Here is a 51,736-nt window from a genome sequence, read left to right on the forward strand (position 1 = left end):
TATTCGCCGCCGGGCGGGTCGGTGTGGGTACGGCTGGAGCGTGAGGGCGCGCTTGGCTGCGTGATTATCGCCGATCAGGGCAAAGGGATTGCGGCGGAGGATCATGGCCGCATCTTTGAGAAATTCGGGCGGGTCGATCCGACCGAACCGGGCGGGAGCGGCTTGGGGCTCTACATCGCGCGGCGGCTTGCCCGTGCGATGGGCGGTGATATCACCGTGGACAGCGCGCCGGGACAGGGTGCGCGCTTCGTCCTGACCCTTCCTGCCCGCGACAGCTGATCGCTTCGACTACAGTTGTAGTTGATGGCAGCGCAGCGGCGTGATACGTCCGCCCCATGACCATGATCGATCGCCGCGCTGCCGTGCGTGGCCTTGCCGCCGGCCTTGCGCTTCCTGCCCTTCCGCTGGCTGTGCAGGCGAAGGAACCGCCACGCGACATTTCGATGGCGCAGGATTTCGACGAGATGTGGGAGACGCTGGCCGCCCGCTACTGCTTCTTCGGCGAGAAGGTGACCGACTGGGCGGCGGTGCGGCGCGTCTATCGCCCGCTGGCGCTGGCCGCGCCGGACTGGGATGCGTTCGCGCTGGTGCTGCGCGGGGCGCTGGGCGAGCTATATGATGCACACACCAATGTGCGCACCGCGCCGGACGGCACGCCGCGCATGCCGCCGTTCGACCTGATCGTGGCGCGCGCGGCGGATGGGCTGCGGGTGACGGCGGTGCAGGATGAGTCGGCTACGGCAAAGGCGGGCATCGCGATCGGGGATGTGGTGACTGCGGTGAACGGCCAGCCGGTTGAGGCGGCGATCCGGGCGGCCGCGCTGCGCTGCCAGCGGCGCGCCGACCCGGAGGCGGACGCGTTCGTGATCAACAGCGTGGTCGCTGGCGGACGCGGGATGCCGCGCACGATCCAGCTGCGTGCTGCGGCGGGCGCGCGCGATGTTGCGCTGCCGCTCAATCAGCGTGACCCTGTGCCGGATGTCAGCCACCGGCGGCTGGATGGCGGGATCGGCTTGATCGCGATCCGCAGCTTCTCCGACGATGCGGCGATCGCGGCGTTCGATGCGGGGCTGGCCGAGCTTCGTGACGCCCCGGCGCTGATCATCGATGTGCGCAACAATGGCGGCGGCGACACCGCAGTCGCCCGCCCGATCATGGGGCGCTTCATTAGCGAAACCCGCCCCTATGCGCGGATGCGCCGCCGGGCGGGGGCGGGGCTGGGACCGGCCTGGACCGAAGTCGTCGCGCCACGTGGCCCGTTCACCTATGACCGGCCCGTCGTCGTGCTGTGCCACCATTGGAGCGCGAGCATGGCCGAGGGGTTCCCGATGGGGATGCGCGGGATCGGGCGCGCGCGGATCGTCGGCACGCGCATGATGCGACTGGGTGCCGCCGTGTTCCCGCTCCGCCTCGACCGCAGCGGGCTCGAACTGCAATATTCGGCCGAGCCGGTCTATGACGTTCAGGACCGCCCGCGCTGGTTGCTCGAACCCGATATGACCGTGCCCGATGGCGGCGATATTCTGGCGGCCGGAATGGCCGAAGCGCGGCGAATGATCGCCGCCGGGCGAACGCTCAGCGCAGCAGCATCCACACTGCCATCGCCACCATCATCACATTCTCGGTCAGCGAGATGAAGCCCAGCGGCACGTTGCTGTCGCCGCCCATGCAGGCGCATTTGAGTTCGCGCTTCTCGATATAGACCGCCTTGAACACCGATACCGCGCCGACGCTGCCGATCAAGGCGGCGAGCGGGATCGAGAGCCAGTGCAGCGCCTGTGCCGTCATCAGGATGCCGGCCAGCCCCTCGGCGAACGGATAGATGTACGCATAGGGCACCCAGCGCCGCGCGAGCATGTCGTAACCGAGGAACATGGTCGAGAAGCTTTCGACATCGCGGAGCTTCTGAATCGCGAGTGCGACCATGCTAAAGGAGATGAACCACTCGCCCGCGCGGATCGTGAAGGGCGAGCCATAGGCGGCATGGCTGGCCGCCAGCGCCATCAACGCCATCATCCCGAACAGTGCGATCACCGGGGCGTAGCTGGTTTCGCCCTTTTCACGGACGTGGAGGCCGAAATGACGGCGCAGATCGTCATAGCCGCCGATCCGGCGCCCTTCGATAAAGGTCTGAGGCGTGGTCGCGACGCCGTGTTCGGCCTTGAATGCGTCGGTCTCTTCCCGTGTGCGTAGCCAATGGTCTTCGACCGCATAGCCATTGCGCTCGAGCAGCGCCTTGGCCTTGAGGCCATAGGGGCAGATATGGCCGGGCATGACCATGCGGTAGAGCGTGGCGGTCGGCTTGGGCATGAGGTACTCCTTCAATCTCGAACGTACCCAGGCCAGATAGGGTCCGTTTCGCGCAACGCAGTCAGGCGCCCACGCCGCGCGGCTTGACCGGGATGCGCAGGTAACGGACGCCGTTTGCTTCGGCCTCGGGCAACTGTCCCGCGCGGACATTGACCTGGATCGAGGGGAGCAGCAGCTTTGGCACCGCGAGCGTCGCGTCACGCGCTTCGCGCATGGCGACGAATTCGTCCTCGCTCACCCCGTCATGAACATGCACGCTCTCGCGCCGCTGTGCCCCGACCGTGGTTTCCCAGCGATAGTCTTCGCGGCCCGGTGCTTTGTAATCGTGGCACAGGAACAGGCGGGTTTCTTCGGGCAGCGACAGCAGCTTGCGGATCGAGCGGTATAGCAACCGTGCGTCGCCCCCTGGGAAATCCGCGCGGGCGGTGCCGTAATCCGGCATGAACAAGGTGTCGCCGACGAACGCCGCGTCGCCGATGCGATAGGCGATGTCGGCGGGGGTGTGGCCGGGGACGTGCATCACTGTGACCTCCAGTTCGCCCAGCGCGAAGCGGTCGCCATCGGCGAACAGCCGGTCGAAATCGGAGCCGTCGGTCTTGAGGTCGGTGAGGTCGAACACCGGGCGGAAGATCTTCTGCACGTGGCGGATATGTTCGCCGATGCCGATCCACGCGCCGGTGCGCGCCTTGATCAGCGGGGCACCCGACAGGTGGTCGGCATGGGCATGGGTTTCGAGCACCATGACGATCCGCCAGCCGTGTGCCTCCGCGCTTGCCAGCACGCGATCGACCGAGGCCGAGTCGACCTCGCCACTGGCTGGGTCGAAATCATGGACCGGGTCGATCACGGCAGCGTCGCCCGTGGCGGGGTCGGCGACGAGATAGGTCACGGTGTTGGTCGGTTCGTCGAAGAACGCTTCGATCACGGGTTGCATTGGCTTTCTCCATTCGATGCTTGACAATATATAAGTATCATCTAAATTAGCAATACCTAATGTAAGGAAGCGTAGATGCTCAAGGCTCCGATGGATCTGGCGACCTTTACCGCGAAGGCGGACGGGGTTGCCGCATTGCTCAAAGCGATGGGCAATGGTCGTCGCCTGATGGTGCTGTGCAAGCTGGTCGAACATGGCGAGATGACCGTGACCGACCTGGCGCGTGAGGTTGCGCTGTCGCAATCGGCGCTGTCCCAGCACCTCGCCAAGATGCGCGACGAAGGGCTCGTGGCCTATCGTCGCGAGGGGCAGACGCTGTGGTACCGGATCGCCGATCCGCGGACCGAGGCGCTGCTCGCCACCCTGTACCAACTTTATTGCAAGGACTGAGGACATGACGATCAAGGCGATTGCGCCCGCCGATGCGCGGCGTGCGGTTGAGGCCGGCGCACTGCTGGTCGACATCCGCGAGGCGGACGAACATGCGCGAGAGAATATCCCCGGCGCGGTCAATGTGCCGCTGTCGCGAATCGGCGACGTGGCGGCGCTGGGGAGGCCCCTGGTGTTCCATTGCCGGTCGGGGATGCGGACCGCGGCCAATGCGGAGGCGTTGAAGGCCGCGGCAGCCGGGTCACCTTGCCATCTGCTCGAAGGCGGGATCGATGGCTGGCGCACTGCCGGGCTGCCGACTGCGGTCGACCGCAAGCAGCCGCTGGAAATCATGCGGCAGGTTCAGATCAGCGCGGGGTCGCTGACGCTGATCGGCATTGCGCTCGGCTTTCTGGTCCATCCGGGTTTCTTCGGGCTGGCAGCGTTTGTCGGTGCCGGGCTGACCTTTGCCGGAACGACCGGCTGGTGTGGCATGGCGCTGTTGCTGCGGCGGATGCCGTGGAACCGCGCGTTGCAGGCCGGATAAGGCGATGATGCTCGCCGCAACCATCCTGTCGGGCGCGCTGATCGGCCTGGTCCTGGGGCTGGTCGGCGGCGGCGGGTCGATCCTCGCGGTGCCGTTGCTGGTCCATGGCGTCGGGGTCACCTCGGCGCATGCCGCGATCGGTACCGCAGCGGTTGCGGTTGCGGCCAATGCGCTGGCGGGACTGGTCGGCCATGCCCGTGCGGGGACGGTGAAGTGGCGCTGTGGCCTGTTGTTTGCCGCAGCCGGGATGGTCGGCGCGGCGGCGGGCGCGGAGCTGGGCAAGGCGATGGACGGACAGCGGCTGTTGCTGTTGTTCGGGCTGTTGATGATCACCATCGGCCTGTCGATGTTCCGCAAGCGGCGCGGGCTTGAGATGCCCGATGTCCGCCTGACGCGGAGCACCGCGCGGCACCTCGTCCCGCGGCTGGTTCCCGCCGGACTGGCGGTCGGCCTCGCATCGGGCTTTTTCGGGATTGGCGGTGGGTTCCTGATCGTGCCCGCACTGATCGCCGCGACGCGGATGCCGCTGAGCTATGCCGCCGGAACGTCACTGGTGGTGGTCAGCGCGCTTGGGGCGACCACGGCGGGCTCTTATGCGCTGTCGGGCTATGTCGACTGGCGGATCGCCGGGCTGATGCTGGTCGGCGGGATCGCGGGGGCAGCGGCGGGCATTGCGCTCGGCAGGCGGATGGCGGCGCGCAAGGGGCTGCTGGAGAAGCTGTTCGCGATCGTGGTGATCGCGGTGGGCGGCTACATCACTGCCACCAGTATGTGAAAACCCCTCCCCGGCCGGGCCGGAGAGGGGGAGAGGGGTCAGCGCTGGCCGACCGGCACGTAATCGCGCTGGGTCGGGCCGGTGTAGAGCTGGCGCGGGCGGCCGATCTTCTGGTCCGGATCGCTGATCATTTCGTTCCACTGCGCGACCCAGCCGACGGTGCGGGCGAGGGCGAACAGCACGGTGAACATCGTGGTCGGGAAGCCGATCGCCGAGAGGATCACGCCCGAGTAGAAATCGACGTTCGGGTAGAGCTTCTTGTCGATGAAATACTGGTCGCTGAGTGCGATCCGCTCCAGCTCGCGCGCCGTGTCGAGCACCGGATCGCTGATGCCGAGCTTGTCCAGAACCTCGGTCGCGGCCTTCGACAGCACCTTCGCGCGCGGGTCGAAATTCTTGTACACGCGGTGGCCAAAACCCATAAGGCGGAACGGATCGTCCTTGTTCTTGGCGCGGGCGATATATTCGGGGATGCGGTCGGGATGGCCGATCTCACGCAGCATGTTGAGCGCCGCTTCGTTCGCGCCGCCATGCGCCGGGCCCCACAGGCAGGCGATGCCCGCCGCGATGCACGCGAACGGATTGGCACCCGAGGACCCCGCGAGGCGGACGGTCGAGGTCGACGCATTCTGTTCGTGATCGGCGTGGAGGATGAAGATCTTGTCCATCGCCGATTCGATGATCGGATCGACGACATACTCTTCCGCCGGAACGCCGAACGTCATGCGCAGGAAGTTGCCGGTGTAGGACAGCGAATTGTCCGGATACAGGAACGGCTGACCCACGCTGTACTTGTACGCCATCGCCGCGATCGTCGGCATCTTGGCGATCAGCCGGTGGCTGGCGATCATCCGCTGGGTCGGATCGGTGATGTCGGTCGAGTCGTGGTAGAAGGCCGACAGCGCGCCGACCACGCCGCACATGATCGCCATCGGGTGCGCATCGCGACGGAAGCCGCGATAGAAGGTCGCGAGCTGTTCGTGCAGCATCGTGTGGCGGCTGATCGTGTGGGTGAACTTGCCCAGCTCGTCGCCGTTCGGCAGCTCGCCGTTCAGCAGCAGATAGGCGACCTCCATGAAGCTCGACTGTTTGGCGAGCTGATCGATCGGATAGCCGCGATGCAGCAGCACGCCAGCGTCACCGTCGATATAGGTGAGGCCACTCTCGCACGATGCAGTCGAGGTGAAGCCCGGATCATAGGTGAACATGCCCGATTGGGCATAGAATTTGCGGATATCGACGACCTCGGGGCCGACGCTGCCCTGTCGCACAGGATAGCCCTTGTCGCCCAGATTGAGGGTGGAGTCGGTCATCGTAACTTCCTTTCCTTCAGCCGTCCGTTTCACGCGCCCGGGGAGGCCGTCATCTGATCCGCAATCCGGCCGAGGCTTTCGTCGCGCCCCAGCAGGAAGAGCACGTCGTAAATCCCAGGCGAGGTGCGTTTTCCGGTGAGCGCCGCGCGAAGCGGCTGTGCCACCGCGCCCAGTTTGACGCCCGCCGACTCCGCAACTTCGCGTACCGCGGTTTCGAGTGCTTCCGTATTCCAGTCCGCGACCGCGTCAAGCGCGCTGTGCACTTGCGAAATAAGTTCGCGTGCCTGACCTTCAAGCAGCGGGGCCGCATCGGCGTCGATTTGGAGCGGCCGGGTGGCGAACAGGAAGGCGGCGCCGGCCGCAATTTCGATCAGGCTGGCGGCGCGCGGCTTGAGCGCGTGCATGCTGCGTTGCAGAAGATCGCGCTGTGCGGGCGTGGGGTCGAACGGCAGGAACGGCGCGGCTAGCTGCGCCAACCGGGCATCGTCCGCCGCGCGGATATAATGGCCGTTGATGTTGTCGAGCTTCTTGAGATCAAAGCGCGACGGGCTTTTGCCGACGCCCTCCAGCCCGAACCATTCGATCGCCTGCTCGCGGCTGATGAACTCGTCATCGCCATGGCCCCAGCCGAGGCGGAGCAGGTGGTTGAACAAAGCTTCGGGTAGCACGCCCAGATCGTCGCGGTAATCGTTGACGCCAAGCGCGCCGTGTCGCTTCGACAGCTTGGCCCCGTCCGCACCGTGGATCAGCGGGATATGGGCATAGATCGGCTCGGGCCAGTCCCCCTCAATTTTGGCCATCGCGCGCAGGATGGTCAGCTGGCGGAAGGCGTTGTTGAGGTGATCGTCGCCGCGAATGACGTGGGTCACGCCCATGTCGTGATCATCGACCACCACCGCGAGCATATAGGTCGGCGTGCCGTCCGAGCGCAGCAGGACCATGTCGTCCAGCTCGGCATTCTGCACGGTCACTTCGCCCTGCACCAGGTCGCGGATCGTCGTCGCGCCCTCGCGCTCGGCACGGATGCGGACGACGTGCGGCTGGTCGAGCGGGCCGTCGCTGCGGTCGCGCCACGGGCTGCGGATGCGATAGGGGGTCTTGGCCGCCTGTGCCGCCTCACGCTGCGCCGCGATCTCCTCCTGCGTCATCCAGCAGCGATAGGCGTGGCCGCTCTCTAGCATCGCGTGCGCGACTTCGGCATGGCGATCGGCGCGGGCGAACTGATAGACTTCCTCGCCATCCCAATCGAGGCCGAGCCAGCGCATCCCGTCGAGGATCGCGGCGATGGCCGGCTCGGTCGAGCGGGCGCGGTCGGTATCCTCGATGCGCAGCAGGAACTTGCCGCCGTGATGGCGGGCGAACAGCCAGTTGAACAGCGCGGTGCGCGCGCCGCCGATGTGTAGAAAGCCGGTCGGCGAGGGCGCAAAGCGCGTGACGATGTTCGTGCCCGAGGGCTCAACTACTGCGCTCAACCGCGCGATCTCCAGCTTGCAAAGGGTGGCCGGGATGGCCGGCTGCGCCCCTAGCACGCGGTTTCGCAGGCTTCAAACCGCAGTGATACGTAGGGTATTGGAGTGGGTTGCGTAGGGACTAGGGCTGGCCCAAGCTGTGGCCCCGATGGGGACCGACGCCGCGCGCGCATGGGGGCCGATGCGGGTCCCGCACCTGGCATGGCCGGGCGATGTTGGCGTGCGGGTCGAGCGCTGGCTGGAGGGCGAGCGCGGGCAGCTGTTCCTGTGGGTGCCGGTGATGATCGGCGGGGGCATTGCGGCGTGGTTTGCGCTGCCCGATGCGGCGCGATGGGGCGCGGTGATTCTGGTGGGACTGGCGGTCGCGGCGGCGGCGCTGGCAGTAGGGCGCAGCGGGCGTGCGGCGCGGGCGCTGGTATGGGCCGGCCTGCTCGTCGCGCTGGGCTGTGCGCTGGTGTGGTGGCGGGCCGAGCGGGTCGCGGCGCCAGTGCTGGCGCGGCCGGCGGTGGTGCAGGTGGTCGGTATTGTCGAGCGGATCGAGCCGATGCCGGCGCGGGAGCTGGTGCGACTGCGGATCGCGACCGATGCCGGGAGCGGTTTGCCGGGGCTGGTGCGGGTCAATCTGGCGGTGAAGGACATGCCCGACGGGCTGACGCCCGGCGCGCGGGTGCGGGTGCGGGCGCGGCTGATGCCGCCTGCGCCGCCGGCGGTGCCGGGGGCCTATGATTTCGAGCGAGTCGCGTGGTTCGACGGGCTGGGCGCGACAGGGCGCGGGTTCGCGCCGGTCGAAGTGCTGGCGCCGGGTCGGCCCGATAGCGGGCTGCGCGCGCGGCTGACCGGGCATGTGCAATCGCGGATCGAGGGGAGCGCGGGCGGGATTGCGGCGGCGCTGGTGACCGGTGATCGCGGGGCGATCAGCGAGGAGGATGCCGAGGCGCTCCGGCGATCTGGCCTTGCGCATCTGTTGTCGGTCAGCGGGCTGCATGTGACGGCGGTGGTGGGGGCGACGATGCTGCTGGTGCTGCGGCTGCTCGCGCTCAGCCCGACGTTGGCGCTGCGCTGGCCCTTGCCGGTGATCGCGGCGGGCGTCGCCGGGGTGACGGCGGTGGGGTACACGCTGCTAACCGGGGCCGAGGTGCCGACGGTGCGGTCGTGCATCGCGGCGCTGATGGTGCTGGCGGCGATGATGCTGGGGCGACAGGCGATCACGCTGCGGCTGGTCGCGTTCGGGGCGTTGGTGGTGTTGCTGCTGTGGCCCGAAGCGCTCGTTGGGCCGAGTTTTCAGATGAGCTTTGCCGCGGTGACGGCGATCGTCGCGCTGTACGAAAATCAGCGGGTGCGCGGCTGGTTCGAGCGGCGTGAGGAGGGGTGGGGGCGGCGGCTGGCGCGCGGGGTTGCTTCGCTGCTGCTGACCGGCCTTGTCGTCGAAATCGCGCTGACGCCGATCGCGCTCTACCATTTCCACAAGTCCGGGATTTACGGCTCGCTCGCCAATATCGTGGCGATTCCGCTGACTACTTTTGTCGTGATGCCATTCGAGGCGGCGGGGTTGTTCTTCGATCTGATAGGGCTCGGCGGGCCCTTCTGGTGGGTGGCGGAGCAGGGGCTGCATCTGTTGCTGTGGATCGCGCATTCCGCCGCGAATGCGCCGGGCGCGCTGGCGATGCTGCCTGCGATGCCGGGCGGCGCCTATGCGCTGATGGTGGTGGGCGGCGTGTGGATCGCTTTGTGGCGCACGCGGGTGCGGCTGGCGGGGGTGGTGCCGGTGGTGGCAGGCGCAATCTGGGCGCTGGCGACGCCGATGCCGGACCTGCTGGTGACTGGCGACGGGCGGCATCTGGCGCTGCGGATGCCGGGGGGCGAACTGGCGCTGCTGCGCGACCGGGCGGGGGACTATGTCCGCGATACGCTGGCCGAGAATGGCGGGGTGGATGCCGAACTACCCGCGCTGGCCGAGCAGCGCGATGCGCGGTGCAGTGCCGATCTGTGCATGGTGACGATCGAGCGCGGCGGGCGGAGCTGGCGGATCGCTGCGACGCGGAGTGGCTATCGCGTGCCGTGGCGCGAGATGGTCGCGTTCTGCGCATCGGCGGACATCATCCTCGCGGACCGCTGGCTGCCGCGTGGATGCGTGCCGAAATGGCTGAAGCTGGATCGCGCGAAGCTGGAGGAGACCGGCGGGGTAGCAATCACGTTCGGGGAGCGCCCGGCGGTGGTGACGGTGCGGCGCGCGGGGGCGCGGCATCCTTGGTTGGAGCCGGAGACGGTGACGCCGCCACGCGAGTGATGGCCGGACCTCGTCTAAATGCAGTCGATAACTGCGCTGCTCGCGAAACCGTTCAGACAGCAGGCAATTGCTGACCGTCGCGTAGGCCCCAAGCCCGGCCCTTCGCAGCGGTTCGGCGACCATCCATGGCTGAGTCCTAAACCGGCAATGCCGGCGCGCTGAGAGCGTCAGCACTCGACGCAACATTCCTCGTCGTTCAGGCCCGCGCCAAGGTCTATGGCTCTCCGCATCCCTGCGCTTGTTACGCGTCTGCCTCCCGATAGGCCGCCGCCCCACGACCCGCCCGCGCGATGCGACGAGCCGCATGGTTAACCTGCCGATCCGCAAAACCCCCGACTTGCGGACGTACCCATTTCACGCATATTCTTGGATATGACCGGAGGGGTGAGTCCGGCTTTCCACAGTTTATGGAGCCTCCAGGTCATGGCCTGCGCCGCGTTCTCACGCCTTGTCGATTCGGGATTCCGCCACTGATGTCGGGCACCCGTCCCCTGCTGTCGCTCCCCAGCTCGCAGGATGCCTGCGCGGCGATCGGCGATGTGTTTCTGGTCGGCGGCATCGTCGGTCCGGCGCACGAGCTGACGCTGGAAGAGGTCCGGGCCGAGCGTCCCCGCGCGACCTCGACCGCGTGGCGCATGCCCTATTCGATGTATCTGCGTGGCGCCGCCGGGGCATCGCTGCCGCAGGGGCTCTACTGGCTCTCGCACCCCAGCTTCGGGCGCATGTGCCTGTTCCTCGTCCCCCGCAGCCGCGAACCCATTACCGGCGCGGTGCGCTACGAAGCGGTATTCGACTGAGGGGGACTATTTCCGCAGCAATCTGCCCAACACGCTGCGATCCTTCAGGATTTCCCGCGCCGCGTTATGCCCCGGCGCACCGGTCACCCCACCACCCGGATGGGTGCCCGCGCCGCACAGATACAGGCCGCTGATCGGGCTGCGATAATCGCCATGCCCGAGCACCGGCCGCGCCGCCCACAGCTGGTCGAGCGACATGCGACCGTGAAAAATGTCGCCATCGACCAGCCCGAATTTGCGGTCGAGGTCGGTGGGGGAGTGGATCTGCCGGGCGATGATCGAGTCGCGGAAATTGGGGGCGTGCTGCGTCACCGTGTCGATAATGTCGTCCGCCGCCGCCTCCCGCTCATCGTCCCAGCTGCGGCCGTTGGGCAGGGTCGGGGCGAACTGCTGGCAGAACAGGCTGGCGACATGGCAGCCGGGCGGGGCGAGGCTGTCATCGACGGCGGAGGGAATGGTCATCTCCACCACCGGCGCATTCGACCAGCCATAGCGGACCGCGTCCTCATGGGCCTTGTCCATATAGTCCATGGTCGGCGCGATGATGATGCCGCTGCGGTGATGTTCGACATCCTTGCCGGGAAGGACGGTGAAATCGGGAAGTTCGGACAGCGCGACGTTCATCCGGAAGCTGCCCGATCCGGTCTTGAACCCGGCAATGCGGCGGCTGAAATCCTGCGGAAGTTCGGAATGATCGACGAGTTTGCGGAACAGCAGGGCAGGACCAACATTGGCGACCACGGTCTTCGCCGCAATCTCCTCGCCGCTCGACAACCGCACCCCGGCGGCGCGACCCTTGTCGGTCAGCACCCGGTCGACCGGTTCCTCCAGCCGGATCACCGCTCCGGCCTGGGTCGCCGCCTCGGCCATCATCCGGGTGATGCTGCCCATCCCCCCGACCGGATGGCCCCACGCGCCCTTCTTGCCGTTCACCTCGCCGAAGACGTGGTGCAGCAGGACATAGGCCGACCCCGCCGCCGACGGCCCGGCATAGTTGCCGACCACCGCATCGAACGCAAAGGCTGCTTTGACATGCTCATTCTCGAACCACTGATCGAGAAATTCGCGAGCAGACTGGACGAACAGGGCCAAGGCATCCCGCTGCCCCTCGATCGGCAAGGAGGTCACCGCCCGACCCTGTGCCGCAGCGGCGAGCAACGCGGCGATCCCCCCACCGGCATTGGGCGGCGTCTTCAGCGCCATGCTCCGCAACAGGTCCGCCACCCGCTCCAGCGCCGCCTCATAGCCATCCAGCGCCGCAGCGTCCCTGGCGGAGAACCGCGCAAACTCCGCCCGGGTCCGCTCCGCCCCGCCACCCAGCTTCAGATAATCGCCGTCCAGCGGAAAGAAGTTCGACACTGGCCGCTCGATCACCCGGTAACCGCGCTCGACCAGCTTCATGTCAGCGATGACCTTGGGCTGCAGCAAGCTGACGGTGTAGCTCGCGGCGGAGTTGCGGAAGCCGGGGTGAAACTCCTCGGTTACCGCCGCCCCGCCGACCACGTCCCGGCGCTCGACCACACAGACCTTGAGGCCGGCGCGGGCGAGGTAAAAGGCGCAGGTCAGCCCATTATGCCCCGCCCCGATGACGACCGCGTCGAAGCGCTGCGTCACCGCTTCAGCCGCTCGGCATGCCAGGCGACATGATCGGCCATGAAGCTGGAGATGAAGTAATAGCTATGGTCATACCCCGGCTGCATCCGCAGCGTGAGGTCGATCCCGGCCTCGCGGCATGCCGCCGCCAGCAGCGCGGGCTTGAGCTGCTCGGTCAGGAAAGCATCGGCCTCGCCCTGATCGACCAGCAGCTCGGGCAGCCGCGCCCCATCCTCGATCAGCGCCACCGCATCATGCTGCCGCCACGCCGCGCGGTCATCGCCGAGATAGCCGCCCAGCGCCTTCTCACCCCAGGGGCATTGCGATGGTGCAACGATCGGCGCGAACGCACTGACCGAGCGGAACCGATCCGGATTGCGCAACCCGATCGTCAGCGCGCCATGCCCACCCATCGAATGCCCGGTAATCCCCTGCCGCCCCAAGTCCGCCATCGGAAATTCGCGCAGGATCAGCCCGGGCAGCTCGTCCTCGATATAAGACCGCATCCGGAAATTCGCGGACCAAGGCTCCTGCGTCGCATCGACATAAAATCCCGCGCCCTTGCCGAAATCATAGGCATCGTCATCGGGCACATCGTCACCACGCGGCGAGGTGTCGGGGGCGATGAAGATCACGCCATGCTCGGCACAGGCCGCGCGATACTCGCCCTTCTCGGTAACGTTGGCATGGGTGCAGGTGAGGCCGGACAGGTACCACAGCACCGGCAGCTTCGCACCCTCCAGATGGTCGGGGACGAAGACCGAAAAGGTCATCGGCGTGCCAGTCGCGGTCGAGTCGTGCCGATACACGCCCTGCGTCCCGCCATGCGCGCGATTGGTCGAAACCGTCTCCATCCCCATGCGCCCTCAGCCTGCCTTGGGCACGCGGTACATCGCGCAGACCTTGTTCCCCGCCGGATCGCGCAGATAGGCGAGGTAGAGCGCGCCGAACGCATTTTCGCGGATGCCCGGCGGATCTTCGATCGCGGTGCCACCATGGGCGAGGCCCGCGGCGTGCCAGGCATCGACCATCTCCGGGCTGGTCGCGGCAAAGCCGACCGTGCCGCCATTGGCGTGGCAGGCGGGCTGACCGTCGAGCGGCTTGCTCAGCATGAAGATGCCGCCATTGTGCATGTAGAATGCGCGGCCCTTGGGATCGACGCTTCCGGCGCGCGCGCCCAGCGTGCCGAGCGTGGCGTCATAGAATGCCTTGGACGCGGCAACATCGTTGGCGCCGAGCATGATGTGGCTAAACATGGCTTCCTCTCCCCAGTTATGATTTCAGAACACCACGACGCTGCGGATGCTCTCGCCCGCATGCATCAGGTCGAACCCCTTGTTGATATCTTCCAGACCCATGGCATGGGTGATCATCGGGTCGATCTCAATCTTGCCGGTCATGTACATGTCGACGATCTTGGGCACATCGGTGCGGCCCTTCGCCCCGCCGAACGCGGTGCCGCGCCAGTTGCGGCCGGTGACCAGCTGGAACGGACGCGTGGCGATCTCCTTGCCCGCCTCGGCCACGCCGATGATGATGCTGGTGCCCCAGCCACGATGGCACGCCTCCAGGGCGATGCGCATCACATCGGTGTTGCCGGTGGCGTCGAAGGTATAGTCTGCGCCGCCATCGGTCATCGCCACGATCGTCGCGACGACGTCCTCACGGCTCATGCCCTTCGAATTGAGGAAGTCGGTCATGCCAAAGCGGCGGCCCCATTCCTCACGGTCGGGGTTGATGTCGACGCCGATGATCTGGTTCGCGCCGGCCAGCCGTGCGCCCTGAATCACGTTGAGCCCGATGCCGCCAAGCCCGAACACCACGACATTGTCGCCGACTTGCACCTTGGCGGTGTTGATCACCGCGCCGACTCCGGTGGTGACGCCACAGCCGATGTAGCAGCTGCTCTGGAACGGCGCGTCCTCACGGATTTTGGCGACCGCGATCTCGGGCAGCACGGTGAAGTTCGAGAAGGTCGAGCAGCCCATATAATGGTAGATCGGCTGACCTTTGTAGCTGAACCGCGTGGTGCCGTCGGGCATCAGCCCCTTGCCCTGGGTCGCGCGGATCGCGGTGCACAGGTTCGTCTTGCCCGACAGGCACGACTTACACTGGCGGCATTCGGGGGTGTAGAGCGGGATGACATGGTCGCCGGGCGTCACGCTGGTCACGCCTGCGCCGACCTCGCGCACGATCCCCGCGCCCTCATGCCCCAGCACGCTCGGGAAGATGCCCTCGCTGTCGAACCCGTCGAGCGTATAGGCGTCGGTATGGCAGATGCCGGTCGCCATGATCTCGACCAGCACTTCGCCGGCCTTCGGCCCTTCCAGGTCCAGTTCGACGATCTCGAGCGGCTTCTTCGCCTCAAACGCAACGGCGGCACGGGTCTTCATGGGTTGTCGTCTCCCTTGGGTTGCGCCCCTCATGGCGCAGCCGCGCGCGTGATTCCACCCCGTGACGCGCAAAGTCGGTTGCCCTTTGTGCAAAGCGCGGCACAAGCACCCGCATGAGCGCTTCCGCATCCCCCACCGCTGCTTCTGCCGGGCGGCAGGCCATCGCCTTTGCCGCCAGCCTGGTCCGTCAGGCCGGCCGCCGTGGCGCGGGTGCCGTTGCATGGGTGGCGGCTGGGGCGGTGCTGGAGGGGCTTGGCCTTGCGCTGCTGGTGCCGCTTATCGGCGTGATCGTGGCCCCCGGCGACTCGTTCGCCTGGCTGCTCGACTGGGTGGGCGGCGATGCGCGCTCCCGGCTTGCGGTGCTGGTCGCCGCCTTTGTCACGGTGATGATCGTGCGGGCACTGGTCCTGCGCCGGCGCGACCTGGCGCTGTTCGACGTCCAGACCAGCTATACGCTCGATCTGCGGAGCCAGGTGGTGAATACGCTTGCGGCCGCGCCGTGGGAGCGGCTGGCCGGGGTCGAGCATGCCCGGATCACCAGCCTGCTGACCAACGACATCGGGCGCATCGGCGTCGCAGCGCATTTCATGGCCCAGTCGCTGGTGGCCACGGCAATGGTCATGATCCAGCTTGTCGTCGCGCTCACCTTGGCTCCGCTGTTCGCGATTGCAGCACTCGGAGGCCTCGCGCTGCTCGCGCTGCTGGTCAATCGCCACAGCGGCAACAGCGCCGCGCTGGGCGCGCGGATGGTCGACAAGAACCGCGCGCTGATGGGCAGCTCGACCTCGTTTCTCAGCGGGCTCAAGGCGTCTGCGGCGCAGGATGCCAGCCTCGGCTTCGCCGCCGAGTTCGACGCTGCCCAGCGTGCGGCGTCGCTCGAACAGCGCGGATTCGTGGTCGCGCAGTCGACGGCGCGGACCTGGTTCGGCATCGGCACTGCCTTTGCCGCCGCTGGCGTGCTCACCGGCGGCGTCCTTGCGCAGGTGCCGCCGACCGTGCTGGTCGTGCTGGCGCTGATCTTCTCGCGCATGGCCCCGCTCGCGATGCAGCTCCAGCAATCGTCGCAGCAGTTGCTCCACCTCGGCGCCAGCTATGGGGCGGTGCAGGCGGCGCTGACCGAACTTGGCGGCGCGGGCCTCGCCCGCGCGGCGGCAGCCCCGCTTCCTGCGGGGCCGATCCTGCTGGACCGGGTCAGCTACCACCATGCGTCGGGCGCAGGACTGGTCGATGCGGCGCTTGAGATCGCGCCGGGCGAGCTGCTCGGGATTGCCGGCCCATCGGGCGGTGGCAAGACGACGCTGATCGACCTGGTGTCCGGCCTGCTGGTCCCGCAATCGGGGCAGGTCACGGTCGGGGGGGCGCCGCTGCCGCCGGGCGGATGGGGAACGGCGATCGGCTATGTGCCGCAGGACGCGTTCCTGTTCCATGACAGCGTGCGTCGCAATCTCGACTGGGGAGATGCGCGGATCGACGACGCGATGCTGATGGACGCCCTGACTGTGGCGGGCGCGGCCGATCGCGTGACAGCGATGCCCCATGGCCTCGACACGATCATCGGCGAGCGCGGCGCGCTGCTGTCGGGCGGCGAGCGCCAGCGGCTGGCGATCGCCCGCGCGATCCTGCGCCGCCCGCGCCTGCTCGTCCTCGATGAGGCCACCGCCGCGCTGGACCCCGAGAGTGAAGGGCGCATCCTCGACCGGCTTGCGGCGCTGGAGCCGCGTCCCGCGATCCTGATCGTCGCGCACCGCATCGAAACCTTGTCGCGCTGCCCGCGCGTGATCCGGGTCGAGGGCGGCCGGCTGAATTAGATCGCTGCCATATCGGCCTTGTAATGGTGCCAGGCGAGGATCGCGGCGGCCCCGCGATGCGGTCGCCACGCCTCGGCGATCGTGCGGGTCAGCTTCTCCGACGGGCGCTCGGCATGGCCCATGATCCGTCCGATCTCGATCTGCACTGCCAGATCGCCGGCAGGCCAGATGTCGCGGCGGCCCTCGGCGAACAGCAGGTAAATTTCCGCCGACCAGCGGCCGATCCCTTTGACCCGCACCAGCTGCGCAATCGCCTCCTCGTCATCGGCGGGAAGCGCGGTCAGGTCGAGCCGCCCGCTCGAGACTTCCTCGGCAAGACTGCGGGCGTAGCTCGCTTTCTGACGCGAGAGGCCGGCGGCACGCAATGCCTCGTCGCTCGCGGCGGCAACGATATCGGGCTGGGTTAGATCGCCTACCCCCGCCGCCAGCTTGGTCCAGATCGACGCTGCGGCGGCGACGCTGACCTGCTGCCCGACGATGGTGCGCAGCAGAGTTTCGTAGCCCGGTTCGCGGATGCGCGGCTCGGGATAGCCGACGCGCGCGACCGCCGCCGCCATCAACGGCTCGTCCGAAGCGATCGCATCGAGCGATTCGCGCAGCTGTTCGGCGGTCAGTCCCATATTTCGAATCCTTGAAAGCCGCGTCGATCCCCGGCATGGGCGCACAATACGGAGGAGAAGACCATGCCCAAGCTTATCGTCGTCACGCGCGCAGGAGAAGAACGCGAAGTCGAGGGCGAAGTGGGCCTGAGCGTCATGGAAGTGATCCGGGACAACGGGTTCGACGAACTTCTCGCCTTGTGCGGCGGCTGCTGCTCGTGCGCGACCTGCCACATCCATGTCGACCCGGAATTTGCGGCCAAACTGCCGCCGATGAGCGAGGACGAGAACGACCTGCTCGACAGCTCGTCGGACCGCACCGAAACCTCGCGCCTGTCGTGCCAGGTCCAGTTCACCTCCGCGCTTGACGGGCTGAAGGTGACGATCGCGGCTGAGGATTGAGGGAGGTTGTTCGGTTCGGCATTGCCGAACCGGTTGCGGCACCGGCCCGCTCCCCCACCCGGCCACCCATTGAAGATACCGTCTGGGTGGCCGGGTGGGGGAGTGGGCCGCTGCCGTAAGTAATTAAGGGAGCTTCGGCGCGAACTTCACCACTGCCATCGGGGCGTCCTTGCTCAGCGGGGTCGCCTTCCAGGTGACGGTGCGGCGATTGCCCTCGGTCTTGGCCCCGTCCTCATTGTTCTGGCTGACCAGTTCGCCGTCGGTGATGAGGGTGAAGGTGCCGTCGAGCTTGGCATTGGTGTTGTCCGACTTGCCCTTGCCCAGCGAATCATTGTCGCCGAAAGCGGGCGCTTTGACGCGGACGGCGTCGGCTCCGCGTAGCTCCAGCACGACGAACGGGAAGATCACTTCCGCGTCGAGATTATAGGGCCACAGGAAGCCATGGGTCAGCTTCCCGCTGATCTGATAGTCGACCACGAACACGCCATCCCCCTTGTAGGTGACCGAGCGATAGCCCGCCTCCTTGGTCAGCGCTTCGGCGATCGCCTTGAACTTGGCCTCCTTCTTGGCGGCCTCCTCGGCATCGTCCTCATCCCCGGCCGCGTCCTCGCCCTCCTGCCACGCGGCATCGCGCAACAGGCTGGTCGTGGTCTTCTTCTTCTCGTCGCCGTCCTCGTCGCCGAGCCCCTTGAACGCGTCGCCCATGCCCTTCGCCATCTCGCCCGCGATATCGACCGCGATCACCTCGCCCTGATAGCTGAAGGTAAAGCTGCGATCGGCGAGGATGGTGAGGGTCGAGGCGAACTTGCCCGGGCTGAACGCACAGCCGACCAGCAGCACGGGGGCCAGAATCGCCAGCGCAATTCCCTTGAACCGGTCGAACATTGCGTCACTTCCCCGTTGGCGCGCCCGGTCGGGTCAGCGCGAGATAGCTGCGTACAGCGCGATGGCCGCGGCATTGGATACGTTGAGGCTCTCGACCCGCGGCGAAATCGGCAGGCGCGCCAGTTCGTCGCAATGCGCCGCGGTGTTGTGGCGCATGCCTTCGCCCTCGGCGCCGAGCACCAAAGCCGGGCGGGTGTCGCCCATCACTTCGCTCAGCGTCCCCTTGGCCTCACCGGCAAGGCCGATGCGCCAGAAGCCCGCTTCGCCGATCTCGTCGAGCGCGCGGGCAAGATTGACCACCCGCGCCCACGGCACCAGCTCGAGCGCGCCCGACGCTGCGCGCGCCAGCGAACCCGATTCGGGCGGAGCGTGGCGATCCTGCGTCACGATGCCGAGCGCGTCGAACGCCGCGGCCGAACGCAGGATCGCGCCGACATTATGCGGATCGGTGACATGGTCGAGCACCAGCAGCGGGCGGCGATCATTCGCGCCCTGCTCCAGCAGATCGCCCAGCCAGATTTCCTCGAGCGGATCGACCTCGATCACGATGCCCTGATGCGGCGCATCGGCCGGCACCATGCGCGCCAGATCGGCGACATCGGCATAGGTGATCGGCAGCACCGGGGGCAGGTCGAGTGCGCCGAGCGCCTCCCGCGTCCCCCATATCTTGCGCACCCGCCGCTCGGGATTGGCCAGCGCCGCAGTCACGGCGTGGCGGCCCCAAAAACGGGGACGGTTGCTGTTCGATCCGGTCTGGGGACGATGCCCGCGTCTTGGCCTCTGGCTCATAGCTCTCTCTGTTCCGCTCACGCGGAACCGGCACCGCAGCGGTTCAGCATCGCGGAAACGACTTAGAAGGCGCGAATGCACTGCGCAAGGCGTTGACAGCGCCGCGCCGCTTCGGCATTGGCGCGCACTCGCTTCGGCGTGCCGCATGGAAGGGTGGCCGAGTGGTTAAAGGCAGCAGACTGTAAATCTGCCCGCGTGAGCGTACACTGGTTCGAATCCAGTCCCTTCCACCACCACCCCGGACCGGTCGCTCAGACCTGGTCGTGCTCGGGTTGGTGCGTCAGCCGACGGACGTTCGGCCGCATCATCGGCCAGTCCCACATACGTTGCGGCGCGCGCCGCGCTCGTGCGCCCCAGGCCACCACGACACTGGTCGCAACCATGGCCGCGCCGAGTGCCAGCGGCCAGCCATAGGACAACATGACGTCGCCGAAATGCGCCATGTCTGAGATTCCCTCGAATCGCAGTCGGCCACTCTGCCGGCAAAACGCTGGCGTAGATCTGCACTTTTACTGAATTGGGTAGCGGGTGGAGCGGGTAGAGCCGATCAGGCGCTAACACATGATTTTTTAGGAGCCGAATTGCGCGCGTTCGCCGCCGAAAAAATCTAGTCGCGGGAGCGGTTTGCGGGGAGGAGGGGGACGCCGAAGCGCCCTAGGTTCGCGATGTCGAACGGGGCTTGGTCGCCGTCGATCAGAATACGAGATAGGCGGTGCCGTGGTCGGTGAAGTGTCCGAGAACGCGCTGTTCAAGCGCGTCGGCCGCCGCGTCGCTGTCGTCGCAGGGGATGGCGTCTGGCTCGCGCGGGGGATGGTAGAGTAGCTCGATCGCGAGGCTGCCGCCGGCGTCGATCACATGTGCTTCGACGCGATCGGCCTGCTCGGTCAGGAAGTAGAGGCGCTGGCGCGGCATTCAATCAAGATCGTGCGCCGGCGGGCGCGGGTCAACCGGCGTGGCGGCGCAACTGGGGGTCTGCGCCAGCCAGCTCGAGCAGCTGGTCCATGCGGGTTTCGACGCGCAGATCGACGCCGCGGTCCGCCGGGGTGATGACGATGCGGGCGATCAGGCGGCGGAAGCCGGGGACCGCTTCGGGCTGCGCTTCCGGGGTGGCGAGCAGGCGTTCAAGGTTTTCGATTTCGCGGCGATACTGGTCGGCGAGGTTAGGCAGCAGGCCGATGACGTTCGGTTTCGCCAGCACCGACAGCCGCTGTTCTATGTCTTCGCGGTCGCGGCGGGCATCGGCCAGGGCGGTACGGATTTCGGCGAACGCGCCATCCTCGGCGATGGCCGTCACGAGGCGGTCGATCTTGCGGTTGAGGCGGGCTAGTTTGGCGTCCAGATCGTCGCGGTCGCGCGATGCGTCGGCCACGCGGCGGGCGTGCTGTTCGCGATAGGCGCGGAGATAGGCGGCGAGCAGATCGGGGTCGATCAGCTGGGCTTTGAGTTCGGCCAGGACGCGGCGCTCATATTTTCGGTGCGAGATGGTCGCACCGTTGGTGCAGGCCCCGGCGCGGTGGCGACCGCAGCCCCATGATGTCGGGCGCGACTTGATCCACCCGCCGCCGCAGACGCCGCACACCCCCAGATCGGACAGCAGATATTTGGCGCGGCGCTGCGCTTCGGGGAGGGCGTGCGCGGCTTCGGCCAGCAGCTGTTGTACGCGGGCAAACAGGTCAGGTTCGACGATGCGCAGATGCTCAGCCGGTTCCACCGTCCAGCTGTCGGCGGCATGGGCGCGGATCACATAGCGGCGCGATGCCGGGTTCTGCACTTTGCTTGTGCGGCCGACCACCAGCTCCCCATTATAAAGCCGGTTGCGCAGTATGCCGTTCGCGCGGGTCGGATCGCCCCAGATGCTGTTGCCGCGCCATTTACCGCGCGGACCGGGGACGTCGTCGGCGTTGAGGCCGATCGCGACGGCGCGGGCGCTCTTGCCCGCCGCGATCTCTTCGAAGATGCGGCGCACGATCGCCGCCTCGCGCTCATCGATGCGGCGCAGCCCCCGGATCACGTTGCCGCGATCGTCGAGCCGATTGTCCTGGCGATAGCCATAGGCGATGCCGGCGGGGGCGCGGCCCTCGCGCACCACTTCCCGCTGTCCCCGGCGGATGTTGTGCGCCAGATCCTTGCGCTGTTGCTGGTCGACAAAGCCGGTGATCAGGCCGCGGATGTCGTCGATCTCGCCGATCGACAGGGTGAACAGGCGCGCGCCGGCGAACTGGATGCGGCGACGGATGTTGATTGCGTCAACCTCATCGCGGGCGATGCGGCTCGTGGAATCGGCGAGCACCTGGTCGATTCCGCCCGCTTCGACCCGTGTGAGCATGGCGGCGATGCCGGGGCGCTGCTCCTCACTGATGCCCGCGCCGCCGCTGGTTTCGTAATCGGTGAAGACTGCCTCGACCGGCCAGCCTTCACGCTCGGCGCGCGCGCGACAGTCGGCGATCTGCGCGTCGATGGATCGCGCATTCTGTCGGTCCGAGCTGTAGCGGGCGTAGATTACCGTCATCATGGGATTTGGCCTCAGCCGCGCGGGCGCGACTCATCTGTTCGTCATAGTCACGATTCGCGGCGGCGCGCGCAAGTGCCTCGACAAAGGCCACCAGGTCAGGGCGCGCGGCGGGGGTCATGCGTCGCCGTTCAGCTCCGCGAACAGATTGGTTCGGGTGACGCCCAGGCCGGTGCTGCCATCGCGCGTGACATGCCACTTCATGCACGCCGGACACGGATAGACGAACAGGATTGGGAGGGCGCGGCTTTGCGTCGAAAGCGCCGCTTGCGCGCCCATGCGCGCGGCGATCTCGGTCGAGTAGACGCGCTTGCTCGCGCATGCGCGGCGGCTGGCATATTTCTTTGGGCGGGCCATCTATGCGACCTTTCCTTGTCGCTTCCCCCGCCGGAACGTGATCGCCATCATGCCGCGATCGTCGCGGGTGAGGGCGACGGTCAGCCCGTCCTTCGGATCGAAGTCGGCGAGGTTGATCGGGCCACTGTTCCCGGCGTCGCGGGCGGCGCGGAGCAGATCGTCGATCGCCATCTGTAGCGAGGGGAGCGTGTGGACCTGATGCGAGCGCAGGACCTGCGGCGGTACCTCAAGGGCGAGGGTGTCGGTCACAGATCGCTCCTTTCGCCGAGCATGCGCGCCTGCAGTTCGTAGGCGCGTTGGGGTGAGGTCGTGGGCCGAGCCGGGGCGGCGCGGTCGAGGTTGAGGAATGTGGCGGCGCGGCGGCGTGCCTCGCGCCAATCGGGCCAGCGGCGCTGGTGATGCGCTTCGTTGATCGCGATGCGCAGCTCGCCGGGGAGTCGACCGAAGCAGCGGCCGCACAGGCGCTGGTTGCGGCGGCGGGCGTGATCGCAGCCGGGGACGTCACAGATGCTCGGCATCAACGCCGCCCTCCCGCCGCGCCGAACAGCGCGACGATGATGAAGGGGATTGCGACGATCGCGGCGAGGCCGACGAATGCGATCTGGGCGAGGCGACGCCAGCGGCGGGGGGTGACGGGCGCGGCCATCATTTCATCCCCAGCGAGATGAGGTAGGTTTCGAGCATCACCTCGGCTTCCTCGCGGTGATGCGATTCCATCCGGCGCAACTTGATGATGGTCTTCATGGTGCGCGGGTCGAAGCCGATCGCCTTCGCCTCGGCGAACACATCCTTTTCGTCGTCGGCGATGCCCCGCTTTTCCTCGGCGAGCCGTTCCGCTCGCTCGATCAGGAGGCGCAACTGCTCGGCCGCGCTTTCGCCGTTGGTCTTGATCGGATCAGGCACCACGGGCTTTTTGCGACCGCGCGCCGGTGCGGCGGGTGCCATCGGGGCGGGAACATGGCGCATGGTGCCGTCCGCGCCGCGCTGCATGCGCATCGTCATCGCGTTCATGGGAGCATCGCTCCAGCGAGGTAGAAGGTCGCGACCAGCGCGACGGCGAGCCAGCGGCGGGCGGTGCGCGCCCGCTCCTCGCGCTTGGCGCAGTCGCTGCACGAGCAGCCCTGCAGAACGGGCGCGATCAAAGGACGTCTCCGCTACTGCAGAGATCGGAGCTCGCGCAGGCACAGGCACCGCTCGCGCCTTCGCACCGATCCCATTGGCTGCAGCCGCATCCGCGACAGACCGCCGGGTGGCGATCGGCGGGTTCGTGCGCGAGCTGGTAGTAAACGTTGGGATCAAGCGGGAAGGCGACGGCGAGCAGGTCGATCGTCGTGACGTGGCGAGCGAGGACGCCGGGGGTTTCGAGCTGTCGGATCAACTCGCGCGCTTCGGCGAGCCGCTCCGAGCGCGGCAGGAAGCGCGGGGGCGTGACGTTCTCGACGATCAGTGCGGCAGCATCATCGATCGACAGCCGCGCGGCGCGGCGGCGCAGGGCCAGATATGCCTGCGGCGTCAGCGGATCCAGCGTGCTCGGTTGGGCGGCGGGCACAGGGCGCGGAACGGCGCGCCCGAAACTCGGGGTATGCAGCATCAGCTGTTTCCTTTCTTCACGGTGTCGGAGTCGGGGTTGCGAAAGACCCAGCAGTCGACGGTCTTGCCGGCGGCGCGGGAATTGACGGCCTTCACCTCGATGAAGCGGCGGGCCTTGGAGGTCTTGAGCAGGCGCTTCAGCTCCTGATTGGTGCAGGGCATGCGCAGGCCGTTGGCGGAGCAGCGCGCCTCGAACTGGACGAGGCTGATCGCCAGCACGTCGGACGTGCGGGAATGGTTGATCGGGTGTTCGGGGGCGAGTTGGCTCGAGTCCTGGGCGTTGAAGTGGTCGAACCGCTCCCAGAACAGGATGACATGGGGGTGATCCTGCTCGGTCACCCGGTGCCGCTCGGCCAGCATGTCGAGGATCAGCCCGTGCGCGTCGGTGACGTCGTGATCGGACAGGTTGGTCACCACGAGCCGCAGCGCGTCGAGCATCGCCGCCAGCTGGGCGTGGTTCTTGGCGAAGCGGTAATCGCCGCAGCCGGGGTGCTTGAGCATCTTCGCTTCGTGGTGAGCGAATGCCTCGGCATAGCGGACGAGGATCGCCTCTTCGCGGCGCGCGATATGGATCGGGAAGCCCGACAGATCCTTGACGTCGGCGGTCTTGAGTGCCTCGCCTGCGGCCTTGCCCTGAGGCGAGAAGCGGCCCTTGTCGAAGTGCAGGCCCATGATGCGCTCGGTCACCGCCGGCGATCCTTCGACGGTCGCATTCTGGGCGATGACGATCGCGCCCCGGAAAGGCGGCTCAAAGGTTTCCATGCCGCCATTGGCGATGGCGCGGGTGCGGACTGCCCGACCGTTATAGGCGGTCTTCAACTCGTCCCATTCGAAGCGCTTGGCGTGCGGCGTGTCCTGCCCACGGTCGCCCTCGATCAGCACGACGGGGAGATTGCCGACCTGTCCGAGCGTGCGCGAGATGCCCGCGTTGGTGCCTTTGGTCGGGTCGAACCCTTCGTAGGAAACGCGGCCGAGCAGCTTCCAAAGGAACTCCAGCAGCGTGGTCTTGCCGCTGCCCGGCGGGCCGGTCATCTCAAGGAAGCCGAGGCTTTCCTGCTTCGCGCGGATCTGTTCGGCAAAGAGCGCCAGCACCCAAAAGGCGAGCACCACAAGCCCCTTGGGGCCGTAGGCGGTGATCAGCGGGCGGGTCCAATCGAGGTTGAGCTTCTCGGGGTCGTAGGCGATGCGGAGCATTCGCTCCGACGTGCGCAGCTTCACCGACCGCTTGCCGAGGACGAAATAATCCTCGTCGTTGGCCTCGTAGACGCGGCCCTTGTGAACCGCGATGTCGCCGAGGATCCACGCCTCGTGGTCGATCGAGTAGCCGGTGAACTGGATCGCCTCGACCACCTGAATATTCGCCCATTGGCGCTGCATCAGGCGGACGATCTGAAACTGATTGCCGGTCCACAGCGCGCCGGGGGCGACCGAGGCGAGCCGCTTCATGAAGTCGCCGGAGCCGGCGCAGGCCGCGCCGGAAAATGTCGCCTTCACGCTGGCGCGGTCGGACGGGAAATCGACGCGGAGGAAGTATGCGCCCTCCTCAAGGTTCGGGTCGCGCTGGTAATAGAGGGTGCGGAAGGTGCAGTTCGCAACCTCTTCGATCTCGACCGCGCGCTCGGCCGCGCGCTGCCATTGCTGGGTGAAGGGGAGCGCCTTGAAGTCCTCGAACTCGGGCTCGTCGCTTTCCAGCATCGCCTGCAGTTCTGTCTGGATGCGGTCGATCGAGAAGTTCGCCCACAGCTGGCGGCCGCCGAAGGTGATCGGGAAGTTCGCGAATTTTTCGCGCTCGTAGATCAGCAGCGCCTTGGCGGTGGCGGTCGGCGCGATCGTCACCTCGCCATTCCAGCGATAGGTGACCAGATCCTCGGGCTTCAGCTTGTCGCGCTGGCCGAGGTCGTTCCAATCGAGCTTGTCGCCTTCGCCATCGGGGCGCACCTGGGCGGCACCGGAGCGCCAGCCCTCGGCGGTGGCACGCTCGTGGAACTTGCGCGTGAAGTGGACGCCGGCGCGGCCGACGTCGAAGGCCCAGATCAGGCGCGGCCCGGCGAGGTTTTGGGCACCACAGACCCGCCGCAGATCGGCGAGGAAGTGCTCGGGATAGACGTTGCAGGTCAGCGTCGAGACAGCGCGGACCTTGCCCTTCTGAACCAGGTCGATCGTGTCGAAGATGCCTTCGGCAAGCCAAAGCTCATCAGCGCACGCCAGATCCTCGAGCGTGACGCCGGGGTACATCCAGCAATGGCCGCGATAGCTGGAGCCGTAGGAGAAGGTCGCCTTCTTCTTCCCGAACCGGCCCGGCTGATCGATCAGCCGCTGCCAGTGCCCGCCGCCGGGGATCGGGAAGCGCACCGCCGCTGAGACGATGCCAAGCTCCGGGTCACGATACCATTCTTGCGTATAGGCTCCGCGCAGGCGCATGAGGTCGAAACCCCGCGCTGCGGCGAGATAGGCGTCGGCGGCGGCGTGGGGGTTTTCCGGGGTCTGCTTGTGCCGCTTCGACCAGTTGTCGAAGATGTCGGGGTAGAGTTCCTTAACGTGCTTCTCGACGCCGCAGCGGTTCACGCGACCGCATTTCACGACCCAAGGCGCATCGGCGCGGGCATAGGCTTCGCGCTTGCCGCAGGCGTCGCACTTGCCCTCCTGCAGCCACGCGCCTTTGGCCTTGAACTTGTAATCGTTCTGCAGGCGCTTCAGCACTTCTGTGAGCAGATCGTCGCGCATCGGGAGGGTCGGTTCTTTCGGGCAAGCGGAGGGCGTTCCCGGAAGCGCATGGCGACCGGGGGGATTGTTCAGTCAGGTGCGCCGTCACCGGCGCGGGGTTGGGATCAGCCGCTCATGGGAGCGGCCTCGGTCGCCGCGGGCGGCCGCTCATCGTTGGCAGGCGCGGGCGTGTCGTCGTTCGCCGGCTGGCTGGCCCATTTTCCGGTCGGGAGGTGGATGTCGGGGTTCGGGCAGGCGCTGGGCCGCACGGTGCGGATCACACTGAGCTGCGCGACGAAATAATGGCCGCAATCGATGTTGTCGCAGACGAGGCGCAGCTCACGCACGATCGGCGTCACCTGGACGCTGTCGCGCACGATCGAACGATCGCCGCAATGGGGGCAGTGGATCCCCGGAAGACGTGGTTTCTTGGCAGTCATTGGGTTCCCCCCACAGTTTCCCCGCCCGGCCCCGCGCCGAGAGGATGGAAAGACGAGAGACGCCGGCCAACGACCGCCATCGCAGATTGGGCTTCTTCTAGTTCATGTTCGGCGCGGTGGACCTCGCGAGGCCCGGCACCGGGATGGGTGACGGCAAGCACGGCCGCAAAGGCGTCGCCGCTTTCCTTCACCGCGTTCGCCACAGCGGCAGTGAGGGCAAGCCGGTTGGCCATGCGCTCACCGATGCCGCGATCGAGCAGCTGGAGATAGGTTTCGGAGATCGGCGCGGTGTCGCCGCCCGCCTCGATGTAAGCGAGGTCGAGGGCGACCCCCTGTGCGACCGTCGGATGCGCGTTCGACTGCGGGTGCGACCATTTGCGCACGAGCCGCTCGCTGCGCCCGACGATTGCGGCCATCGCCGGAAAGTCGATGCGCCCGGCGATCGTGCTGATCGCCTTCGAAAAGGTGAGGGGGTCGCGGACGAGGGTCACTGCGCCCCCCGGTGCAAAATGGCGTTTCGATCGCACGCGACGCCCGGCGCGCCGAAGGGTACGGCGTTACTATCCGGTTGGAAGGAAGCCGTGGCGTCGTGAGGATAGATGTCGGGACGAAGGTCATGGCGCGACACGCCAGTTGCCGCTTCGACGGGGATCGCGTGCTGCGGAGGGAGCCACTTTCCGTTCGCAAGCCATTTCCAGACCGCGGCCTGTGACACGCCGCAGAGGCGCGCAAATGCGGCTTGTGAACCAGCATGATCGACTGCCGCTTCAAGCGCTTCAGAGGGGGTTCGGTGCGTGACCATGACCAGACAGCTACAACCAAAGTTGTGATCGGTCAACAACCATTCTTCCCTATGGCACAACAACCAAGGTTGTAGGTATTTTGATATGATCAGAGGGGACCGCATTGCCGCGCGCATCGACGCGATTGGCACTTCTCAGAGCGCGGTGGCGAGATCTCTGGGCGTGTCGCAGCAAGCGGTCGGCAAGCTGATTCATGGCGAGACGCGGAACACTTCGAAGCTGATCCAGCTCGCCCGCATTCTTGAGACAACCCCCGCCTACCTGGAGGGGGAAGTCGATGATCCGGCTGAGGGCTATGTTGCGCCTCCACCTCCGCCTATCCAGTTCGTGACGATGCAGGTCGCGCTTCCTAGTGAAGCTGCGCTCGCGCGGATGTTCGAAGGGCTGTTGCGACCGGTCGATCATCAAAATCTGGGCGCGGCCGAACTCGCTCAAATTCTCGCTCGGCGGCTGCCAACCGGTCTTGCGCAGCTTCGAGATCTGCTGCCGACACCCGTGACGGTCGAAGCGCGCGAAGCCGATGCAGATCCTCCAGCTCTCGCCACAGATCGTCCCGCGTCGCGGCAATGACCGAGCACATGACGTCGCAGCGGGCGCAAGCCTGGTCGCAACCAGGGGAGGCACGGAAAACGGGCTTGCTCATTCGCGACCGACTCGACACGTTGTTCTCATTGTGTTCTGCTGGCACGGTGCAAGGTTTGTAGGAAATATCCTTTTTCGTTTCCCTCCAACCATGCCTGAAATCGGGCGTCGAAATCTTGCGGATTTTGGGGCGCGTCGCGGCGAGCGAAGGTCCTAATTGAGCCGAACGAGAGGAGTCCTGATGACGCGGATGTTTCGCTTTGTTGCGCTGGCTCTGCCCTGCGCGGTCGTTGCGTGCGACGAGAACGCCGAGCCAACTAACGCGACTGTGACCCAGGCTCCCGCTACGTATTCGATCTATCCGGCCGATCTTTACCGAGAGGTGCCCAGTGACATTTGCCGGTCAACCGACCCTGAATTCCTACAGGCGCTCATTAGTCGTGTTCGGAAGGGCGTCGCCCCGGATCGTCTGGTGACCTTCAAGTTCGAGGATTTCAGCGTCACCGATGGATTCGAAGGCAAGAACCGCGAGGCAATCCTTCGCTTCCGCGTTGGTGCCCGCGATGAGGCACCGGTGTTGATGTACGCCGTGGGGGCGTTCAATCCTAAGGGATGCCGTGTCGCCGAGCTGCGCGTAGGTGAGGGGGCGGGTCCCTATGAGACAAGCAATCCGAGAGAAATCCGGGTGCAATAGCCGAAGATGTCCCTGACTTTCCTTTGCCTTGCCGCTGTGGCGGTTGACGGCGACACTCTGCGTTGCAGCGACATTGGGCGGGTGCGTTTGGCGCGCATCGACGCGCCGGAGTTAAACGGTTGCCCCCCGCGTCGCCGTTGTGTCTCGGGGGGTGGCCGAGCCGCGCAAGAAAATCTCCGTCAAATGCTCACTGGGCCAGTAATCTGTCGTAGTGGATGCAGATCCGCGACGGTCTGGCTTTCAAAATACTGATCGATTTGGTCGTCGGGTTGCACGCTGTTGGAGCGGTGGTAAAGATCTCGGCGGCGAGCAATTGAGACTGGGTTTTGCAGTTCGATGGCCGCCGGCCGTGTAACGCGTATTTCGATCCAATAGAGGGAGAGGTACATGTCCATCGAGCAAGGCGATCAAATTCCCGAAGGTGAAAAGGACACCGATTGGGGGGAACCCACTGAAACTCATGACCTCAATCTCGCCGAGGAGGGCGAGGGACAGACAGAGAAGAGCGCGGACAGCGAACTAATCAAGGTCGACGGCACTGTCTCGGTAACTTGGCGCGGTACTTCGGGCTGTTGTGACCAAGACCGCGTCAACAGGGAATGGAGCGCTGGCGTGGCTCGGTGGGTGGAGCAGCAGAAGGCGGCTCACCCCACGCTGACGTTTGTATCGCGCGGGTGGGGAGCCGCCAGCGGCGAGTGTCGTAAGTGGGAGGACTGGCCGAACGGTCGGCGTTGCAATGGTTCTCTATCCGGTCCGGTTTACGCCTATTTCCGTAGCTAAGATCAATATGGAGCGGGCGCTGACTGGATCGTCACGCCCGCTCCAGCTTCAGCGACGTCGCGAACCCTCGATCGCCAAGGCTGTGCGCCACCTCGCTGATCAGCAAGGCGGTGCCGTCGATCTCGGCCTTGAAGCCCTGCACTGTCACCTTCTGCTCGGGAGCTAGATCCGCGCGGCCGAGGGCGAGGGTGTAGTCGAATGTCGCGGGCGCGCGCTTGGCGCGGTTCTGCGCGGCTTGGGCGGCGGCGCGGGCATCGGCCTCGCTGGCATAGGTCCGGGACAGCTTGCGCGCGCCCTTCTCCTCGCCAATGGTCACGTACTTTTTCTTCCCTTCCCTGCGATCGTGCCATGAGGCGGTGACGCCGCCGGCATCCTCGCGCTTGGCGAGGCGGTAGCTGTGGCGGTCGCCGTCGCGTTTGCGGAGGGTGACGACGGGCAGGGGCTTGCCGGTGGCAGTTTGGCCCGACCCGACCGGGGCGAAGATCAGCGACCCGCCCTTGATCGTCGCGACCGCATCATGTTCGCGCCCCAAACGGCGCAGTAGCGCCATGTCGCTCTCGCGGCTCTGCACCACGGTCTTGAGCCGGATCGACGCCAGAGCGGGCGCACAGCGCGCCTGCAAAGCATTTCGACCGGCGACCTCGGCAACGATCGTGCCGAGGGTGGTATCGTGCCAGCTTTGCTCGCGGCGCTTCTTGAGGTCGCTGGTGAAGTCGGCCGAGCGCGCGGTGATGCGCACCTGGTCGGGCGGGCCGCGATGTTCGACCTCATCGACCTTGAAGCTACCTTTGTCGATCAGGCCGGGCACAACGTCGCGGCCGCGCAGCCAACCGAGCTGAACGCGCAGCACCGCGCCGGGCTTTGGCATTTCGAGCAGGCCGTCGCTGTCGTCGAGGGTCAGTTCGAGCTGGTCGGCCTCATCTCCCCGCTTTTCGGTCAAAGTCAGCGAGATCAGGCGCGGGCGGACCTTGGCGGTGATGTCGAGCAACTCGGCCGCCGCGCCGAAGATCGCACCGCGCAGATCCTGCCCCGCCATCGTCAGGCGGAAGTCGGGAACGTTGCTCACCGATCAGCCCTCATCGACGCGGAGCAGGTCGATCGCGAAGTCGATCCGGCGCGGGGTGCCGTCATCGAGCAGGTATTTCTGGCGCTCATCGATCGCGGTGATCACGAATTCCCCGAACACGCGGCCCGCGCCATCGACCAGCGGCCATGCCTCGCCCGTGGGGGCCATGCCGCGCAGTTCGTCGAGGGACAGCACGCCCTTCGACAGCTCCGAAAAGGAGGTGCCGGAAACCGAGATGCTGTCCTCACCGGGGCCCACGAATTGCAGCGCGTCGCGGGTGCCGATGCGTGCCGAGCGGGCGTGCCGCCAGTCGCAGCGGCGCTGCAGCTCATCATGGGCGAGGGTCGGGACGTGGAAGGCGAACATGCCGAGCGACATCAAGATCATGATCAACCCTCCCAATCGGGAGCGTCGGCGAACGAGCCGCCGCCGCCGGGCTTGCGGTGGTGATCCTCAAGCTGGCGGCGGACTTCCTCGGCGATCTCTTTCGCGGACTGGCCTGGCGCGGGGTAGATGTTGATCGTCACCGGTGCGGCGCTGGCCCGTCCGCCTGCCGCAACGCTCGACGAAGCCGCAGCCCGCGTGCTCGTTCCCGGTGCGTTGTCGGGGACCGGGGTGGCGGCGATGGCGGGCGCAGCGATGCCGACCGCCATTGCCGCGCCGATCTCTTTCGATAGCCGATCGAGGCGTCGGATTGGCAGCTGCGATTCGGAGGCGATACCTCGATCGAGGCCCTCCATCATGTATCCGCCGAACCCCATGAAGACGCGGGACGGGGACTGGATCCCGAGCTTTTGCTTGAACCATTTTGCAGCGGACGAGGCCGCGTTGATGATGGTCGATTTAAGCGCGCCCAGCATGTTCATGACGCCGCGGATCAGCCCCTGAATGAGGTTGCGGCCTGCCTCCATCATCTGCCCAGGCAATGGACCGCGCAGGAAGGCAAGCACGGCCGAGAAGGCGCGGATGAACATGCCGACCGGAGTGAAGTTCATAATGAACCCGCCGATCGCGGCGAGGCCGGTGCTCACCGTGGATTTGATCCCCGCCCAGAGGCTGGAGAAAAAGCCGGTGACTGCGCCCCAGTTTTTGTAGATCAGATAGGCGCCTCCAGCGAGCAACGCGATGGCAGCAAGCACGGCGAGGACGATGCCGATCAGGGGCAGCAAGCCGATGTTGAGGAACGCGGCGGCCGCGCCCAGCGCATAAAAGGGCATGACCATGCCGGCGACGACGATCGCGCCGCCGCCGAGCACGATGAACAGCCCGGCGAGAATCGCGGCGGTGAGCGCCAGCCCCTTGGCGAATCCGGGGTTGGCGCGCGCCCATCCGGCGAACGCCTTGGCATACCCGCCCACCTTCTTGGCCAGCTGAGTGGCGGCGGGAAGCAGGAGGCCGCCCATCGTGATCGACAGGTTCTGCATCTCGACGTTGAACTGTCGCGACTCCTCCGCCGCGTCCTTCATCCGCTCGGCAAAGTCAGCGTCGGAAGTGCCGCCCGCCGCGCCCGCCTCGGCTCGGATTCGCCGATATTCCTCGAGGTTCTGGATCAGCGGCCGCAGCGCGCCCTGCACCTGGGCATCCTCGAATAGGTAGCCGAGCTTCGACAGGTCACCGCCCACCGTCTTGCTCGCCAGCTCGGCAATCGCCTCGATCGGGGTCTTGCCTTCGGAATAGAGCCTCTTGAGCGCGGCGGGCAGGTCGACTCCGAAGTTCTTCTTGAACGCGCGGACGGTGCCCGGCGAATTGATCTTCTGAAGCAGGTTGGCGACGTTGGTCGCGGCGGCGTCCGAAGATCCTGCGCCCTTGCGCGCGATCTGAAGCGCGGCGGACAGATCCGCGACGGCGGCGGTGCCGTGCTGCCCCAGCGCCTGACTGGCGGCGGTGAGGGCAGGGAAATGGCTCGCCATGTCCTTGATCTCGAACGCGCCGCGTTTGCCGGCGGCCGCCATGATATCGATTACCTTGCCGGTTTGCGCGACAGGCACCTTGAGGTTATCGTTGGCGGCGAAGGCGGCGGCGGACAGATCCGCGATCTCGGCCTTGTAGGCAGTGGCGGCGCGGCCGATCGGCTGCATCATCGCCAGCGCCTGACGGGGATCGAGGCCAAAGCCCGACAGTGTGTCGATGCCGGCGCGAATCGCTTCGGGCAGTTGGTTCGCCTTCGCCGCAACTTCGAGCACTGTGTCGCCCATCTGGCGCGCAGCGTCGCGCGATAGGTCCGCCTTTTGCGCGATGTCGGTCATCGCCGATTCGTGCACGGCCGCGTCGTCGCGCGCGCCGGTGATCGGGCGCAGCATCGTTTGACCGGTCTGCATTGCGGAGAAGCCGCCGGCGGCGAGGCCAGTGGCCATGTTCATGCCCTTGCCGAACTGGTCGCGGGCAGCGCCGAGCCGCTGCGCGCGATCGGCGGTGGCGCGCAGGCGGCGCTCCTGTTCGGCCAGCTCTTCGTTGGTGCGGGCAATATCACCGCGCAGACGGCGCTCGTGGCTGGACAGGTTGCCCGTCGCGACGCCAGCGGAACCGAGCCGGTCGCGCAGCTGCTGCAGTCGCGCGGACTGCTCGATATGCTCATTCTTGAGCGCAGCGGATTCGCGCTTTGCCTTGGCGAACTCGGCGGTCAACTTCTTGGTCGGGGTGTCGGTCGCGGCGATCTGACGGGCGAGGGCGTTCACGCGCGCCTGCGCCTCCCCCATCTGCGCCTCGGTCGATCGCAGGCCAGCCTTCAGCTCGCGGAAGCCATTGATGTTGGCCTGTGCCCGGTCGAGATCGCGGAGACGATCGCGGGTCGCCTTCAGCTCGCGCGCGGCCTTGGCCGAGCCGCCGGCGATGTCGCGCAAGGGGCGGGTGACGCGGTCACCCGCCTCGAGCAGCATGCGGATGCGGAGATTGCGGTCCATCGGGCGGCTTCAGCTCTTGTCGTTTCGGGTGCGGCGCTCGGCCTGAGCGCGCCAGGCCATGAGTTCGACGAGGTCCATCCCGTCCATTGCGGACGGCGGCCAGTGAAACACGACCGCCAGATCCGCCATGACGTCCTCTACGCGGTTTGGGAGGCTGCCTGCTTTGCGGCCGTCGGCAGCAAAAAATCCATTACCTCAGCGCCGAACTGCATCAGGTCGGCAGGTTCCCAGATCGCGTTCTTGTGAATGACCGGCGTGGTGATGCGCGGTGCCAGTTCGTGCAGCGCGTTCACGTCGAGCTGCGAAAGCGCCATGAGGGTAAGACCGCGCATCTCGGGCGAGCCGGGCTTGCGCACGGTCACCACGGTCCCGGCGGGGATCAGCACCTGGTCGCCGACCTTGACGTCGCCGTCGAGGGTCAAGCGACGAAATAGCGGCGAATTGTCCGCAACGGGCGGGGTCTGTTCGGTCATGTTAATCGACTCCGGTTAGAACTGGCCGATGGCGGCGCGATGCTCCGCCATGCGATCGACACCGCCGACGATCTCGACGCCCGCAAGGATGTCGATCTCAACCTCGGTGCGGCCGTTCCAGATTTCCTTGTAATAGGCGCAGGCCGTCTTGACCTTGAACTCGCCCATCTCGCCGACCTGCTGGTCGCCGCGATCGATTTCCTCGTGCCGGCCGCGCACCACGACTTCGACCGCAGTGATCTCACCCGTGTCGTCATTCTGGAACGAGCCGACCCAGCGGATCTGCACCCCGGTGAGCGAGGGCAGGCCGTACTGGCGGATGACTTCCCGGATCGGGCCGCCATAGCTGTGCTCGACATCGAGATCGTCGCCGCCGCCCAGGTCGATCTTGGCGGGACGATTCATGCCGCCGCCGCGCCAGCCCTCGAACTTGCGATCGAGGTTGGGCAGCTTCATCGTTTTGCTTTCACCGACATAGCCGATGCCGTCGATGATGGTGGTCATGGTCTTGAGGACGCGGGGCAGGCCCATGGCGGTTCTCCAATAAAGGGCAGGAAGCTAAGGGGCGGGCTTCAGGCGGCGAGGGCGACCAGCTCGGCGAAGTCGGCGAGATACTCGTCGGTGATCTCCTGGCGGAGCAGGAGGTTTTCGAGCGGCGGGACCGGCGTGTATTTGTACCGGATCAGCAGCTTGCCGGCCTTGAGGTTCTCGATCGGGTTGGCGTCCGCGTCGAACCACGCCTCAGCGCCGAGGATCATCTGCGCAGCGCCGGGACGCGCGAGCTTGCGAAACAGCTCATTGATCTGCTCGATGATGTCGCGGGCGAGGCCGGGGTTCATCTGCTTGTCGATCGCCCAGATCAAGCCGAGCGCGCAGGTGTCCGCCAGAACTTGCGCGGTGCGGGTCGCGCTTTCGAACACGAAATCCTTGCCGGTGTCGCTCGCCGGATCCGCGCAGGTGCGGTTGCCCCAGAAGCGGAGCGATCCGTTGATGGCGACGATGGTGGTGATCCCCGCCTCGTTGAGCTGGTTCGCCTCGGTATCGACCGACTGGAAGTCGAAGTGCACATCCTCGGTCATTCCGACAACGCCTTCGATCGGGACGTTGGACAGGGTCTTGTTCCAGCCCTGCTCCTGATCGATGCGCGCGCGCATGCCCATCGCGTGCGCCACGGACGGGCTGGCGACGATGTCGGTGCCCGATTCCATGAGGAAGTCGGGATAGAGCAGCATCAGCTCCCGCTGGTCGAAGTTTTCGCGATAGGCGATGCGCGCGGCGGTGTCCGCGCCATGGCAGCGGGCATAGGCGAAGGCGCGCAGATCCTTGGCCACCGCCGCCAGCTCATCCGCTACATCCTCCGTATCAAGGCCCGGTGCGCCGAGGATACGCGGCTTCAGGCCGAGCTGAGCCTCGGCACCGCGCAGCATCTGGATCCCGGCGATGACATTGGCGTCGGTCGCGGCCTCATCAACACCGGAGGCGACGCGGATCAGGACGATCGGCGTGCGGACATGGGTGGCAATGGCCTGCAGCGCGGCTTTGAGCGTGCCGGTCGCGCCCGCCTTGGCAATGGCATCGACGATGCCGGATGGCGCGATCTTGACGCGGGTGTCGAGCGGGAAGGCCGCAGCGTCGGCGGCGGGGCCGGTGGCGACCAGGCCGATGACGCCGGTGGCGACGATCGCCAGCGAGCGCGCCGCGCTCGCGACCTCGGTGACGCTGATTCCGTGCTGAAACGACATGGATACCTCTCAGTTAGCAAGGGCGCTCTGGGCGCGGACGGGAAGGGTGAAGGTGACGGGAGAGCGGCGGCCGTTGGGATCGAGCGCGTCGCCGGCGATATCGAGGACGAACTCCCCCGGCTGATCGCCCGCAGAAAGGCCGACGCGGGTCAGGCGCAGGCGGCGCTCCCACCGCGACAGGGCGAGCGCGGTCGCCGCGAAGATCCGCGTGCGGGTGAGCTGGTTCATCGGCTGATCGATCAGCTCGGGGACGAAAGAGCCGTACTCGCGCAGGCAAATGCGGGTGCCGAGCGGCGTGCCGATGATGTCCCCGCAGGACTGGCGTAGGTGATCGAGGCCGGAGAGTGGCTTGCCGGTATGGCGGTCCATGCCGTTCATACCGCTGCCCCGGTCTGGGCAGCGCCAGCCTGCACGCCAATGTGCTTGTGGGATTTGAGGCTGATCGCCGCTGCCTTGACGTCGGTGTCGCTTGCGATCTCGCCATCGACATGGAGCTTGGTATCCATCTGGACGTCGCCCGTCACCTTGAGCTTGCCGTCGATCTCGACGTCGCAGAGCAGCTTGGCGCGGCCGCCTTCGGGAAGCCGCGCCTCAAGATACTGTTCCTCGGGATCGTAGGAGATGCGCGCGCCATCGGCGAAGATCATGACGACGGTGCGGCTGTCGCCGGGGGCGGGGTTGGCGTCGCTGGGGAGGCCGCGCAGCACGATGCCGGCGCGGGTGTCGCCTTCGGGCGCGATGACGGCAACCTGTTCGCCCTCGCTGGGCGGCATCCAGATATGGGTTTCCCCCGCCGATCCGGCGAGCCAGGGGAGATCGCCGGTTTCAATGTCGCCGATCTGCACGCGGCAGGTGCCCGCCGAGAGATCGACGGACAGTACGGTCCCCAAGCGGAACAGATCGCCAATGATGCGCTGAGAGTCGGCGGGGTCGCTCATGGCGACGTTATGACCGCGCCCCCGGAAGCACGCGCGGGCGCGGTCTTGTAGAAAGGGTTACTACAAGGGGAGGGGGGTGTTGCCCGACGGTGCATTCTGTCCCACCGGGCGAACGACCTTAAATCGGCTCGGCGGCGATTTCTCCCTGCGGTTCGACAACCTTGGCCTGCAGCTTCGCCACCTCGGCACGCAAGTTGGCGCTGGTCTCCTGCTCGACCGAGACGAGGCGTTGCAGAGTGCGGATCTGCGACTCATCCGATGCGACGCGCCCGTTGAGCTCAGCAGCGGCCGCATTCTGCGCGGCGATGGTTTCGGCCTGGGCGTCGATCGTCGCCTGAGCATTAGCCAGCTCGGCACGAACGCCGACAATCTGTGCATCCAGCGCCGTGTTGATCGCGGATGCTCCCTGCAGCTGAGCCACCTTCGTTGCCAGCGCGGCGCCGAGATCGGCATCCTCTCCGGTCAAAATGGACAGGAACTCCTCCGTCGTCGCCGGTTCGGCATCGAGGATGCGCCGCGCGCCATCGGCATAGACCGCCTCGCGCCGCGCCTCGACGCCCGTGATAGTGCCCGCATCGTCAAGGCAGAGCGCAATCTGCCGCGTCTTGATTTCCATATTCACTTCCTCCGTTACGCCCACGCGACGACGATGCGCCAATTGGTGCCGTCGCAAATGACCTCGCCCTTGTTGGAGCCACCCCCAGCCGCGACACTGGCGGCAGTGGTGGCGTTCAAATCGGTGACATATGCCTTGGACCCGGCCCCGACCGTCGCGGCGGCAGGAAGTCCCGCAACCGTGTAGCTAGGCAGCTTGGGCGGCATGGCGAAACGGGTCACGTTGATCGCAGGATCGCACTCGAAGAACAGGGCGCTCGACGATCCCACGCTCTTGAAGCTCTTCTCGACCTTGAGCTTGTCGCCGTCGCTGTTGTCATAGCCGATGGTGAAGCTTGCCCCTGAACCCTGGTTCGTGAAGCACAGCATCATGTCGCTGCTGGCGTTGTCCCCAGTCTGCAGGTTGAAGGTCGGCTTGCCGGTGGTCGACAGGACGTGGAAATCGACGCGCCCCGTCACGCCGCTGGCGTTGATGAACGCGCCATAGGCATCGCCGGTCACGGCGGGCATCTGCACATTGACGCCGCGCATCCCCGCCGCCCCACCGCTCGTGATATTCAGGTCAATGCCGCAGTTGCCCGAACCGCTCGGGGTCGCCTGCGCCGTGCCGACGATATAAAGTGCGCCGCCCCCAATATGCGTGTTGTCGTTGCTGTTGCGATACGGCGCGGGCAGCAAGCCGGTCTTGGCCGCGTTCCACTGCTCGACGGTCGGACGGTTGTTGGTGCCGAAGAACAGCTTGGGGTGCGGGAGTCCGGCACCGCTATCGATGAACTCGACCTCGTTACCCATGCCGCCGAAACGGAAGCTAAGGCGATCCGTGCCAATGCCGCTGATGAAGCGGAAGTTGTTCGACCGCATCGAATAGCTGGCACCTGCGCCGTTCCAGTCGGCGATCAAGTGCGGGACCGTCGCGCTCAGGGCGCGGAACTCGATCGACGGATCACTGGCCGGGAACAGCGACGCATGGAACTCGGCCATGAACGGATCGCTCGGCCCACCTTGGGCGAACTTACTCTCGATGCGGAACGAGGCTGACGGCATTGCCGTGTTCGATGGCGTGAATGCCGGGGTGGAATTGTATCCGAGCCCGAAGACCACATTATAGTAGTTCGGCTGCGAGGTCGGCCCATTCGTAACCCGCGATGCGTTCTGAATGAGACGGCAGCTCACGCCGTCATCTCCGCCATTGCTGTTGATGAGGCCGGATGCCTTCGGGCTGTCGATGATGACAGTCACATAATTGTTCCCAGCCGTCAGCTCCGGCGGCGAAAGCACCAGCGACGGACCGCTCAGCCCGGCAGGCGGCGTCCGCCACTCGAACGCGGTCCCTGCTTCATTGCCGACCAGCATCTTGTTCGCGCCCAGCGAGAACGCGCCGGCGGGCGCCTCTGCCAGCATCGCGAAGACTGCCTGCGCGAACTCGACCGCATTCGCGCCGGCGTTGACGCGCAACAGCTTGTTGGCCTGGCCCGCGTAGCCAGCCGGGGTGTCGCTGAGCGCCGCGAACGTCGAGACGCCACCGCCGCCGCCGCCGCCAATCGCCATCCATCCGGTGCCCGCGAGGTTCAAGCCATAAAGGGTGCCCGTGCCGCTGTCCGTCCAGGTCAAGGCGAGATGCGACGCATCAGCGCGGAGCGCATGGGCCGCCGCCGCGCTGGGCCTATCAGCGAGGGGGCCGATGCCGTGGAAATCGGAAAGCCGGGTCATGGATTAGGACTCCACATAAGGAACGAAGATCGGGCGGCCGAAATCGTCAGCCAGAAAATCGGGGCCAGGCAGGGCGCCGGATACGAGCGGGACCATCGTCGGGCCGCCGGTGCCTCCCCCGATGCTGCTCAGACGAACCCGCTTGGCGATGCTGTCCTGAACAATCGGCACCCATTCGGTGCCATCCGGGTCTGTCGCGATAGGCAATTCGGAGATCTTCGCCATCAGGAATGCTCCGGCCACAGGGGGTGTAAGGAAGGATCGAAAGCGGTGAGGTTCGCGGCGGGCATGCGGGCGATCTGGGCCTCGATCGCGTTGGACGCGGTGCGGATCGCATCGATTCGAGCCCGGCGGTCGAGCGCGCCTTCCATATCCGCCCCGACCCCGGCGAACGCCTCAATCGCGATGGTCGCATTGTCATTGGCCTGTTGCTCAAGGCTGGCGACCGCCAGAATGCGGCGACGGGCTTCGCCCTTGACCGATGCGACGGCGCGGGTGCGGAGCTGGTCGATACCGATGCGCGGTTCGCGAGCAACCGGACGGCCCGCGCGATCGGGGGCGATGATTTTTCCTGCGGCTCGGGCGGCGATCAGCTCGCCATGACGTTCGCGCGAGATCCGCACTGCATCGGCGGGAATGTCGCGGTTGATGGCCGGATCGTAGAAGCCGCCGGTGGATGGGCTGAAGAACATGCCGCCTTCCCCTCAATAACCAAGCATGAAGACGTCGAAGCCATCGACGCGCAGATCGACGTCGGTGACCCGCTGCAGCTGGACGTAAGTCCCGAACGTCGTGGGTGCGGCGAGCTGCGGCCAGAGGTTGCGCGCCGAGGAGGGTGCGGCGAGATAGCCGGTCGCCCCTCCGAACAGGATCCCGTTGGGAAAGACGATCGGCCACGAGACGTACGGAGCACTCTCCAGAAGGATCACGCTGCGATAGGTGACCCATTGCAGGATCGGGAACCGGCCTTCTTCGTCGGGGAAGGGCAGGGTCAGGTAGCCATTCGGTGTGAGGCTTTTGGGCAGGTTGGCGAGGGTCACCGGCGAGATCGCGCGGTTCGCGGCGCGCGCCGCCAGTTCGGCCACGGTCGCGGCGATTACCGAGAGGACCGGGTTACCGGAGATCTCGCCCCCCCCACTGACCAGGCCGCTTCCCCCGACGGTTGCACCGGCTGACGCCTTGGTCCCGAGCGCTACGATGAGCGGCCCAAGTCCGCTCGGCGTAACGACGCGGTCGCCCACAACGCCGGCGAAACATTCAGCTTGGGTGGCGGCAACCAATCCGATGGTGCGATTTGCGGAAAGGTCTCCGCCGCCAGTAAGCAGCCCACCGGTAACGCCGATGGAGCGGGCCGTCGGCACAGCGCCAACGTCCGCCGCAGTCAGCACGACGGTGCCGACCTTGCCGTTGACGCTCGACACCGGTGCCGGCGTCGAGATTTCAAGCCAGTTGGCAAGGACGGTCGCTGGCGCGGCCTGAAGGACATAGACGAGGCCGTTGTCGGTTCGGACAGCGAAGTCGCCGACCGTGGCGGCGAGCGCGAGCATCGCGGCTTGGCTCGCCGCAGGGAACACGTCGATCAGGTCGATCGGCGGGCGCTGCGACAGGAGGAGTTTGCCATCGGGGCCGAGCGTGGCGACGCCGTTTGCAACGCCGAGCTGGTCCGCCGCGACATAGCTGGCGAGCACCGCCGCCATCGTCGCGGGCGTGATGATCTTTTCCGCGACCGCTCCGGCCAGCGCCTCGGCGATCGTGGCGAGATAGGCGACGCCCTTCTCGCTTTCAGTCGCAGGCGGGTTGAGGAAATTGGAATCGCCGAACGTGATCAGGTCGGCTTCACCATCAAGGAATTTGAGGTCGATCGCGGTGAGGAAATGCGACGCGGCATATTTGCCGAGGAACGGATCGGCCTGGCTGTAGACGGCAAACAGCGTCCCGTCCTCGAGATAGAAGCCAAGGCCGCGCGCAATATATTCGTCGTCGCTGGAATCCCGGACGATCAGGTGGACGGTGTCGGCATCGGCCGCAGATCCGGCGATCGTGTTGATGCGCTTGATTTCGCCGGGCAGCGCGGTGAGCGTCGGGGCTGCGATGAAGACCGCAGCAGTCACGCCGACCTCTGCGATCAGGGCTGCGGCGGTCCCTCCACCTTCGGCATCGATCAGGGCCGCGCGACCAGCATCGGTGATCACGAACTGAAGTGGTGCGGTCATGGCGCGGTCCCGTCGATGAAGTTCCCGAAATCGTCCTGCAGCGGCTCGCCATTCTCATCCTGGAGCAGGTCGCCCCAGGGCGTGTCGGGATCGAAGCCGACGGGCGACGCGGCGGCGGCGCCATCAAGGCGGCGATAGGCTGCGCCATGGGCCGCGCCGACCAGGGCGGGGAGCCCGATCAGTTCGAGCTGCTGGACCAGGGCGAAATGGGCGCGCACCGGCTTCGCGCGCGTGACATCGGCGATGATCTGGCGGGCGAACTCAGCCGAGACGCGCGTGCCGCCGGCGACGCCCTCGGCATCGATCAGCGGCAGCCGCACTTCGAAAGTGTAGGGATCGAGCTGCGGCGAGGCTTCGAACCATTCGACCAACTGCAGAAGGTCATCGAGCGATTGCAGCGCCTGTTCGACCGCGAGGCGGCTGCCCTTGATACGCTGGGCAGCAATCGCGCCGGCGACAGCCTCACGCTTTTCCGCGTCGCTCCAGTCTGCGTTCCAGCGGTCCGCCGACAAGGTCCAGGCCAGCCAAGGCAGGCTGGCGATCGGGCAGGTCGCTGGGTTCCAGAGCGTCGCGACATCAACCGGGATATCGCCGACGCGCGCGGCGGCTTGCGCAAAGGCCTGCTCAAGCGGTGTGCTGGCGGGAGGCAGGAGATCAGTCATCGGCCAGCATCACGTCGGTACCGGTGCAATGGGCGAGCTGGGTGCCGTTGGGCAAGATGTCGGCGGCGGGATGCGCCAGCGCGACGTTGAGCACGCCCTCGACATGCAGTGCGGCGATGATGCCCGACCGCGTCACGGGGCGGCCGATCTTGCGCGCATCGGCGATATAGGCGTCGAGCCGTTCCTCGGCAGCCGCAAGCACCACGACGGCGTCGGGGCCGTGAAACAGGGTGAGCGTCGCGAGGACGGTGAAGGCGATCAGCTCGACCGAGGCGACAGTGACCATGTCGGTCAGCGGTCGCACCTCTCGCGAGGTGACGACGGCCTCGACCGCCGCGATCTGATCGGGTGAGGCGGTGCCGTCGCCGAGCCGAGACAGGATCGTGACCAGCACGGCCCCAGGGGTTGGACTTGTCGCGAGCGCATCGGCGATCGTCGCGTCGGCCGAGAGTGCGTGAAAGCGATAGGCGGTCGCGGGACCGGCGACGCTGAAGCTCTCGGGTGCGAGCTGGATGCGGCGGCGCAGATCCGCGTCGCTTTCATAGACGGCGGGGTCTGAGCCGCTCGCTTCCTCGATGATCAGCCGCTCGACGTTGACCAGCGCGCCCAGATTATCGAGATCCGCGCCCGTCGCATAGGCGAGCATGGTCTGCAGGGCGCGTTCGTTGAACTCTTGCCCCTTCAGCATGACGTAATAGGCGATCACTTCGAGCAGCTTCACCGCCGGATCGGAGGGAATCGTGGCGTCGAATTCCGGCAGGACAGTCTGGAAGAACGCGACCAAGTCGGCCCGCTCCTGCTCATAGGACAGCGGCGCGAGGAAGCTGGGCGCGGGAAGGCGCGACAGGTCGATTGCGGTCGAGCTGGATGCGGTGTCTGACACACCGCCATGTCGGCGGGTTGGGTGGAGCTATGCGACCCCGCGCTCTTGTAGAAAGCGTTACTACAAGGCCGCGTTAGCTAGAAAGATTTTGGAAAAAGCTGCCCGACGGCTCCCGACCCCAAAGCAGGCATTGACAGCAGTTCGAACCCTGCTTGCCGTTTACATGGGACTCGTATCAACGCTCGACTTCGCGAGGAGCGGCTCGCAGAAAGCGCGAGTGGTCTCCTTGAGCGACACGATCTGCTGAAGGGTGATTGGATGCGGGCTTAGGCCCCTCGAATTGTTTTCCAGCGCCCAGTCTGACAAAAATACCGCGCGATCATTCAGCGCGTGCGCTCTTGCAAAAGCGGTGCGCAGGGCGGCCCAATCTTCGGATTCGAGGAGGGCGACGTGATCGATCCGGCTCAGCTCTACCCAGACCTCGCTCTCGGCCTTGTAAACCTCTGCCAGTTCGCCTCCCCCTTCGAAAGCGCCGCCCCATTCCTGCCGCTCCGCAAGGGGCATGTGGTCCAGTGTCTCGCTGTTGAGGGCGGTGGCCCATGCGCCGGTCGATGCCTGCGTGTAGGTTGGCGCGCCGAGCTTGCCGCGCAGGTCGAGCGGCGCACCCTGCCTGTTCCGCTCCAGCACGACACGCAGTTCCCGAAGTCTTCGCTCGAAGCAAGGCCGCTGCAGAAGGCGAACCGACGCTTCCGTGAGTACACCGCGCAACTCATCGGAGAGCACTTCACGTTGCTGAGCGACAAGATGGCTCCAGCGTAGCGCCTGCACTGCCTGCTCGCCCGAGAGCGCCACGAGCACACCGAGCACGATGATGCCCACCTCGGCCAGGAAGCCGCGTTGGCCATCACTGCTGCGCCCAAAGCCAGCAAAGATGAATCGCCTCTTCGGCGTAGGCGGCCTATCGGTATCGGTAGCCGACGCCTCGTCGCTCGACCCTGTTCCGCTCATGCTTGCTTCCTCCCGGCAGATGGGATGCACGGCAGGGCCGTAGGGAGCAAGTGCCTGATCACATCGCCGTGCTCGGGGGAGACCCGCGACTGGCTCACTCCGCGCTTGATGCTTACGAACCGCTAACCGCAGTGACCGCCTCCCACCCAATTTCAGCGGTTCCCGCGCTCGTATCGCGACCCCAACAGCGGCCCGACCGCAAACGACCCCGTTACAGTCGGTCTGATGTCGCGTAAGATGCGGCGATGACGCCCGCCTTAGTTCGCTGGTTAGCTGTCCTCGTTGAGTGGACCGAAGACCGGTTTGGTCGGCCCGCCGCTTGGCTCACTGCGATCATCCTCGCGCTATCCCCATTCGCCATGGTCGGCGTGGCCATATGGTGGTTCTTTTGACTGCCTGAGGCAATGGCAGCTAACCACCCAATTTCAGCCGTTCCCGGTGGCCATTCGCGATTCCAAGACCGGTCAGGCAGCTTCGTCCCAAATTTTGCTACAAGCCGACTTTCTCGTTTCGACCCCATTGCGGACGTTCAGTCCGTTGCACCGTAGATGTCGAGATCGATCAGCAAGCCACGCTCGCCAAGGCGAGCCAGCGTTTCAGGCTGCAAGGAAATGCCTTCGTTTCCCGTTTCAAGAAATAACCCGCAAAATATCCGGCCCCGATATTTCCGAGCAAAGCTCCTCCACGCCAACAAGTCGGCTGTGAAGCGGTCGAGCAGATCGTTGATCTGACCGTCGAGATCGGCTGGGGCACAGTCTGGAACCCTTACTCGCCAAGACCCGGTGTGGGCGACCTTTTCGACGCCGCTTTCAGTCCGCCACTTGCCACCCTTGCGGACGCCCACGGTCGGCTCACCTCCCAAGCGGTCGGATAATTCTTGGGGATCAAGGTCGTCACCATAGAAGCCGAGAGACGCAGACGATCTGTGCAGTTCACCCATGACATAAGCCTACCACGACAGCGTCCGCTTACCACCCATTTCCGGCCGTCCGGCTATGTCCGCTATCAGGGCTGCTCCTACCAGCGATGAAGGCTCAAGGCGGATGGACATGCGCGAAATACCCTCAGCCCATTGTCTCAGTCGCGCCGGTACATCGCCTGACGCTTCCTGAGCTGCAAGCATGATAGGTCACCCTTCGATCCCCGAACCCGTGCCAGCGTCCGACCGTAGCGATCGGTTCCGACGCGCTTGATCGTTAGCTTGCCTGTGGTTGCCGCCGCTAGGCTACGCTGAGACGCGTACGGGTCGCGGGGTGAACATTTGCGGCCAACCCGGCACTTGCCCCTCTCCGGCGCGTCGATTCCAAGCAGGCGGATGCGCTTTTCGCCGCAACGCAGGGTGTCTCCGTCCACGACCTGACACGGCCCGATGGGCACTTGTCCGGCAGCCGCTAACAGGGCAGCGTCCAGGATCGAGATCACCACACCTTCGTCCTAGCGCCGCACTTCACGGGGTCAACGACAGGCCGCATCTATCGCGGGATTCATGCGTTCGCTCACCAAGGAGACCGATCATGATTACCAACCCGGAAGAGACCGAGCGCGACAACAACGAGGACACGGAGCTGGTCGAGGCGCAGGAGGACGCCGCCGAGAGACGCGAGGAAGAAGGCGGTTATCAGTGAACCGTCATGCACGACGGGCAGCAGCTGCAGGCGCGAGGCAACCGAAGATGTCGCCATGCGCCTGCTGCGCTCCGAAGCATAACGGCGACGAGCGGCGACATGCGCAGGCGCATGGCACCGCCCCGTTGCCAGAGCATCGTCCGAGCGTCGCCGACTAGTCGGAGTCGGATCGACCCAGGTGGCAGCCGAACCGCCTACTTGCCTGCCGGCAGATCCCATCGAATCACAGGGACAGGTGGGAACTACGGTAAAGCGGGTTGCCGCCCTCGCGCGTCTCGCAGAACTGCACGAGCGCCCGCTTGCCGACGATAGGCAAAAGCACCCTGCAAGCCAGCTAGGCTTAGCTGAAAGCATGGAGAAGGTATGGTCGGCAAATATCTCGCGATCGGCGTCGCCATAGGCGTCGCAATAGGCGTGGCTATGGACAACATCGCACTGGGAATTGCGATAGGCGCAGCCCTTGGCTTGGGGTTTGGCCTGGCCACGCGCACGAAGGGCAACCCGCCCAATCCTTGAAGGTCTATCCTCAAAATCGTGACCACCTCCCCCTAGAAGCGGTCATCGCCTGGATCATGTGTGGCGGGTCTACTATAGCGGCATTTCGCGGGCACGCCGGAAAGGCTCGATCACAGCGACCGGGCCTTTCTGCTATCAGCTAGCCACCATGTTCAGCTTCGCGGGCTGCCCGGACGCCATGCGCTCGTACTGCGCTGCTAGAACCTCGTGAGCTTGGCGGGCTGATATGTCTGATGCCTTCGCAGCCATCGTGCGAGCCTGCGCAGCGCGCCGTGTGTAATACTGGGATGCCGTTTCCGACATGGCCTACTCCGTCGAGTCGCCCCCCGACCGCGCAGACATACCAAAAGCACCCAGAATGAACAAACGAAGCGGATGTCTCGCGTTCTACCCCGTACCTGGTGCCACGTTGCCGCTGATCGCAATGCGGAATAGAAGCACGCCTCGGTCATTGGTCGCATCGATGCCTAGGTCGTCGGTGAACACGCCTCCGTCCACTTCCTTGAGCAGATCGCCCGCGAATAGGGTGGCATGGCGTTTAGCGTGATCAATATCACGTAGCTGCATTCCCTCGCCGTCGCGCACGACGCCGTTATGGACCGAGTGGAATTAATAACGGGGCATCGTAGGACAATGCGAGCGTGGCCCGATATTTCCGGCTCGGCGCGCTGGGCGGTCCTATTTTCCCGCCGCCCCGTTTAGCGATCAACGCCTGGCGGCTATCCGCACAGCGGCGCGACCGGGTTCCGGGGGGATAGGTCGCGCCGCTGTGCGGCCCCGGGAAGGCTGTTAGGCCACATCGGGGTAGGCGCAGGACGGGCAACATGGGAGTAAATCCCCGCCCCATGACTGCTAAACCTCTCGTTCCAGATGGAAGTTCCTCGCGCTCGGGCCGAGGCTTCGGCGCCTCTGCCGGTTTGGAGGCATGAACTGGGACGCTTCGATCTTGAGAGCGCCCTATTCGGTCGCTCCCTCAAGGCGGAGCAACAGAATGAGACTGATCGACGGTAAAGTCGCCATCATTACGGGCGCGAGCTCGGGAATAGGAAAAGCGGCAGCAACGTTGTTTGCCGCGAACGGGGCCGCCGTCGTGCTAATTGCCCGCCGGCACGGACCGCTGGATCAGTTGGTCCGCGACATCCGGGACGCCGGAGGTCGCGCCCTCGCGATAGTGGGAGACGTAGCCGACGAGCGCACGCACCAGAAGGCCGTGGCTGCTGCCCAGTCAACCTTTGGGGGGTTGCATATCGGGTTCAACAACGCGGGTTTGGTCGGCGCCATCAAGCCCTTGGCCGATGTAGAGCCTCGGGAATGGCAAGAGGTGCTGACGACCAACTTAACGGCAGCGTTCCTGGGGGCCCGAGCACAAATCCCGGCAATGCTGAAGCATGGAACGGGCGCTCTCGTGTTTACCAGCAGCTTTGTTGGGAACAGCGTGGGACTACCGGGCATGAGTGCCTATGCGACCGCCAAGGCAGGGCTCATGGGGTTGGTGCGCGGCATAGCAGCGGACTATTCCACCGCGGGCATTCGGGTGAACGCCCTCCTGCCAGGAGGCACCGCTACTGAGATGGCTGGCGATGTAGCGCAGCGCGAATGGGCTGCTGGTTTGCATGCGATGAAGCGGATCGCTGACCCCGAGGAAATTGCCAAGGCGGCATTGTTTCTCGCCAGCGACATGGCGAGCTTCGTTACGGGCTCAGCTTTGTGGGCTGACGGCGGCAACGCTGCTGTGAAGCTCTAACGCGGAATGAGCCGTTCGTTTTCAGCTCCACCCCTCTCAAGCGGCCGTTCCGCGAATCCGGTTTCAGCGGGTCCCGCGCTTGGAACGCGATCTCGAAACCGGACCTGCCGCAAGCGACCCCGTTGCGGTCATTCACGCCCCACGATACCCCGGCAAGCGACGGAGGGCGGCATGCGGCTAATCGAACTTATGGACGGCGCATCAACTTGGTCCGATGACGACACGACCATCTACGTTGCGCGGCCATGGTCATGCGATGCGGATGCGGTGCTCGTATCGCCAGCGCCGGACACCACTGAACCGGTGGAGCGCGACGGCGTGCTTTTCGACTATTTCCTTGAGACTTTCATTGCTCGCGAAGTCATCGAGGGGCTGGCAGGGCCTGCCGACCAGAGGTGCCAGCGGCTGATTGCTTACGCGGAAGACGACGCCTGATCGAGTGACCGCTTTCCACCCAAAATTCGCGACACTGCGCCGCTCGATCAGGCGGCCTGAAACCGGACATCGGGGCTAATCGGGGGCGATATGGCTCAGCACCAGATCGACCATCGTCGCACGTTCCGGCGGCGTCAGGCCGAGCAGCTCGCGGCGGGGATAGCGCACGGGCCGTGCGCGCGGTGACGGGCGGTCCTGACGCCCGTCCTGGTGGATCCACGCGATATCGGCGACATGCCCGCTGAAGCCGATCCATGCCTCGCTGTCGGTCGCGCCGGCGCGCAGGAACTTCCCGCTCTTGAGCTTGCGGAACATGGCGCGCTGGCGGATCGCGCCACGGCGGCGATAGCGACCCTTTCCGCCCGCGACGTCGGCGGTCGGAAGCCATTTCGCCACCTTGTCCCAAAAGAAGCTGCGGATCCCGCCCGCCTCTTGATCGAAGCCGGTGAGCAGCGGACCCTGGCGCGTCCAGCTGGCCATTGTGACGAGGCGCGGCTCGGCGGCACCCTTCGGGTAGAGGAAGCGCAACGGATAGGCACCGGGCTCAGCCGCCTCGCGGGGCTTACGCGGGGCATAGCCCGATCCATCCGGCGCGCGCTGGCGGGCGATGCGGGCGCGCTGTGACGCGGCGAGTTGGCGCGCGACCGTGCCGAGGATTCGGCGGCGCTCGCCAGCGGCGAGGTTGCGCAACATCGCGCCGCACAGTTCCTCGATCCGTTCGATGCCTTGGTCGGTCATGGGCAGATCGACGCTTCAGACGCCGGGTGCTGCAGCGTCGCGCCCTCGGCATCCCATGCCGGCGGCGCGTAGCGATCGTCGAGGTGCGATGTGGTATAGGTGCCGCTGGCATTGTCGCGCACGACGAGAACGCGTTCCGACAGTTCGATGTAGATCGAGACGTCCGCCGAGCTGGCGTCAAGGATTTCGGATTCGTAGCGGATCGGCTCGTGCGGCGCGCGCTCCAGCAGTTCCGGCTCTTCGCGCGCGACCCAAAGCAGGATTGGCAGGATCAGCGCGTCGATGTCGCCAGCATAATCCTGCACCACGATGTTGAGGGTGTAGCGATACTGAAAGGAGGGGTTGCCGGTCGCACGCGAGATCACCTTGCCCTTGTCGATGAACATCGAGAGCAGGGACGGGTCGGCCTTGAGCGCCGGAACCTTGTCCAGCAGCATCGTGCGCAACGAGGAGGGCTTGTGCAGCATCGGCTATTTCGCGGGCGCGGGCGCGGGGCAGCTGCCCGGCGCGATCCAGTTGATCAGTCGTCGGGTGCGGTCGAACAGGTCGCGATAGCCGAGTGCCAGCCCCTTCAGCGGCGCGCGAGCGCTTTCCGGGATCGTGGCGGTGGCATCGGTCGGGAACGGCTTGGCCGGTTCGGGACAGGTCAGCAGATCCGCAGGCGGCGTATCCTTGACCGGGACCGCGACGACGTGCGGTTCAGGGCGGATGTCGGGCTTAGCGCAGCCCGCCAAGGTCGTTGATGCCAGCAAACCAGTTGCCGTCCACGCGATCATCATCGCCAATTTGCGCATCGGCTTTCTCCATTTTGGTTACAGCATCGCGCCGCCGCGCCACGTTGCTCGAAGCGGTCGCGACGTCGGTTCCCGTCTTGACGTCCCGTTCGGTCTGCGCGGCGGCGAGGGTGTCGGCGGTCTTGCTGATCGTCTGCGCCTTAAAGGACGCCAGATCCTGCACCGCCTCGCTGCACAGCTGGCCGCGCGCCTTCTTGACCCGGCGCTTGCCCTTGTCGACCTCGACCGTCACGGCCTCGGGCGTGGTGCCGCTGAAGGCGCAGACCTGAGCGCCCCATCCCGCCCAGGCATCGCGATCGGCGCGGACGCGCTGGCCATCGACGTAGAACCACGCCGCGACGCTGGCGAGGGCGAGGAGCACCCACCAGCTCGACCCGAGAAAGCCGCTCGCGGCCTTGGCCGCGCCGGTGAGCGTCTTGATCACAGCCCTTCCTCCCGCAGCCATGCCGCCACGTCGAACGAAGGGCATTGCTTGAGCCATTCGTGCGGTTCGACCTTGCCGTCGCGATCCGCGTCGGGGGAAAGGTCGCGGTGGCCGCAGATCCGTGCGCGAGGGAAGCGTTGTTTGAGCTCAACGATCAGCTCGCGCAGGGCGGCGCGCTGCTCGGGCGTGCGGGTGTCCTTTGCCTTGCCCTGGGCATCGACACCGCCGGCGTAGCAGATGCCGATTGAGTGGGCATTGTGCCCCTCAACATGGGCGCCGGTCTGCTCGATCGCTCGGCCGACCTCACGCGTCCCGTCGAGGCGCAGGAAGAAGTGATAGCCGATCGTGCGGAAGCGGCGCGCGCGGTGCATCCGCGCGATATCGGCGGCAGTGATCGCCTGCCCCTCGCGGGTCGCGGCGCAGTGGATCACGATCTTGTCGATGACACGCATCATTTTCCCTTTCCGATGAGGCGGTCGCGGATCAGGGCGGGCAAGCCGCCGATGACGTCCGACGCGCCGGCGATGAAACGGGGAGTGGCTTCGAAGGCGATCATGCCAATGGTGAAGGCGATGGCCTGCATCACGAACGGATCGGGTTCATGCCGGAACCAGAGCGGCCAGAGCGCGCCGATCGCGCGGGTAACGAACCAGCTGACCACGATGCCAACGGCGAGCTGCACGAAGCGCTCTCGCCACGTCAGCCCCTTGCGCCACGCCATGCCGACCGCAGCGCCAATCGCACCGGGGAAAAGCCCGGAGATGAGGGTCAGAAAGGCATCGACCAGCGCGAGCAGTTTGTTTTCCATGTCAGCTCCAGAGTTGGACGAGTTCGCGGGTCGCGCGGGCCGTCGATGCGGCGGGGGGGACGATGACCGGCGTGCCGATCGGGAGCACAGCCCCCAGCCCGGCGATGCCACGGTTGGCCGACATGACGGCGGGGAGCGCCTCAGCGCCGAGGCCACGCTCACGCCAGATCAGGCCATCGAGTGTATCGCCCGCGCGGGCGCGGATGGTGTCGACCATCAGATCAGCTCCACCACGGTCCGCCCTTCGCCGCGGATATCGCGGACGGCGTGAATCATGTCGCGGCGCAGCTCGCCCAGCGCGGGATCCAGTTCATCGACCTGTCGCTGCCCGGCCCCGGTCAGATCGGTGTCGCGGTAGCGCTCGACCAGCTCGACCTTTGCGGCGGCGCAGATTGCGCCCGAGTAGAGCTGGAGCAGCTGGCTTTTGCCGTCGATCTCATCCGCCGGGACCGCCGCCATCGTTGCATGGCCGGTGGCGAGATGGGCGGCCTTCCACCCCGCAAGCTGGCGGTTGACGGTGATGATGCCGTCGATGATCGCGCGGCGCAGGCGGGGGGCGGTGACGCTCTCGCGCACGCGGCTGTCGCGGCGAACATCGGCGGGATCGATGTCGGGAAACCAGCCGTCATTGGTTACCACCGATTCCGCCTCAGGCGGAGCAGGCGCAACCGGGGTTGCGTCGAAGACGAAGTGGCTCATCGCGAGAGTGCCAAGGCGAGCACGCACGCGGTGCCGAAATAAAGCGCGAAGCCGAGGACGCTGAGCGCGATCGAG

69 protein-coding genes, 1 tRNA gene and 1 pseudogene (2 of these 71 cut by a window edge) are annotated in these 51,736 nt (G+C 66.1%); 16 read left to right on the plus strand and 55 right to left on the minus strand.

Annotated features, from left to right (window positions below):
- Both VGN66_RS03495 and VGN66_RS03500 read left to right on the plus strand, forming a co-directional pair.
- Positions 1 to 279, plus strand: partial view of a HAMP domain-containing sensor histidine kinase gene (locus VGN66_RS03495; protein ID WP_327517446.1) — the 3' end only. Its footprint begins 1,098 nt before the window's first position; 279 of the gene's 1,377 nt are visible here — the last part of the coding sequence; its start codon lies beyond the left edge, outside the window; its stop codon occupies positions 277 to 279.
- A gap of 56 nt (positions 280 to 335) precedes the next feature.
- Entirely contained in the window at positions 336 to 1,637 is a 1,302-nt protein-coding gene (locus tag VGN66_RS03500) for a S41 family peptidase (RefSeq protein WP_327517447.1), read from the plus strand.
- Here VGN66_RS03500 and VGN66_RS03505 read toward each other — a convergent pair.
- Positions 1,576 to 2,310 carry a glutaredoxin gene (locus VGN66_RS03505; RefSeq protein WP_327517448.1) on the minus strand — a complete coding sequence of 245 codons (735 nt, stop codon included), beginning with the start codon at positions 2,308 to 2,310 and terminating at the stop codon, positions 1,576 to 1,578. The genes VGN66_RS03500 and VGN66_RS03505 overlap by 62 nt on opposite strands.
- A gap of 61 nt (positions 2,311 to 2,371) precedes the next feature.
- Entirely contained in the window at positions 2,372 to 3,244 is an 873-nt protein-coding gene (locus VGN66_RS03510) for an MBL fold metallo-hydrolase (RefSeq protein ID WP_327517449.1), read from the minus strand.
- 75 nt (positions 3,245 to 3,319) lie between these two features.
- Here VGN66_RS03510 and VGN66_RS03515 point away from each other — a divergent pair, with 75 nt between their 5' ends.
- Genes VGN66_RS03515 through VGN66_RS03525 form a run of 3 tightly spaced genes read left to right on the plus strand, consistent with a single transcriptional unit; the run spans position 3,320 to position 4,935 of the window.
- Entirely contained in the window at positions 3,320 to 3,634 is a 315-nt protein-coding gene (locus tag VGN66_RS03515; RefSeq protein WP_327517450.1) for a metalloregulator ArsR/SmtB family transcription factor, read from the plus strand.
- Positions 3,635 to 3,638: 4 nt separating this feature from the next.
- Positions 3,639 to 4,160, plus strand: coding sequence for a rhodanese family protein (locus VGN66_RS03520; RefSeq protein WP_327517451.1), 522 nt, complete (start codon positions 3,639 to 3,641; stop codon positions 4,158 to 4,160).
- Positions 4,161 to 4,164: 4 nt separating this feature from the next.
- On the plus strand, positions 4,165 to 4,935 hold the full coding sequence (locus tag VGN66_RS03525; RefSeq protein WP_327517452.1) for a sulfite exporter TauE/SafE family protein: 771 nt from the start codon (positions 4,165 to 4,167) through the stop codon (positions 4,933 to 4,935).
- Between the two features lie 38 nt (positions 4,936 to 4,973).
- Here the strand turns inward: VGN66_RS03525 and VGN66_RS03530 are convergent, their stop codons facing one another.
- A complete protein-coding gene (locus tag VGN66_RS03530) occupies positions 4,974 to 6,248 on the minus strand; it encodes a citrate synthase (protein WP_327517453.1) in 1,275 nt (424 codons plus the stop codon).
- Between the two features lie 29 nt (positions 6,249 to 6,277).
- Positions 6,278 to 7,720 (minus strand): glutamate--tRNA ligase, encoded by a 1,443-nt coding sequence (gene gltX, locus VGN66_RS03535; protein WP_327517454.1) that lies wholly within the window; start codon positions 7,718 to 7,720, stop codon positions 6,278 to 6,280.
- Between the two features lie 178 nt (positions 7,721 to 7,898).
- Between gltX and VGN66_RS03540 the strand changes: the two genes are divergently transcribed.
- Positions 7,899 to 10,004, plus strand: coding sequence for a ComEC/Rec2 family competence protein (locus VGN66_RS03540; protein ID WP_414713178.1), 2,106 nt, complete (start codon positions 7,899 to 7,901; stop codon positions 10,002 to 10,004).
- A gap of 473 nt (positions 10,005 to 10,477) precedes the next feature.
- Positions 10,478 to 10,801, plus strand: a complete 324-nt coding sequence (locus tag VGN66_RS03545; protein WP_327517455.1) for a DUF6916 family protein — start codon at positions 10,478 to 10,480, stop codon at positions 10,799 to 10,801.
- A 6-nt stretch (positions 10,802 to 10,807) separates the two neighbouring features.
- On the opposite strand, the gene VGN66_RS03550 is transcribed toward VGN66_RS03545, so the two are convergent.
- Genes VGN66_RS03550 through VGN66_RS03565 form a run of 4 tightly spaced genes read right to left on the minus strand, consistent with a single transcriptional unit; the run spans position 10,808 to position 14,787 of the window.
- The gene (locus tag VGN66_RS03550; protein ID WP_327517456.1) at positions 10,808 to 12,415 is read right to left on the minus strand and encodes an NAD(P)/FAD-dependent oxidoreductase; all 1,608 of its coding nucleotides are present in this window, start codon (positions 12,413 to 12,415) and stop codon (positions 10,808 to 10,810) included.
- Entirely contained in the window at positions 12,412 to 13,254 is an 843-nt protein-coding gene (gene fghA / locus VGN66_RS03555) for an S-formylglutathione hydrolase (RefSeq protein WP_327517457.1), read from the minus strand. The genes VGN66_RS03550 and fghA overlap by 4 nt, the downstream gene beginning before the upstream one ends.
- A gap of 6 nt (positions 13,255 to 13,260) precedes the next feature.
- Entirely contained in the window at positions 13,261 to 13,650 is a 390-nt protein-coding gene (locus tag VGN66_RS03560) for a VOC family protein (protein ID WP_327517458.1), read from the minus strand.
- 24 nt (positions 13,651 to 13,674) lie between these two features.
- Entirely contained in the window at positions 13,675 to 14,787 is a 1,113-nt protein-coding gene (locus VGN66_RS03565; protein ID WP_327517459.1) for an S-(hydroxymethyl)glutathione dehydrogenase/class III alcohol dehydrogenase, read from the minus strand.
- A gap of 113 nt (positions 14,788 to 14,900) precedes the next feature.
- Between VGN66_RS03565 and VGN66_RS03570 the strand changes: the two genes are divergently transcribed.
- Positions 14,901 to 16,595, plus strand: a complete 1,695-nt coding sequence (locus VGN66_RS03570; RefSeq protein ID WP_327517460.1) for an ABC transporter ATP-binding protein — start codon at positions 14,901 to 14,903, stop codon at positions 16,593 to 16,595.
- Here VGN66_RS03570 and VGN66_RS03575 read toward each other — a convergent pair.
- Entirely contained in the window at positions 16,592 to 17,215 is a 624-nt protein-coding gene (locus VGN66_RS03575; RefSeq protein ID WP_327517461.1) for a DNA-3-methyladenine glycosylase 2 family protein, read from the minus strand. The genes VGN66_RS03570 and VGN66_RS03575 overlap by 4 nt on opposite strands.
- 63 nt (positions 17,216 to 17,278) lie before the next feature.
- Between VGN66_RS03575 and VGN66_RS03580 the strand changes: the two genes are divergently transcribed.
- Positions 17,279 to 17,596, plus strand: a complete 318-nt coding sequence (locus VGN66_RS03580; RefSeq protein ID WP_327517462.1) for a ferredoxin — start codon at positions 17,279 to 17,281, stop codon at positions 17,594 to 17,596.
- A gap of 123 nt (positions 17,597 to 17,719) precedes the next feature.
- Here the strand turns inward: VGN66_RS03580 and VGN66_RS03585 are convergent, their stop codons facing one another.
- Complete coding sequence (locus VGN66_RS03585; RefSeq protein WP_327517463.1) at positions 17,720 to 18,481, minus strand: hypothetical protein; 762 nt, start codon at positions 18,479 to 18,481, stop codon at positions 17,720 to 17,722.
- Positions 18,482 to 18,514: 33 nt separating this feature from the next.
- Positions 18,515 to 19,270 carry a 23S rRNA (guanosine(2251)-2'-O)-methyltransferase RlmB gene (gene rlmB, locus VGN66_RS03590; protein WP_327517464.1) on the minus strand — a complete coding sequence of 252 codons (756 nt, stop codon included), beginning with the start codon at positions 19,268 to 19,270 and terminating at the stop codon, positions 18,515 to 18,517.
- Positions 19,271 to 19,417: 147 nt separating this feature from the next.
- Between rlmB and VGN66_RS03595 the strand changes: the two genes are divergently transcribed.
- Positions 19,418 to 19,503, plus strand: a tRNA-Tyr gene (locus VGN66_RS03595).
- An 18-nt stretch (positions 19,504 to 19,521) separates the two neighbouring features.
- Here the strand turns inward: VGN66_RS03595 and VGN66_RS03600 are convergent.
- From VGN66_RS03600 to VGN66_RS03665, 14 genes are all read right to left on the minus strand, one after another.
- Complete coding sequence (locus tag VGN66_RS03600) at positions 19,522 to 19,713, minus strand: hypothetical protein (RefSeq protein WP_327517465.1); 192 nt, start codon at positions 19,711 to 19,713, stop codon at positions 19,522 to 19,524.
- A gap of 250 nt (positions 19,714 to 19,963) precedes the next feature.
- A complete protein-coding gene (locus tag VGN66_RS03605) occupies positions 19,964 to 20,182 on the minus strand; it encodes a hypothetical protein (RefSeq protein WP_327517466.1) in 219 nt (72 codons plus the stop codon).
- 31 nt (positions 20,183 to 20,213) lie between these two features.
- Positions 20,214 to 21,782 carry a recombinase family protein gene (locus VGN66_RS03610; protein WP_327517467.1) on the minus strand — a complete coding sequence of 523 codons (1,569 nt, stop codon included), beginning with the start codon at positions 21,780 to 21,782 and terminating at the stop codon, positions 20,214 to 20,216.
- 114 nt (positions 21,783 to 21,896) lie between these two features.
- The gene (locus VGN66_RS03615; RefSeq protein ID WP_327517468.1) at positions 21,897 to 22,136 is read right to left on the minus strand and encodes a hypothetical protein; all 240 of its coding nucleotides are present in this window, start codon (positions 22,134 to 22,136) and stop codon (positions 21,897 to 21,899) included.
- Positions 22,137 to 22,385 carry a hypothetical protein gene (locus tag VGN66_RS03620; RefSeq protein WP_327517469.1) on the minus strand — a complete coding sequence of 83 codons (249 nt, stop codon included), beginning with the start codon at positions 22,383 to 22,385 and terminating at the stop codon, positions 22,137 to 22,139. It lies immediately after the preceding gene.
- Positions 22,382 to 22,654 (minus strand): hypothetical protein, encoded by a 273-nt coding sequence (locus VGN66_RS03625; protein ID WP_327517470.1) that lies wholly within the window; start codon positions 22,652 to 22,654, stop codon positions 22,382 to 22,384. Before VGN66_RS03625 ends, VGN66_RS03620 begins: the two co-directional genes overlap by 4 nt.
- Complete coding sequence (locus VGN66_RS03630) at positions 22,654 to 22,782, minus strand: hypothetical protein (RefSeq protein WP_327517471.1); 129 nt, start codon at positions 22,780 to 22,782, stop codon at positions 22,654 to 22,656. Before VGN66_RS03630 ends, VGN66_RS03625 begins: the two co-directional genes overlap by 1 nt.
- On the minus strand, positions 22,782 to 23,081 hold the full coding sequence (locus VGN66_RS03635; protein WP_327517576.1) for a DUF2312 domain-containing protein: 300 nt from the start codon (positions 23,079 to 23,081) through the stop codon (positions 22,782 to 22,784). The genes VGN66_RS03630 and VGN66_RS03635 overlap by 1 nt, the downstream gene beginning before the upstream one ends.
- A 62-nt stretch (positions 23,082 to 23,143) precedes the next feature.
- On the minus strand, positions 23,144 to 23,278 hold the full coding sequence (locus VGN66_RS03640) for a hypothetical protein (RefSeq protein WP_327517472.1): 135 nt from the start codon (positions 23,276 to 23,278) through the stop codon (positions 23,144 to 23,146).
- Positions 23,275 to 23,727, minus strand: a complete 453-nt coding sequence (locus VGN66_RS03645; RefSeq protein WP_327517473.1) for a hypothetical protein — start codon at positions 23,725 to 23,727, stop codon at positions 23,275 to 23,277. Before VGN66_RS03645 ends, VGN66_RS03640 begins: the two co-directional genes overlap by 4 nt.
- Positions 23,727 to 26,450 (minus strand): toprim domain-containing protein, encoded by a 2,724-nt coding sequence (locus VGN66_RS03650; protein WP_327517474.1) that lies wholly within the window; start codon positions 26,448 to 26,450, stop codon positions 23,727 to 23,729. The genes VGN66_RS03645 and VGN66_RS03650 overlap by 1 nt, the downstream gene beginning before the upstream one ends.
- Before the next feature lie 104 nt (positions 26,451 to 26,554).
- A complete protein-coding gene (locus VGN66_RS03655) occupies positions 26,555 to 26,869 on the minus strand; it encodes an ogr/Delta-like zinc finger family protein (protein ID WP_327517475.1) in 315 nt (104 codons plus the stop codon).
- A complete protein-coding gene (locus VGN66_RS03660) occupies positions 26,866 to 27,360 on the minus strand; it encodes a hypothetical protein (protein ID WP_327517476.1) in 495 nt (164 codons plus the stop codon). Before VGN66_RS03660 ends, VGN66_RS03655 begins: the two co-directional genes overlap by 4 nt.
- Positions 27,357 to 27,707, minus strand: coding sequence for a transcriptional regulator (locus VGN66_RS03665; protein WP_327517477.1), 351 nt, complete (start codon positions 27,705 to 27,707; stop codon positions 27,357 to 27,359). The genes VGN66_RS03660 and VGN66_RS03665 overlap by 4 nt, the downstream gene beginning before the upstream one ends.
- Positions 27,708 to 27,756: 49 nt before the next feature.
- On the opposite strand from VGN66_RS03665, the gene VGN66_RS03670 reads away from it, so the two are divergent.
- Together VGN66_RS03670 and VGN66_RS03675 are read left to right on the plus strand one after the other, a co-directional pair.
- Positions 27,757 to 28,242 carry a helix-turn-helix domain-containing protein gene (locus tag VGN66_RS03670; protein ID WP_327517478.1) on the plus strand — a complete coding sequence of 162 codons (486 nt, stop codon included), beginning with the start codon at positions 27,757 to 27,759 and terminating at the stop codon, positions 28,240 to 28,242.
- A 253-nt stretch (positions 28,243 to 28,495) separates the two neighbouring features.
- Positions 28,496 to 28,948: a hypothetical protein gene (locus VGN66_RS03675; RefSeq protein WP_327517479.1), complete on the plus strand. Its 453-nt coding sequence runs from the start codon at positions 28,496 to 28,498 to the stop codon at positions 28,946 to 28,948.
- Between the two features lie 179 nt (positions 28,949 to 29,127).
- Here the strand turns inward: VGN66_RS03675 and VGN66_RS03680 are convergent, their stop codons facing one another.
- Positions 29,128 to 29,337, minus strand: a complete 210-nt coding sequence (locus VGN66_RS03680) for a hypothetical protein (RefSeq protein ID WP_327517480.1) — start codon at positions 29,335 to 29,337, stop codon at positions 29,128 to 29,130.
- Between VGN66_RS03680 and VGN66_RS03685 the strand changes: the two genes are divergently transcribed.
- A complete protein-coding gene (locus VGN66_RS03685; protein WP_327517481.1) occupies positions 29,336 to 29,728 on the plus strand; it encodes a hypothetical protein in 393 nt (130 codons plus the stop codon). The genes VGN66_RS03680 and VGN66_RS03685 overlap by 2 nt on opposite strands.
- Before the next feature lie 31 nt (positions 29,729 to 29,759).
- Here VGN66_RS03685 and VGN66_RS03690 read toward each other — a convergent pair whose 3' ends face one another.
- The 19 genes from VGN66_RS03690 to VGN66_RS03780 form a co-directional block, all read right to left on the minus strand.
- Complete coding sequence (locus tag VGN66_RS03690) at positions 29,760 to 30,794, minus strand: contractile injection system protein, VgrG/Pvc8 family (RefSeq protein ID WP_327517482.1); 1,035 nt, start codon at positions 30,792 to 30,794, stop codon at positions 29,760 to 29,762.
- Between the two features lie 3 nt (positions 30,795 to 30,797).
- On the minus strand, positions 30,798 to 31,181 hold the full coding sequence (locus tag VGN66_RS03695) for a phage tail protein (RefSeq protein WP_327517483.1): 384 nt from the start codon (positions 31,179 to 31,181) through the stop codon (positions 30,798 to 30,800).
- 2 nt (positions 31,182 to 31,183) lie between these two features.
- Positions 31,184 to 33,694, minus strand: coding sequence for a phage tail tape measure protein (locus VGN66_RS03700; RefSeq protein WP_327517484.1), 2,511 nt, complete (start codon positions 33,692 to 33,694; stop codon positions 31,184 to 31,186).
- 9 nt (positions 33,695 to 33,703) lie between these two features.
- On the minus strand, positions 33,704 to 33,823 hold the full coding sequence (locus tag VGN66_RS03705) for a GpE family phage tail protein (RefSeq protein ID WP_327517485.1): 120 nt from the start codon (positions 33,821 to 33,823) through the stop codon (positions 33,704 to 33,706).
- 8 nt (positions 33,824 to 33,831) lie between these two features.
- A complete protein-coding gene (locus tag VGN66_RS03710; RefSeq protein ID WP_327517486.1) occupies positions 33,832 to 34,167 on the minus strand; it encodes a phage tail assembly protein in 336 nt (111 codons plus the stop codon).
- A gap of 15 nt (positions 34,168 to 34,182) precedes the next feature.
- On the minus strand, positions 34,183 to 34,698 hold the full coding sequence (locus VGN66_RS03715; protein ID WP_327517487.1) for a phage major tail tube protein: 516 nt from the start codon (positions 34,696 to 34,698) through the stop codon (positions 34,183 to 34,185).
- A 41-nt stretch (positions 34,699 to 34,739) separates the two neighbouring features.
- Positions 34,740 to 35,909 (minus strand): phage tail sheath subtilisin-like domain-containing protein, encoded by a 1,170-nt coding sequence (locus VGN66_RS03720; RefSeq protein ID WP_327517488.1) that lies wholly within the window; start codon positions 35,907 to 35,909, stop codon positions 34,740 to 34,742.
- A 9-nt stretch (positions 35,910 to 35,918) separates the two neighbouring features.
- Complete coding sequence (locus VGN66_RS03725; RefSeq protein ID WP_327517489.1) at positions 35,919 to 36,278, minus strand: GPW/gp25 family protein; 360 nt, start codon at positions 36,276 to 36,278, stop codon at positions 35,919 to 35,921.
- A gap of 5 nt (positions 36,279 to 36,283) precedes the next feature.
- Entirely contained in the window at positions 36,284 to 36,847 is a 564-nt protein-coding gene (locus tag VGN66_RS03730) for a phage baseplate assembly protein V (RefSeq protein ID WP_327517491.1), read from the minus strand.
- 118 nt (positions 36,848 to 36,965) lie between these two features.
- Complete coding sequence (locus VGN66_RS03735; RefSeq protein ID WP_327517493.1) at positions 36,966 to 37,463, minus strand: hypothetical protein; 498 nt, start codon at positions 37,461 to 37,463, stop codon at positions 36,966 to 36,968.
- Positions 37,464 to 37,477: 14 nt separating this feature from the next.
- Positions 37,478 to 39,172, minus strand: a complete 1,695-nt coding sequence (locus VGN66_RS03740; RefSeq protein ID WP_327517494.1) for a hypothetical protein — start codon at positions 39,170 to 39,172, stop codon at positions 37,478 to 37,480.
- Between the two features lie 3 nt (positions 39,173 to 39,175).
- Positions 39,176 to 39,397 carry a hypothetical protein gene (locus tag VGN66_RS03745; protein WP_327517495.1) on the minus strand — a complete coding sequence of 74 codons (222 nt, stop codon included), beginning with the start codon at positions 39,395 to 39,397 and terminating at the stop codon, positions 39,176 to 39,178.
- The gene (locus VGN66_RS03750) at positions 39,397 to 39,864 is read right to left on the minus strand and encodes a hypothetical protein (protein WP_327517496.1); all 468 of its coding nucleotides are present in this window, start codon (positions 39,862 to 39,864) and stop codon (positions 39,397 to 39,399) included. Before VGN66_RS03750 ends, VGN66_RS03745 begins: the two co-directional genes overlap by 1 nt.
- A 12-nt stretch (positions 39,865 to 39,876) precedes the next feature.
- The gene (locus VGN66_RS03755; protein WP_327517497.1) at positions 39,877 to 41,385 is read right to left on the minus strand and encodes a hypothetical protein; all 1,509 of its coding nucleotides are present in this window, start codon (positions 41,383 to 41,385) and stop codon (positions 39,877 to 39,879) included.
- Entirely contained in the window at positions 41,382 to 42,047 is a 666-nt protein-coding gene (locus VGN66_RS03760; protein ID WP_327517498.1) for a phage tail protein I, read from the minus strand. The genes VGN66_RS03755 and VGN66_RS03760 overlap by 4 nt, the downstream gene beginning before the upstream one ends.
- Positions 42,040 to 42,930, minus strand: coding sequence for a baseplate assembly protein (locus VGN66_RS03765; protein ID WP_327517499.1), 891 nt, complete (start codon positions 42,928 to 42,930; stop codon positions 42,040 to 42,042). The genes VGN66_RS03760 and VGN66_RS03765 overlap by 8 nt, the downstream gene beginning before the upstream one ends.
- 159 nt (positions 42,931 to 43,089) lie before the next feature.
- Complete coding sequence (locus tag VGN66_RS03770) at positions 43,090 to 43,878, minus strand: hypothetical protein (protein ID WP_327517500.1); 789 nt, start codon at positions 43,876 to 43,878, stop codon at positions 43,090 to 43,092.
- A gap of 529 nt (positions 43,879 to 44,407) precedes the next feature.
- A complete protein-coding gene (locus VGN66_RS03775) occupies positions 44,408 to 44,818 on the minus strand; it encodes a DUF4279 domain-containing protein (protein ID WP_327517501.1) in 411 nt (136 codons plus the stop codon).
- Positions 44,819 to 44,955: 137 nt separating this feature from the next.
- A complete protein-coding gene (locus tag VGN66_RS03780; RefSeq protein WP_327517502.1) occupies positions 44,956 to 45,303 on the minus strand; it encodes a thermonuclease family protein in 348 nt (115 codons plus the stop codon).
- A 563-nt stretch (positions 45,304 to 45,866) separates the two neighbouring features.
- On the opposite strand from VGN66_RS03780, the gene VGN66_RS03785 reads away from it, so the two are divergent.
- Positions 45,867 to 46,019 carry a hypothetical protein gene (locus VGN66_RS03785; protein WP_327517503.1) on the plus strand — a complete coding sequence of 51 codons (153 nt, stop codon included), beginning with the start codon at positions 45,867 to 45,869 and terminating at the stop codon, positions 46,017 to 46,019.
- Positions 46,020 to 46,406: 387 nt separating this feature from the next.
- Here the strand turns inward: VGN66_RS03785 and VGN66_RS03790 are convergent.
- Positions 46,407 to 46,616 (minus strand): annotated as a pseudogene (locus tag VGN66_RS03790) (DUF6894 family protein); the annotation flags it as partial.
- Between the two features lie 394 nt (positions 46,617 to 47,010).
- Here VGN66_RS03790 and VGN66_RS03795 point away from each other — a divergent pair.
- Positions 47,011 to 47,763: an SDR family oxidoreductase gene (locus VGN66_RS03795; RefSeq protein ID WP_327517505.1), complete on the plus strand. Its 753-nt coding sequence runs from the start codon at positions 47,011 to 47,013 to the stop codon at positions 47,761 to 47,763.
- A gap of 171 nt (positions 47,764 to 47,934) precedes the next feature.
- Entirely contained in the window at positions 47,935 to 48,198 is a 264-nt protein-coding gene (locus VGN66_RS03800; protein ID WP_327517506.1) for a hypothetical protein, read from the plus strand.
- A gap of 75 nt (positions 48,199 to 48,273) precedes the next feature.
- Here VGN66_RS03800 and VGN66_RS03805 read toward each other — a convergent pair whose 3' ends face one another.
- The 9 genes in view from VGN66_RS03805 to VGN66_RS03845 are tightly spaced (at most 3 nt apart) and all read right to left on the minus strand, a layout consistent with a single transcriptional unit that may run on beyond the window.
- Complete coding sequence (locus tag VGN66_RS03805) at positions 48,274 to 48,936, minus strand: phage virion morphogenesis protein (protein ID WP_327517507.1); 663 nt, start codon at positions 48,934 to 48,936, stop codon at positions 48,274 to 48,276.
- Positions 48,933 to 49,403, minus strand: coding sequence for a phage tail protein (locus VGN66_RS03810; RefSeq protein WP_327517508.1), 471 nt, complete (start codon positions 49,401 to 49,403; stop codon positions 48,933 to 48,935). The genes VGN66_RS03805 and VGN66_RS03810 overlap by 4 nt, the downstream gene beginning before the upstream one ends.
- Positions 49,404 to 49,406: 3 nt before the next feature.
- On the minus strand, positions 49,407 to 49,670 hold the full coding sequence (locus VGN66_RS03815; RefSeq protein WP_327517509.1) for a hypothetical protein: 264 nt from the start codon (positions 49,668 to 49,670) through the stop codon (positions 49,407 to 49,409).
- The gene (locus tag VGN66_RS03820) at positions 49,654 to 50,154 is read right to left on the minus strand and encodes a hypothetical protein (RefSeq protein ID WP_327517510.1); all 501 of its coding nucleotides are present in this window, start codon (positions 50,152 to 50,154) and stop codon (positions 49,654 to 49,656) included. Before VGN66_RS03820 ends, VGN66_RS03815 begins: the two co-directional genes overlap by 17 nt.
- The gene (locus VGN66_RS03825) at positions 50,151 to 50,606 is read right to left on the minus strand and encodes an N-acetylmuramoyl-L-alanine amidase (RefSeq protein WP_327517511.1); all 456 of its coding nucleotides are present in this window, start codon (positions 50,604 to 50,606) and stop codon (positions 50,151 to 50,153) included. The genes VGN66_RS03820 and VGN66_RS03825 overlap by 4 nt, the downstream gene beginning before the upstream one ends.
- A complete protein-coding gene (locus VGN66_RS03830) occupies positions 50,606 to 50,962 on the minus strand; it encodes a hypothetical protein (RefSeq protein WP_327517512.1) in 357 nt (118 codons plus the stop codon). Before VGN66_RS03830 ends, VGN66_RS03825 begins: the two co-directional genes overlap by 1 nt.
- A gap of 1 nt (position 50,963) precedes the next feature.
- The gene (locus VGN66_RS03835) at positions 50,964 to 51,179 is read right to left on the minus strand and encodes a tail protein X (protein ID WP_327517513.1); all 216 of its coding nucleotides are present in this window, start codon (positions 51,177 to 51,179) and stop codon (positions 50,964 to 50,966) included.
- The gene (locus VGN66_RS03840) at positions 51,179 to 51,661 is read right to left on the minus strand and encodes a head completion/stabilization protein (RefSeq protein WP_327517514.1); all 483 of its coding nucleotides are present in this window, start codon (positions 51,659 to 51,661) and stop codon (positions 51,179 to 51,181) included. Before VGN66_RS03840 ends, VGN66_RS03835 begins: the two co-directional genes overlap by 1 nt.
- A protein-coding gene (locus tag VGN66_RS03845) for a hypothetical protein (protein WP_327517515.1) crosses the window boundary here: on the minus strand, positions 51,658 to 51,736 show its end. It continues 179 nt past the right edge of the window; 79 of the gene's 258 nt are visible here — the last part of the coding sequence; its start codon lies beyond the right edge, outside the window — the gene reads right to left on this strand; its stop codon occupies positions 51,658 to 51,660. Before VGN66_RS03845 ends, VGN66_RS03840 begins: the two co-directional genes overlap by 4 nt.

The organism is Sphingomonas sp. (genome assembly GCF_035998645.1).
In the GTDB taxonomy this organism is placed as follows: domain Bacteria; phylum Pseudomonadota; class Alphaproteobacteria; order Sphingomonadales; family Sphingomonadaceae; genus Sphingomonas.

Excerpts from the sequence above, each read along its gene's own strand:
- VGN66_RS03715 (WP_327517487.1), bottom strand. The coding sequence starts at position 34,698 with ATGGGCCTGCCCCGCGTCCTCAAGACCATGACCACCATCATCGACGGC.
- VGN66_RS03680 (WP_327517480.1), bottom strand. The coding sequence starts at position 29,337 with ATGTACCTCTCCCTCTATTGGATCGAAATACGCGTTACACGGCCGGCG.
- VGN66_RS03725 (WP_327517489.1), bottom strand. The coding sequence starts at position 36,278 with ATGGACCGCCATACCGGCAAGCCACTCTCCGGCCTCGATCACCTACGC.
- VGN66_RS03525 (WP_327517452.1), top strand. The coding sequence starts at position 4,165 with ATGATGCTCGCCGCAACCATCCTGTCGGGCGCGCTGATCGGCCTGGTC.
- VGN66_RS03580 (WP_327517462.1), top strand. The coding sequence starts at position 17,279 with ATGCCCAAGCTTATCGTCGTCACGCGCGCAGGAGAAGAACGCGAAGTC.
- VGN66_RS03520 (WP_327517451.1), top strand. The coding sequence starts at position 3,639 with ATGACGATCAAGGCGATTGCGCCCGCCGATGCGCGGCGTGCGGTTGAG.
- VGN66_RS03730 (WP_327517491.1), bottom strand. The coding sequence starts at position 36,847 with ATGAGCGACCCCGCCGACTCTCAGCGCATCATTGGCGATCTGTTCCGC.
- VGN66_RS03775 (WP_327517501.1), bottom strand. The coding sequence starts at position 44,818 with ATGGGTGAACTGCACAGATCGTCTGCGTCTCTCGGCTTCTATGGTGAC.
- VGN66_RS03575 (WP_327517461.1), bottom strand. The coding sequence starts at position 17,215 with ATGGGACTGACCGCCGAACAGCTGCGCGAATCGCTCGATGCGATCGCT.
- VGN66_RS03505 (WP_327517448.1), bottom strand. The coding sequence starts at position 2,310 with ATGCCCAAGCCGACCGCCACGCTCTACCGCATGGTCATGCCCGGCCAT.
- VGN66_RS03500 (WP_327517447.1), top strand. The coding sequence starts at position 336 with ATGACCATGATCGATCGCCGCGCTGCCGTGCGTGGCCTTGCCGCCGGC.
- VGN66_RS03645 (WP_327517473.1), bottom strand. The coding sequence starts at position 23,727 with ATGCTGCATACCCCGAGTTTCGGGCGCGCCGTTCCGCGCCCTGTGCCC.
- VGN66_RS03605 (WP_327517466.1), bottom strand. The coding sequence starts at position 20,182 with ATGCCGCGCCAGCGCCTCTACTTCCTGACCGAGCAGGCCGATCGCGTC.
- VGN66_RS03510 (WP_327517449.1), bottom strand. The coding sequence starts at position 3,244 with ATGCAACCCGTGATCGAAGCGTTCTTCGACGAACCGACCAACACCGTG.
- VGN66_RS03740 (WP_327517494.1), bottom strand. The coding sequence starts at position 39,172 with ATGACCCGGCTTTCCGATTTCCACGGCATCGGCCCCCTCGCTGATAGG.
- VGN66_RS03795 (WP_327517505.1), top strand. The coding sequence starts at position 47,011 with ATGAGACTGATCGACGGTAAAGTCGCCATCATTACGGGCGCGAGCTCG.
- VGN66_RS03610 (WP_327517467.1), bottom strand. The coding sequence starts at position 21,782 with ATGATGACGGTAATCTACGCCCGCTACAGCTCGGACCGACAGAATGCG.
- VGN66_RS03750 (WP_327517496.1), bottom strand. The coding sequence starts at position 39,864 with ATGTTCTTCAGCCCATCCACCGGCGGCTTCTACGATCCGGCCATCAAC.
- fghA (WP_327517457.1), bottom strand. The coding sequence starts at position 13,254 with ATGGGGATGGAGACGGTTTCGACCAATCGCGCGCATGGCGGGACGCAG.
- VGN66_RS03705 (WP_327517485.1), bottom strand. The coding sequence starts at position 33,823 with ATGGCGGATCTGGCGGTCGTGTTTCACTGGCCGCCGTCCGCAATGGAC.
- VGN66_RS03770 (WP_327517500.1), bottom strand. The coding sequence starts at position 43,878 with ATGAGCGGAACAGGGTCGAGCGACGAGGCGTCGGCTACCGATACCGAT.
- VGN66_RS03830 (WP_327517512.1), bottom strand. The coding sequence starts at position 50,962 with ATGGAAAACAAACTGCTCGCGCTGGTCGATGCCTTTCTGACCCTCATC.
- VGN66_RS03695 (WP_327517483.1), bottom strand. The coding sequence starts at position 31,181 with ATGATCTTGATGTCGCTCGGCATGTTCGCCTTCCACGTCCCGACCCTC.
- VGN66_RS03735 (WP_327517493.1), bottom strand. The coding sequence starts at position 37,463 with ATGGAAATCAAGACGCGGCAGATTGCGCTCTGCCTTGACGATGCGGGC.
- VGN66_RS03720 (WP_327517488.1), bottom strand. The coding sequence starts at position 35,909 with ATGTCGTTTCAGCACGGAATCAGCGTCACCGAGGTCGCGAGCGCGGCG.
- VGN66_RS03785 (WP_327517503.1), top strand. The coding sequence starts at position 45,867 with ATGGTCGGCAAATATCTCGCGATCGGCGTCGCCATAGGCGTCGCAATA.
- rlmB (WP_327517464.1), bottom strand. The coding sequence starts at position 19,270 with ATGAGCCAGAGGCCAAGACGCGGGCATCGTCCCCAGACCGGATCGAAC.
- VGN66_RS03810 (WP_327517508.1), bottom strand. The coding sequence starts at position 49,403 with ATGCTGCACAAGCCCTCCTCGTTGCGCACGATGCTGCTGGACAAGGTT.
- VGN66_RS03670 (WP_327517478.1), top strand. The coding sequence starts at position 27,757 with ATGATCAGAGGGGACCGCATTGCCGCGCGCATCGACGCGATTGGCACT.
- VGN66_RS03585 (WP_327517463.1), bottom strand. The coding sequence starts at position 18,481 with ATGTTCGACCGGTTCAAGGGAATTGCGCTGGCGATTCTGGCCCCCGTG.
- VGN66_RS03800 (WP_327517506.1), top strand. The coding sequence starts at position 47,935 with ATGCGGCTAATCGAACTTATGGACGGCGCATCAACTTGGTCCGATGAC.
- VGN66_RS03600 (WP_327517465.1), bottom strand. The coding sequence starts at position 19,713 with ATGGCGCATTTCGGCGACGTCATGTTGTCCTATGGCTGGCCGCTGGCA.
- VGN66_RS03625 (WP_327517470.1), bottom strand. The coding sequence starts at position 22,654 with ATGCCGAGCATCTGTGACGTCCCCGGCTGCGATCACGCCCGCCGCCGC.
- VGN66_RS03635 (WP_327517576.1), bottom strand. The coding sequence starts at position 23,081 with ATGGCACCCGCCGCACCGGCGCGCGGTCGCAAAAAGCCCGTGGTGCCT.
- VGN66_RS03615 (WP_327517468.1), bottom strand. The coding sequence starts at position 22,136 with ATGGCCCGCCCAAAGAAATATGCCAGCCGCCGCGCATGCGCGAGCAAG.
- VGN66_RS03685 (WP_327517481.1), top strand. The coding sequence starts at position 29,336 with ATGTCCATCGAGCAAGGCGATCAAATTCCCGAAGGTGAAAAGGACACC.
- VGN66_RS03835 (WP_327517513.1), bottom strand. The coding sequence starts at position 51,179 with ATGGTCGACACCATCCGCGCCCGCGCGGGCGATACACTCGATGGCCTG.
- VGN66_RS03745 (WP_327517495.1), bottom strand. The coding sequence starts at position 39,397 with ATGGCGAAGATCTCCGAATTGCCTATCGCGACAGACCCGGATGGCACC.
- VGN66_RS03540 (WP_414713178.1), top strand. The coding sequence starts at position 7,899 with ATGCGGGTCCCGCACCTGGCATGGCCGGGCGATGTTGGCGTGCGGGTC.
- VGN66_RS03755 (WP_327517497.1), bottom strand. The coding sequence starts at position 41,385 with ATGACCGCACCACTTCAGTTCGTGATCACCGATGCTGGTCGCGCGGCC.
- VGN66_RS03655 (WP_327517475.1), bottom strand. The coding sequence starts at position 26,869 with ATGACTGCCAAGAAACCACGTCTTCCGGGGATCCACTGCCCCCATTGC.
- VGN66_RS03545 (WP_327517455.1), top strand. The coding sequence starts at position 10,478 with ATGTCGGGCACCCGTCCCCTGCTGTCGCTCCCCAGCTCGCAGGATGCC.
- VGN66_RS03825 (WP_327517511.1), bottom strand. The coding sequence starts at position 50,606 with ATGCGTGTCATCGACAAGATCGTGATCCACTGCGCCGCGACCCGCGAG.
- VGN66_RS03560 (WP_327517458.1), bottom strand. The coding sequence starts at position 13,650 with ATGTTTAGCCACATCATGCTCGGCGCCAACGATGTTGCCGCGTCCAAG.
- VGN66_RS03565 (WP_327517459.1), bottom strand. The coding sequence starts at position 14,787 with ATGAAGACCCGTGCCGCCGTTGCGTTTGAGGCGAAGAAGCCGCTCGAG.
- VGN66_RS03710 (WP_327517486.1), bottom strand. The coding sequence starts at position 34,167 with ATGACCGAACAGACCCCGCCCGTTGCGGACAATTCGCCGCTATTTCGT.
- VGN66_RS03650 (WP_327517474.1), bottom strand. The coding sequence starts at position 26,450 with ATGCGCGACGATCTGCTCACAGAAGTGCTGAAGCGCCTGCAGAACGAT.
- VGN66_RS03630 (WP_327517471.1), bottom strand. The coding sequence starts at position 22,782 with ATGGCCGCGCCCGTCACCCCCCGCCGCTGGCGTCGCCTCGCCCAGATC.
- VGN66_RS03530 (WP_327517453.1), bottom strand. The coding sequence starts at position 6,248 with ATGACCGACTCCACCCTCAATCTGGGCGACAAGGGCTATCCTGTGCGA.
- VGN66_RS03675 (WP_327517479.1), top strand. The coding sequence starts at position 28,496 with ATGACGCGGATGTTTCGCTTTGTTGCGCTGGCTCTGCCCTGCGCGGTC.
- VGN66_RS03760 (WP_327517498.1), bottom strand. The coding sequence starts at position 42,047 with ATGACTGATCTCCTGCCTCCCGCCAGCACACCGCTTGAGCAGGCCTTT.
- VGN66_RS03515 (WP_327517450.1), top strand. The coding sequence starts at position 3,320 with ATGCTCAAGGCTCCGATGGATCTGGCGACCTTTACCGCGAAGGCGGAC.
- VGN66_RS03570 (WP_327517460.1), top strand. The coding sequence starts at position 14,901 with ATGAGCGCTTCCGCATCCCCCACCGCTGCTTCTGCCGGGCGGCAGGCC.
- VGN66_RS03700 (WP_327517484.1), bottom strand. The coding sequence starts at position 33,694 with ATGGACCGCAATCTCCGCATCCGCATGCTGCTCGAGGCGGGTGACCGC.
- VGN66_RS03840 (WP_327517514.1), bottom strand. The coding sequence starts at position 51,661 with ATGAGCCACTTCGTCTTCGACGCAACCCCGGTTGCGCCTGCTCCGCCT.
- VGN66_RS03805 (WP_327517507.1), bottom strand. The coding sequence starts at position 48,936 with ATGACCGACCAAGGCATCGAACGGATCGAGGAACTGTGCGGCGCGATG.